At 35.6% G+C, this 57,671-nt stretch carries 51 protein-coding genes (2 of these 51 running past the window's edge); 30 read left to right on the plus strand and 21 right to left on the minus strand.

Annotated features, from left to right (window positions below):
- The 5 genes from purM to guaA form a co-directional block, all read left to right on the plus strand.
- Positions 1 to 797 carry the 3' portion of a phosphoribosylformylglycinamidine cyclo-ligase gene (gene purM, locus BW951_RS12955; RefSeq protein WP_076393468.1) on the plus strand. The gene continues 196 nt to the left of window position 1, outside the view, so only the last 797 of its 993 coding nucleotides appear in the window; the start codon falls outside the window, past its left edge; its stop codon occupies positions 795 to 797.
- A gap of 62 nt (positions 798 to 859) precedes the next feature.
- Positions 860 to 1,426 (plus strand): phosphoribosylglycinamide formyltransferase, encoded by a 567-nt coding sequence (gene purN / locus BW951_RS12960; protein ID WP_076393470.1) that lies wholly within the window; start codon positions 860 to 862, stop codon positions 1,424 to 1,426.
- A gap of 418 nt (positions 1,427 to 1,844) precedes the next feature.
- Positions 1,845 to 3,362: a bifunctional phosphoribosylaminoimidazolecarboxamide formyltransferase/IMP cyclohydrolase gene (purH, locus tag BW951_RS12965; protein WP_076393472.1), complete on the plus strand. Its 1,518-nt coding sequence runs from the start codon at positions 1,845 to 1,847 to the stop codon at positions 3,360 to 3,362.
- 248 nt (positions 3,363 to 3,610) lie between these two features.
- Complete coding sequence (gene purD / locus BW951_RS12970) at positions 3,611 to 4,849, plus strand: phosphoribosylamine--glycine ligase (RefSeq protein WP_076393473.1); 1,239 nt, start codon at positions 3,611 to 3,613, stop codon at positions 4,847 to 4,849.
- 209 nt (positions 4,850 to 5,058) lie between these two features.
- Positions 5,059 to 6,588 carry a glutamine-hydrolyzing GMP synthase gene (gene guaA, locus BW951_RS12975; RefSeq protein WP_076393475.1) on the plus strand — a complete coding sequence of 510 codons (1,530 nt, stop codon included), beginning with the start codon at positions 5,059 to 5,061 and terminating at the stop codon, positions 6,586 to 6,588.
- Positions 6,589 to 6,671: 83 nt separating this feature from the next.
- On the opposite strand, the gene BW951_RS12980 is transcribed toward guaA, so the two are convergent.
- On the minus strand, positions 6,672 to 7,442 hold the full coding sequence (locus BW951_RS12980) for a hypothetical protein (protein WP_076393477.1): 771 nt from the start codon (positions 7,440 to 7,442) through the stop codon (positions 6,672 to 6,674).
- Between the two features lie 24 nt (positions 7,443 to 7,466).
- On the opposite strand from BW951_RS12980, the gene BW951_RS12985 reads away from it, so the two are divergent.
- Positions 7,467 to 8,966 (plus strand): carbon-nitrogen hydrolase family protein, encoded by a 1,500-nt coding sequence (locus BW951_RS12985; RefSeq protein ID WP_076393479.1) that lies wholly within the window; start codon positions 7,467 to 7,469, stop codon positions 8,964 to 8,966.
- A 51-nt stretch (positions 8,967 to 9,017) separates the two neighbouring features.
- Here the strand turns inward: BW951_RS12985 and BW951_RS22775 are convergent, their stop codons facing one another.
- The gene (locus BW951_RS22775; protein WP_165796727.1) at positions 9,018 to 9,167 is read right to left on the minus strand and encodes a bacteriocin-like protein; all 150 of its coding nucleotides are present in this window, start codon (positions 9,165 to 9,167) and stop codon (positions 9,018 to 9,020) included.
- A gap of 961 nt (positions 9,168 to 10,128) precedes the next feature.
- Between BW951_RS22775 and BW951_RS12990 the strand changes: the two genes are divergently transcribed.
- Positions 10,129 to 11,775, plus strand: a complete 1,647-nt coding sequence (locus BW951_RS12990; RefSeq protein ID WP_076393481.1) for an ABC1 kinase family protein — start codon at positions 10,129 to 10,131, stop codon at positions 11,773 to 11,775.
- Positions 11,776 to 11,876: 101 nt separating this feature from the next.
- Positions 11,877 to 13,244 carry a flavin monoamine oxidase family protein gene (locus BW951_RS12995; protein ID WP_076393492.1) on the plus strand — a complete coding sequence of 456 codons (1,368 nt, stop codon included), beginning with the start codon at positions 11,877 to 11,879 and terminating at the stop codon, positions 13,242 to 13,244.
- 19 nt (positions 13,245 to 13,263) lie between these two features.
- Here BW951_RS12995 and BW951_RS13000 read toward each other — a convergent pair whose 3' ends face one another.
- A complete protein-coding gene (locus BW951_RS13000) occupies positions 13,264 to 13,611 on the minus strand; it encodes a winged helix-turn-helix transcriptional regulator (RefSeq protein ID WP_076393494.1) in 348 nt (115 codons plus the stop codon).
- Between the two features lie 114 nt (positions 13,612 to 13,725).
- On the opposite strand from BW951_RS13000, the gene BW951_RS13005 reads away from it, so the two are divergent.
- The 4 genes from BW951_RS13005 (at position 13,726) to BW951_RS13020 (ending at position 16,988) form a co-directional block, all read left to right on the plus strand.
- Positions 13,726 to 14,490 carry a type 1 glutamine amidotransferase domain-containing protein gene (locus tag BW951_RS13005; protein ID WP_076393496.1) on the plus strand — a complete coding sequence of 255 codons (765 nt, stop codon included), beginning with the start codon at positions 13,726 to 13,728 and terminating at the stop codon, positions 14,488 to 14,490.
- Between the two features lie 40 nt (positions 14,491 to 14,530).
- Positions 14,531 to 14,941 carry an OsmC family protein gene (locus BW951_RS13010; RefSeq protein ID WP_214591061.1) on the plus strand — a complete coding sequence of 137 codons (411 nt, stop codon included), beginning with the start codon at positions 14,531 to 14,533 and terminating at the stop codon, positions 14,939 to 14,941.
- 4 nt (positions 14,942 to 14,945) lie between these two features.
- Positions 14,946 to 15,560 carry an NADPH-dependent F420 reductase gene (locus tag BW951_RS13015; protein ID WP_076393500.1) on the plus strand — a complete coding sequence of 205 codons (615 nt, stop codon included), beginning with the start codon at positions 14,946 to 14,948 and terminating at the stop codon, positions 15,558 to 15,560.
- A gap of 75 nt (positions 15,561 to 15,635) precedes the next feature.
- The gene (locus BW951_RS13020; RefSeq protein WP_076393502.1) at positions 15,636 to 16,988 is read left to right on the plus strand and encodes a DEAD/DEAH box helicase; all 1,353 of its coding nucleotides are present in this window, start codon (positions 15,636 to 15,638) and stop codon (positions 16,986 to 16,988) included.
- 32 nt (positions 16,989 to 17,020) lie between these two features.
- Here BW951_RS13020 and BW951_RS13025 read toward each other — a convergent pair whose 3' ends face one another.
- From BW951_RS13025 to BW951_RS13065, 9 genes are all read right to left on the minus strand, one after another.
- Complete coding sequence (locus BW951_RS13025) at positions 17,021 to 17,455, minus strand: lipocalin family protein (RefSeq protein WP_076393504.1); 435 nt, start codon at positions 17,453 to 17,455, stop codon at positions 17,021 to 17,023.
- A 286-nt stretch (positions 17,456 to 17,741) separates the two neighbouring features.
- Positions 17,742 to 18,209, minus strand: a complete 468-nt coding sequence (locus BW951_RS13030; RefSeq protein WP_076393506.1) for a hypothetical protein — start codon at positions 18,207 to 18,209, stop codon at positions 17,742 to 17,744.
- 1 nt (position 18,210) lies between these two features.
- On the minus strand, positions 18,211 to 18,864 hold the full coding sequence (locus BW951_RS13035) for a GDSL-type esterase/lipase family protein (protein ID WP_084196431.1): 654 nt from the start codon (positions 18,862 to 18,864) through the stop codon (positions 18,211 to 18,213).
- A 77-nt stretch (positions 18,865 to 18,941) separates the two neighbouring features.
- Entirely contained in the window at positions 18,942 to 19,403 is a 462-nt protein-coding gene (locus BW951_RS13040; protein ID WP_076393510.1) for a lipocalin-like domain-containing protein, read from the minus strand.
- Between the two features lie 194 nt (positions 19,404 to 19,597).
- The gene (locus tag BW951_RS13045; protein WP_076393512.1) at positions 19,598 to 20,761 is read right to left on the minus strand and encodes an iron-containing alcohol dehydrogenase; all 1,164 of its coding nucleotides are present in this window, start codon (positions 20,759 to 20,761) and stop codon (positions 19,598 to 19,600) included.
- 643 nt (positions 20,762 to 21,404) lie between these two features.
- Positions 21,405 to 21,983: a hypothetical protein gene (locus BW951_RS13050; protein ID WP_076393514.1), complete on the minus strand. Its 579-nt coding sequence runs from the start codon at positions 21,981 to 21,983 to the stop codon at positions 21,405 to 21,407.
- 33 nt (positions 21,984 to 22,016) lie between these two features.
- Complete coding sequence (locus tag BW951_RS13055) at positions 22,017 to 22,421, minus strand: hypothetical protein (RefSeq protein ID WP_076393516.1); 405 nt, start codon at positions 22,419 to 22,421, stop codon at positions 22,017 to 22,019.
- 91 nt (positions 22,422 to 22,512) lie between these two features.
- Positions 22,513 to 24,267, minus strand: coding sequence for a reverse transcriptase domain-containing protein (locus tag BW951_RS13060; RefSeq protein WP_175608817.1), 1,755 nt, complete (start codon positions 24,265 to 24,267; stop codon positions 22,513 to 22,515).
- 111 nt (positions 24,268 to 24,378) lie between these two features.
- A complete protein-coding gene (locus tag BW951_RS13065; protein WP_084196432.1) occupies positions 24,379 to 25,410 on the minus strand; it encodes a BT4734/BF3469 family protein in 1,032 nt (343 codons plus the stop codon).
- Positions 25,411 to 25,534: 124 nt separating this feature from the next.
- On the opposite strand from BW951_RS13065, the gene BW951_RS13070 reads away from it, so the two are divergent.
- Positions 25,535 to 28,069 (plus strand): phosphoenolpyruvate carboxylase, encoded by a 2,535-nt coding sequence (locus tag BW951_RS13070; RefSeq protein ID WP_076393520.1) that lies wholly within the window; start codon positions 25,535 to 25,537, stop codon positions 28,067 to 28,069.
- Between the two features lie 169 nt (positions 28,070 to 28,238).
- Here the strand turns inward: BW951_RS13070 and BW951_RS13075 are convergent, their stop codons facing one another.
- Entirely contained in the window at positions 28,239 to 29,849 is a 1,611-nt protein-coding gene (locus BW951_RS13075; protein WP_076393522.1) for a S8/S53 family peptidase, read from the minus strand.
- An 86-nt stretch (positions 29,850 to 29,935) separates the two neighbouring features.
- Between BW951_RS13075 and BW951_RS13080 the strand changes: the two genes are divergently transcribed.
- The 4 genes from BW951_RS13080 to BW951_RS13100 all read left to right on the plus strand — a co-directional run bounded on the left by BW951_RS13080 (position 29,936) and on the right by BW951_RS13100 (position 33,690).
- Positions 29,936 to 31,060: a DegT/DnrJ/EryC1/StrS family aminotransferase gene (locus BW951_RS13080; RefSeq protein ID WP_076393524.1), complete on the plus strand. Its 1,125-nt coding sequence runs from the start codon at positions 29,936 to 29,938 to the stop codon at positions 31,058 to 31,060.
- A gap of 517 nt (positions 31,061 to 31,577) precedes the next feature.
- On the plus strand, positions 31,578 to 32,159 hold the full coding sequence (locus tag BW951_RS13090; protein ID WP_076393528.1) for a transposase: 582 nt from the start codon (positions 31,578 to 31,580) through the stop codon (positions 32,157 to 32,159).
- 27 nt (positions 32,160 to 32,186) lie between these two features.
- Positions 32,187 to 33,209 (plus strand): UDP-glucose 4-epimerase GalE, encoded by a 1,023-nt coding sequence (galE, locus tag BW951_RS13095; protein ID WP_076393530.1) that lies wholly within the window; start codon positions 32,187 to 32,189, stop codon positions 33,207 to 33,209.
- A 28-nt stretch (positions 33,210 to 33,237) separates the two neighbouring features.
- The gene (locus tag BW951_RS13100) at positions 33,238 to 33,690 is read left to right on the plus strand and encodes an adenylyltransferase/cytidyltransferase family protein (RefSeq protein WP_076393532.1); all 453 of its coding nucleotides are present in this window, start codon (positions 33,238 to 33,240) and stop codon (positions 33,688 to 33,690) included.
- A 49-nt stretch (positions 33,691 to 33,739) separates the two neighbouring features.
- Here the strand turns inward: BW951_RS13100 and BW951_RS13105 are convergent, their stop codons facing one another.
- From BW951_RS13105 to pnuC, 5 genes are all read right to left on the minus strand, one after another.
- Positions 33,740 to 36,310, minus strand: coding sequence for a TonB-dependent receptor (locus BW951_RS13105; RefSeq protein ID WP_076393534.1), 2,571 nt, complete (start codon positions 36,308 to 36,310; stop codon positions 33,740 to 33,742).
- Between the two features lie 167 nt (positions 36,311 to 36,477).
- Complete coding sequence (gene mltG / locus BW951_RS13110; protein WP_076393536.1) at positions 36,478 to 37,503, minus strand: endolytic transglycosylase MltG; 1,026 nt, start codon at positions 37,501 to 37,503, stop codon at positions 36,478 to 36,480.
- Positions 37,504 to 37,531: 28 nt separating this feature from the next.
- A complete protein-coding gene (dapF, locus tag BW951_RS13115) occupies positions 37,532 to 38,299 on the minus strand; it encodes a diaminopimelate epimerase (protein ID WP_076393538.1) in 768 nt (255 codons plus the stop codon).
- A 103-nt stretch (positions 38,300 to 38,402) separates the two neighbouring features.
- A complete protein-coding gene (locus BW951_RS13120) occupies positions 38,403 to 39,029 on the minus strand; it encodes a hypothetical protein (RefSeq protein WP_076393540.1) in 627 nt (208 codons plus the stop codon).
- Between the two features lie 4 nt (positions 39,030 to 39,033).
- Positions 39,034 to 39,705, minus strand: coding sequence for a nicotinamide riboside transporter PnuC (pnuC, locus tag BW951_RS13125; RefSeq protein ID WP_076393542.1), 672 nt, complete (start codon positions 39,703 to 39,705; stop codon positions 39,034 to 39,036).
- A gap of 165 nt (positions 39,706 to 39,870) precedes the next feature.
- On the opposite strand from pnuC, the gene BW951_RS13130 reads away from it, so the two are divergent.
- The 4 genes from BW951_RS13130 (at position 39,871) to BW951_RS13150 (ending at position 45,463) form a co-directional block, all read left to right on the plus strand.
- A complete protein-coding gene (locus BW951_RS13130; RefSeq protein ID WP_084196433.1) occupies positions 39,871 to 41,388 on the plus strand; it encodes an APC family permease in 1,518 nt (505 codons plus the stop codon).
- Positions 41,389 to 41,449: 61 nt separating this feature from the next.
- On the plus strand, positions 41,450 to 42,463 hold the full coding sequence (locus BW951_RS13135; RefSeq protein WP_076393544.1) for a WD40/YVTN/BNR-like repeat-containing protein: 1,014 nt from the start codon (positions 41,450 to 41,452) through the stop codon (positions 42,461 to 42,463).
- 425 nt (positions 42,464 to 42,888) lie between these two features.
- The gene (hemN, locus tag BW951_RS13145; protein WP_076393548.1) at positions 42,889 to 44,247 is read left to right on the plus strand and encodes an oxygen-independent coproporphyrinogen III oxidase; all 1,359 of its coding nucleotides are present in this window, start codon (positions 42,889 to 42,891) and stop codon (positions 44,245 to 44,247) included.
- A 4-nt stretch (positions 44,248 to 44,251) separates the two neighbouring features.
- Entirely contained in the window at positions 44,252 to 45,463 is a 1,212-nt protein-coding gene (locus BW951_RS13150; protein ID WP_076393550.1) for a hypothetical protein, read from the plus strand.
- Between the two features lie 25 nt (positions 45,464 to 45,488).
- On the opposite strand, the gene BW951_RS13155 is transcribed toward BW951_RS13150, so the two are convergent.
- Positions 45,489 to 46,853, minus strand: a complete 1,365-nt coding sequence (locus BW951_RS13155) for a PQQ-dependent sugar dehydrogenase (RefSeq protein ID WP_076393552.1) — start codon at positions 46,851 to 46,853, stop codon at positions 45,489 to 45,491.
- Positions 46,854 to 47,068: 215 nt separating this feature from the next.
- Between BW951_RS13155 and secD the strand changes: the two genes are divergently transcribed.
- From secD to BW951_RS13190, 7 genes are all read left to right on the plus strand, one after another.
- Complete coding sequence (gene secD, locus BW951_RS13160; protein WP_076393554.1) at positions 47,069 to 49,981, plus strand: protein translocase subunit SecD; 2,913 nt, start codon at positions 47,069 to 47,071, stop codon at positions 49,979 to 49,981.
- A 418-nt stretch (positions 49,982 to 50,399) separates the two neighbouring features.
- The gene (locus BW951_RS13165) at positions 50,400 to 51,632 is read left to right on the plus strand and encodes a TCR/Tet family MFS transporter (RefSeq protein WP_076393556.1); all 1,233 of its coding nucleotides are present in this window, start codon (positions 50,400 to 50,402) and stop codon (positions 51,630 to 51,632) included.
- A 187-nt stretch (positions 51,633 to 51,819) separates the two neighbouring features.
- Positions 51,820 to 52,170 carry a Sec-independent protein translocase subunit TatA/TatB gene (locus BW951_RS13170; RefSeq protein ID WP_076393558.1) on the plus strand — a complete coding sequence of 117 codons (351 nt, stop codon included), beginning with the start codon at positions 51,820 to 51,822 and terminating at the stop codon, positions 52,168 to 52,170.
- 1 nt (position 52,171) lies between these two features.
- Complete coding sequence (locus BW951_RS13175) at positions 52,172 to 52,738, plus strand: phosphatase PAP2 family protein (protein ID WP_076393560.1); 567 nt, start codon at positions 52,172 to 52,174, stop codon at positions 52,736 to 52,738.
- A complete protein-coding gene (locus BW951_RS13180; protein ID WP_076393562.1) occupies positions 52,735 to 53,550 on the plus strand; it encodes a tetratricopeptide repeat protein in 816 nt (271 codons plus the stop codon). The genes BW951_RS13175 and BW951_RS13180 overlap by 4 nt, the downstream gene beginning before the upstream one ends.
- A 13-nt stretch (positions 53,551 to 53,563) precedes the next feature.
- Positions 53,564 to 53,875, plus strand: coding sequence for a hypothetical protein (locus tag BW951_RS13185; RefSeq protein WP_139326157.1), 312 nt, complete (start codon positions 53,564 to 53,566; stop codon positions 53,873 to 53,875).
- A 41-nt stretch (positions 53,876 to 53,916) separates the two neighbouring features.
- Positions 53,917 to 54,372, plus strand: coding sequence for a tRNA (cytidine(34)-2'-O)-methyltransferase (locus BW951_RS13190; protein WP_076393566.1), 456 nt, complete (start codon positions 53,917 to 53,919; stop codon positions 54,370 to 54,372).
- 25 nt (positions 54,373 to 54,397) lie between these two features.
- Here BW951_RS13190 and BW951_RS13195 read toward each other — a convergent pair whose 3' ends face one another.
- The gene (locus tag BW951_RS13195; RefSeq protein WP_076393568.1) at positions 54,398 to 54,871 is read right to left on the minus strand and encodes a 23S rRNA (pseudouridine(1915)-N(3))-methyltransferase RlmH; all 474 of its coding nucleotides are present in this window, start codon (positions 54,869 to 54,871) and stop codon (positions 54,398 to 54,400) included.
- A gap of 120 nt (positions 54,872 to 54,991) precedes the next feature.
- On the opposite strand from BW951_RS13195, the gene BW951_RS13200 reads away from it, so the two are divergent.
- Positions 54,992 to 56,014, plus strand: coding sequence for a DUF4421 family protein (locus tag BW951_RS13200; protein ID WP_076393570.1), 1,023 nt, complete (start codon positions 54,992 to 54,994; stop codon positions 56,012 to 56,014).
- 1 nt (position 56,015) lies between these two features.
- A complete protein-coding gene (locus tag BW951_RS13205) occupies positions 56,016 to 57,035 on the plus strand; it encodes a YihY/virulence factor BrkB family protein (protein WP_084196434.1) in 1,020 nt (339 codons plus the stop codon).
- Here the strand turns inward: BW951_RS13205 and nhaA are convergent.
- On the minus strand, positions 57,032 to 57,671 hold the 3' portion of the coding sequence (gene nhaA, locus BW951_RS13210; protein WP_076393572.1) for a Na+/H+ antiporter NhaA. 542 nt of this gene lie beyond the right edge of the window; the window shows 640 of its 1,182 coding nt (coding positions 543-1,182); its start codon lies beyond the right edge, outside the window — the gene reads right to left on this strand; its stop codon occupies positions 57,032 to 57,034. The two genes, BW951_RS13205 and nhaA, sit on opposite strands and share 4 nt — an antisense overlap.

Genomic DNA, 57,671 nt, shown 5'->3' on the forward strand with positions numbered 1-57,671 from the left:
TTAAAGTAGCTTTAGACTCAAAAAAATACGATTCTATCGGGGTAGACTGCTTCGCAATGTGTGCCAATGATATTCTTTGTCACGGGGCAAAACCATTATTTTTCCTAGATTATCTGGCTTGTGGAAAATTAGACTCCGAGATTGCCGCTGAAATCGTTTTAGGAATGGTAGAAGCCTGCAAAGACAACAACTGTGCATTAATCGGCGGAGAAACCGCAGAAATGCCGGGAATGTATCAGCCGGGAGATTACGATGTTGCAGGATTCTGCGTAGGAATCGTTGAAAAAGATCAGATTATTGATGGTTCAAAAATCAAAGCAGGAGACAAAATTATTGCGTTGCCAAGTTCAGGATTCCATTCAAACGGATTCTCTCTGGTAAGAAAAGTGTTCCCGGATTTCAACGAAGAATTCGAAGGAAAGCCTTTGTACGAAACGCTTTTGGTTCCAACAAGACTATATTACAAAGATATTCATAAAATTCTTGAAGAAGTAGCAGTTTCAGGGATCGCTCACATTACAGGAGGTGGTTTGTACGAAAATATTCCAAGAATTATTGGCGACGGACTTTGCGCATCGATTGATGCTTCAAAAATCCAGATTCCAACGGTTATGTTAGAACTGGAAAAAAGAGGAGGAGTTGCGCGTGAAGAAATGTTCGGAACATTCAACATGGGAGTCGGAATGATCGTTGTAGTGGATGCACAACACGCAGAAAAAGTATTGCACCTTTTAGACGATGCTTACGAAATCGGAGAAATTACAGAAGGAAGCGAAAAAATCAATTTGAAAATTTGAAAATTTACCAATTAGATAATGTATTCCATTTTCAAATTAACTAATTTTCAAATTGACTCATTATGAAGAATCTTGTCATACTCGTTTCAGGTTCAGGAACCAATCTTCAGAGAATCATCGATACCATTGATAATGGAGAAATCCGCAATGCAAAAGTATCGTTAGTGATTGCCGACAGAGAATGTTACGGACTGGAAAGAGCGAAAAATCATAACATAGAAAACATTCTGATTCCGAGAGGGAAAAACTTCAGTAATGAACTGGCTGAAAAAATTCCTCAAAATACAGACTTAATCGTTTTAGCAGGATTTTTATCCATTCTGAAACCTGAATTCTGTGAAAAATGGAACGGAAAAATAATCAATATTCATCCGGCTTTACTTCCGAAATTCGGAGGAAAAGGAATGTGGGGACACCACGTACATAACGCCGTGATCGAAGCAAAAGAAAAAGAAAGCGGAGCAACCGTACACTTTGTAACTTCAGGAATCGATGAAGGAGAAGCCATCCTTCAGAAATCATTCGAAATTACAGAAGACGATACCCCCGAAAGCGTAGCGGAAAAAGTTCACTTAATAGAATATGAAATTTTCCCAATTGCGATAAACAAAGTATTAAATAATAATTAGACATTAATTATTAGCGATACAAAAAATTCCCCTCATTTGGAGGGGTGGCAAAAATTCAAAGAATTTTTGACGGGGTGGTTAAAAAACTAACAACAATGAAAGGCTTAGACAAGCTCAGCCTGACAACGCAAAATCTAGCCACTTAATTTGTCATTCCGTAGGAATCTAAGCTTAGTTGAGATGCTTTCAGCATGATAAACAGAACGGAAAAATAGTTAGTATTAGAGATGTAGCGCTGAGCCAAGAGTTTATCCTGAGCTTGTCGAAGGAAATAAATCATCTCTTTAATGAAAAAACACATTTAGATTTTAATTATTTCGAAAAACAAGAAAAATCTAAGTAAAAATAAAAAGATCGGAGGTGAAAGAACCGGTCTACAGTTTGAAATAGCTGTAAAAAGTAAAAAATCGAAAGTAAAATGAGCAAAAAAAGAGTTTTAATCAGTGTTTCTGACAAAAGCGGATTAACCGAATTCGCGCAGTTTTTGGAAGCCCAAAATTATGAATTGATTTCTACAGGAGGGACGTTCAAACATTTGAAAGACGCTGGTTTAAATCCGATTCAGATTGATGAGGTTACCAATTTCCCGGAAATGTTGGATGGAAGAGTGAAAACATTACACCCGAAAGTTCACGGTGGTTTGTTGGCGGTTCGTTCCAACGAAGAACACATGAATACCGTTCAGGAACACGGAATTGGACTGATTGACATGGTAATTGTGAATCTTTATCCTTTCTTCGAAAATGTAAACAAAAACATTTCTCTTCACGAAAAGGTAGAATTCATCGACATCGGAGGACCTTCAATGCTTCGTTCTGCAGCGAAAAACTTCGATTCGGTTACGGTAATCACGGATGTTGAAGATTATGCAACCGTAAAAATCGAAATGGAACAAAACGGTGATACGTACATCGAAACCCGTAAAAAACTGGCAGGAAAAGTATTCAATCTTACTTCGGCTTATGATGCCGCGATTTCAAGAATGCTTTTAGAAGAAGAATATCCAACCTATCTTAATGCTTCTTACAAAAAAGTTTCTGACTTAAGATACGGAGAAAACCCGCATCAGACAGCAGCTTACTACGTTTCTACTTTCGAAAACGGAGCGATGAAAGATTTCGAACAGTTGGGAGGTAAAGAATTGTCTTTCAACAACCTTCGGGATATGGATCTTTGCTGGAAAGTAGTGACCGAGTTCAAAGAAGAAATGGCTTGTTGTGCAGTAAAACACTCTACACCTTGCGGAGTGGCAATCGGAACTTCAGCTCTGGAAACCTATCAGAAAACTTTCGAGTGCGATCCGGTTTCCATCTTTGGCGGAATTGTTGCTATGAACTACAAAATCGATGCGGCAACCGCAGAAGAATTAAACAAAACCTTCCTTGAAATTGTAATGGCTCCGGAATTTGATGAAGAAGCACTTGAAATTTTAAGAAAGAAAAAAAACTTAAGAATTATAAAAATTGTCAATCCGGTTTCAGACAAACAGACCTGGGTGAAAATTGACGGAGGAATCCTTGTTCAGGACAACGACAGCATCTTTTCAGATGACATCAAAGTTGTCACAGAAACTCAGCCTACGGAAGAGCAGAAAAAAGCATTATTATTCTCTCAGAGAGTGGTAAAATATGTAAAATCCAACGCCATTGTCGTTTCCAACGGAATTCAGGCTTTCGGAATCGGAGGAGGACAGGTAAACAGAATCTGGGCAACTCAACAGGCGATCGAAAGAGCCAAAGAAAAATTCTCCGGCGACTTAGTATTGGCTTCTGATGCATTTTTCCCGTTCCGTGACGTAGTAGATTTCTGCGCTCAGGAAGGAATTACAGCAATCATCCAGCCGGGAGGAAGTGTAAAAGATCAGGACAGTATAGATGCTGCCAATGAACACAAAATCCCGATGATGTTTACCGGAATTAGACATTTTTTACATTAATTAAAATTAAATTAAAATTATAGATGAAAATCTGTAATTTAGGATAGATTGCTTTCCGGTCTTTGCTGAGTGTTAACGCCTTTGCGAACTTAAAAAGCAGTCAGTTATTAAAGATATCTTAGCGGACTTTGCGTTAAAAATTTTTATTGAGATTAAATGCATACATCCGGAAATTATATTTTGAGATTGTATTTATAGCATCCAAAATTATATATTTGTAAATTATAGACTAGTTAATTAAATAAAGTATGAGAATATTAATCATAGGTGAAGGTGGAAGAGAATCTGCTTTGGCAGCAAAACTTCAGAATGACCCAAGAATTTCTAAAATGTTTTTTGCCAACGGAAACGCTACCACTGATGTTATTGGAAAAAATGTTCATTTATCAGAGATTAAAGAACTTAGAGATTTTGCCATCAAAGAAAAGGTAGACTTAACGATTGTTGGTCCCGAAGCTCCGCTTGTAGCAGGTTTGAAGGACGAATTCAAAAAACACGATCTTAAAGTTTTTGGTCCGAATCAGAAAGTTGCAAGTTTGGAAGGAAGTAAGGCTTTCTCTAAGAAATTCATGCAGACCTATGATATCAAAACGGCAAAAGCAGTAGTATTCGATTCCTATAATGAAGCTAAAGAATATGTGCAGACGCAGAAGTTTCCATTGGTTGTTAAAGCAAGTGGTTTAGCAGGCGGAAAAGGCGTGGTAATCTGCGATACATTGGAAGAAGCTGAAGCAACGATTCATGATTTTATGATCAGAAGAATCTACGGAGATGCAGGAATCCGTTTAGTGATCGAAGAATATTTAGAAGGATTTGAAGCCTCTATCATCGCATTCTCAAACGGGGAAAAATTATTCCCTTGTATTGCGGCGAAAGATTATAAAAAAGCCGGAAATGGCGATACAGGACCCAATACTGGAGGTATGGGAACCGTAGCTCCAAGCCCGGAATTTACTCAGGAACACTACGCAGATTTCGAAAAAAATATCTTAGAACCTACCATTAAAGGTCTTAAAGGAGAAGGTTTCAGCTTCAAAGGAATCATTTTCTTCGGATTAATGGTAACGAAAAACGGAACTTATCTTTTAGAATACAACATGAGATTCGGAGATCCTGAAACGCAGGTTTTAATGGCTTTGATGGAAAACAATCTTCTGGATGTTATTCAGGATTGTATGGACGGAAAAGACATCGAGCTTAAATTTAAAGACGAAAAAGCAGTTTGCCTTGTGATGTGTTCAGGAGGTTACCCAAGAAACATCGAAACAGGTTTCGAAATCGTGGGCGAAGATAAACTGAAATACAGCAAACTTTTATACGCAGGAGCCATCAGAAAAGGAGATAAAGTAGTTTCTAACGGTGGAAGAGTACTGAACATCGTGGCTACAGGAGCAACGTATGAAGATGCCCGCAAAAAAGTGTATGAAGATGCAAGTCATGTGCATTTCGATTACGGCTTCTACAGAGAAGACATCGGAAAGTTTTAAAATAATGCCCTGATTTTTCGGGGCTTTTTTTGTTAGAAGCTATTTCCCGCTTTCCGCTGTATCTTTTTTGTCATTGCGAACAAAGTGAAGCAATATTTGGAACTTCTCAGCAATCGCAATAACAAAAAAGGATGCCGCTGCAATCGGGGCTATAATTTCAGACAATTTTACAAAATCATTTATCAATCATTATTCATCAATTATAAAAAATGAACAACGGTATTATCATATTAGATTTCGGATCACAGTACAACCAGCTTATCGGAAGGAGAATCCGTGAGATGGGCGTATATTCTGAAATTTTACCATTCAATACACCTTTAGAAACCATTTTAGAAAAACAGCCGAGAGGAATTATCCTTTCCGGCGGACCAAGTTCTGTAAATGCAGAAAATGCCCATTTGGTTGAAAAAGAATTATATGAACAGGGAATTCCTGTTCTGGGAATTTGCTACGGAATGCAGTTAACAGCACACCTTTTAGGCGGAAAAGTTCATAAAGGCGTAAAAGGTGAATACGGAAAAGCACACCTTGAAATTATAAAAGAATCGTCTTTATTAAAAGGCGTTACCAACAATTCTATAGTTTGGATGAGCCATTTCGACGAAGTGGGAGAATTGCCTGAAGGTTTTGAATTAAATGCAAAATCCGGCGTAATCGCTTCCATCTCTAATGAAGATAAAAAAATCTACTGTGTACAGTTCCACCCGGAAGTTTCCCACACCGAAGAAGGAGGAAAAATGCTGGAAAATTTCGTTTTCGGAATCTGTAATGCAGAGAAAAACTGGAAACTGACCAATTATATCGATAAAACCGTTGCGGAAATCCGTGAAAAAGTAGGAGATCAGAAAGTAATTCTCGGACTTTCTGGAGGAGTAGATTCTTCTGTAGCGGCAGTGTTAATTCACCGTGCTATTGGCGACCAGTTGACTTGCATCTTCGTAGATACAGGTTTACTGAGAAAAGACGAAGGCAAAAAAGTAATGGATAATTATGGAGAGCATTTCCATATGAACATTAAATTAGTGGATGCTTCCGAAAGATTTTTATCGAAATTAGCCGGAGTAGATGATCCCGAAGCCAAAAGAAAAATTATCGGAAACGAATTTATTCACGTTTTTGATGAAGAATCTCATAAAATTGAAGGCGCTAAATTCTTAGCACAGGGAACAATTTATCCGGATGTAATTGAAAGTCAGTCGGTAAACGGTCCTTCTGCGGTAATTAAATCGCACCATAACGTTGGCGGACTTCCTGAAGATATGGAATTCGAATTGCTTGAGCCTTTGAGAGAGTTATTCAAGGATGAAGTGAGAAAAGTGGGTGAAGAATTGGGAATTCCTCATCATCTGGTTCACAGACATCCTTTCCCGGGTCCTGGATTGGGAATCAGGGTTTTAGGAGCAGTTGATGCAGAAAAAGTTAGAATTCTACAGGAAGCAGATGATATTTTCATTGAAGAATTATACAAAAACGATTTGTATGAAAAAGTTTCTCAGGCTTTCGTGGTGCTTCTTCCGGTAAAATCTGTAGGCGTAATGGGTGATGAAAGAACATACGAATACACAGCCGTAGTTCGTTCCGCAAACACCATCGACTTCATGACCGCAACATGGAGCAGACTTCCTTACGAGTTTTTAGATACCGTTTCAAGCAGAATCATCAACGAAGTAAGAGGAATCAACAGAGTAGCGTACGATATTTCAAGCAAACCACCTGCAACCATCGAGTGGGAATAATTTTGTCTTGAATTTTAAATATAAATCCTGCCTTTTGGCGGGATTTTTTATTATCGTAAAATGGCTAATTTCAAAAATGAATTTTATGTAAATCTTAATTTTCCAAAATGGCCATAGTCAATATGAATTAGCCATTCCCTTAGTATTTCTCTTAATTGATAAGTGAAAATATTATAGACATCTTCTTTTTGATAAATATTTTGTATTGATGAATACCTCTTACTAATGGTTAGGGTTAGCTGATGATTGGAATCTGTTGATTCAAATACAGTTTCAATTCCCATTTCAATGTACTGAATGATTTCATAGAGTTTTTCAGGTTGAGTATTGTTAAGAAAAATAGCAAGATTTTGGCTTAATTGATAAGATGGTTGGATCGATTTTACAAAATATATTTTTATGTCATTTTTATATTCATAAAAAAAATCTAAATGGTTTTTCATTAAAGTTAAATTTTTGTCTTCTAGAAATAAATTACGTTGTAAATGTTTTCTCCATTCTAAAATAATTTCTTTAAAGTCCTTCGTGGGAAGGATAAGGTCTGGTTTACATTCTTTATTCTCATAAAAGTGAGCATCCTCTTGATAGAAAAATGTTTGTTCATAAGAAATTCTAGCAAGCATCATTCCTTGTGTTACATAATGTGTTTCTTCTTTATTAGGCAAATTATGAAGGTTTATTATATTAAACAGTGATTCAGATTGATGGAAAGATCTAAATTCTACCATAAAGCAATCTAATATTGGAAGTGCAGAAGACATTGCTTTAAATTGTGTTCGATGTACCCTTCTTTTCCCAAACAGTATTTTATATTTAGATATTACATCCATTTGTGCTATTTTGTTATTTTTCACTAAATTTAAGTAAAATTACTGCAAATGCAAATAGAAACGAGAACCCTGACAGTTCAGGATTACGATGAGTTGGTAGAAACGATGAGACGTGCTTATCCCCAAATGTCGGAATACGTCTGGTCTAAAAAAAGTATCGAAAAACTTACCCGAATTTTTCCTAAAGGACAAATCTGCATTACGGTAGACGGAAAACTCGCAGCAGTTGCCCTTTCCATTATTGTGAACTATGACGAATTTGGCGACGATCACACGTACAGCGATATCACGGGAAATTATACTTTTAACACCCACCTTTCAACAGGAAATGTCTTATATGGGATCGAAGTTTTTGTAGATCCTGAATTCAGAGAATTGAGATTGGGAAGAAGATTGTATGATGCAAGAAAAGAACTTTGTGAATTATTAAATCTGAGGTCTATTGTTTTAGGCGGAAGAATTCCAAATTACCACAAACACAGCGATTTATCTCCAAGAGAATACATCCGCAGAGTTCGGGATAAAGAAATCTACGATCCGGTTTTATCTTTTCAGTTGTCTAATAACTTTTTGCCAATCAGGGTTTTAAAGAAATATCTTCCTGAAGACGAATCTTCTAAAGAAAATGCAGTTTTGCTTCAGTGGAACAACATTTATTACAGCAAAAAACCAAACACCATGCAGGACAGCATCATTCGTTTGGGATTAGTACAATGGCAGATGAGACATTTTAAAGATATTGATGCTTTTTATGAACAGGTGGAATTTTTTGTCGATGTGATGGGAGATTATAAAGCAGATTTCGTTCTCTTTCCGGAACTGTTCAATACCCCTTTGTTGGCTCCTTTCAACAAACTTTCGGAGAGAGACAGCATGATTGAACTGGCGAAATTAACCGAAGAAATCAAGATGAAAATCTCCGATTTGGCAATCAGTTATAATGTCAATATCATTTCCGGAAGTATGCCGGTTTTCGAAAATAATGATCTCTACAATGTAAGTTACCTTCTTCACAGAGACGGCAGAGTAGACGAATACAGGAAGATCCACATCACACCCAACGAGAAAAAATATTACGGAATGAAAGGCGGAAACGAAATCCGTGTTTTCGATACCGACTGCGGAAAAATAGGGTTAGTAATTTGCTATGATGTTGAATTTCCGGAGCTTCCAAGAATTTTAGCCGATCAGGGAATGAAAATTCTTTTCGTACCTTATCTTACGGACACTCAGAATGCCTATATGCGTGTTCGCCATTGCGCGGCGGCGAGAGCGATTGAGAACGAATGTTATGTGGCAATTGCAGGTTGCGTAGGAAACCTTCCCGGAGTTAATAATATGGATATTCAGTTTGGTCAGGCTGCGGTTTTTACCCCTTCGGATTTTGCGTTTCCGTCCAATGCAGTGAAAGGAGAGGCAACCCCGAACACAGAAATGACATTAATTGTAGATGTCGATTTAAATTTACTGAAAGATCTCCATCATCACGGTTCAGTTCAGGTCATGAAAGACAGGAGAAAAGATTTATACGAAACTTATCTTAAATAAAAAAACGGGATGCTACTACAGCGTCCCGTTTTATTTTTTTCACAAAGAAATCTAGTTTGGACATAATACAGCCAGACAGATCAATCCCGGACATCTCGGTTTTCCGTCATCAGGACAGCATTTGTTCGAGCAGTTTCTGACTAATCCGCCACCTGCAATACTTTTCATTTCTTCTCTTGAAACTTTCTTTAAATTTTTCATTTTAATAATTTTTTAGCGTTGGTTTTAATATTTTGTCATTGTAAAGTTAAAGAAAAAAAATGTAATAAATTCATTTAGAGCTTTTTCCCGCTATCCACTGTATCTTTTGGGTTACGGCTTCCTGAACTACGTTCGTAAACCTCCGGTTTATGCTCCAGCCGCAACCCAAAAGGATGTCGTTTCTATCGAGGCTAGGATGGGTTACTTAATTAAACAGCAGAAAATAACCACAGAGTTTGTCATTCTTTAGAAATCTAAGCGCAAATCTTTCAATATTATATTTCTAATACTAAGTTTAGATTCCTGAGAAAAGACAAACTAAATTGAAAAGATTGAACAGCTTTATTATCATTTGCTGAATGAAATCGAAGATTCGAAGTCGTCAAACGCCATTGCGAACGAAAAATATTTTTAATCATTTTAAATAAAATCTTCGAGATCTTTGCATTTAGAATAGATTCTTCAATCCGCTACGCTTCTTTCAGTATGACAAATCGTATTTAATGAAATTTAATTCAAAAATTTCCAATAAGAAAAATTAGCATTACACTGCTATCATTTGCTGAGTAAAACGCCATTGCGAACGAAAAATATTTTCAATCATTTTAAAGAAAATCTTCGCGATCTTTGCATTTAATATAGATTCTTCAACCCGCTGCGCTTCTTTCAGGATGACAAATCGTATTTAATGAAATTTAATTCAAAAATTTGGAATACGAAAAACTTGCATAACACTGCTATCATTTGCTGAGTAAAACGCCATTGCGAACGAAAAATATTTTCAATCATTTTAAATAAAATCTTCGAGATCTTTGCATTTAATATAGATTCTTCAACCTTCTGCACTTCGATTAGAATGACAAACTGAAAGGCAAATTATAAAAAAAGCGATTTAAAATAGAAAATTAATTATTACCAATAGGAACAATTTTTGAACTAAATTGCAACTACATTTCAGAATATGTTCGATAAACAGCAAAGAAAATTAAAAAGATCTGCCCGGTTAATTTCCGTATTAAGCAAATACGGTTTTAAAGATATGTTGGCAAGAATGAATGGCGGAACTAAAGACGAAATTCTCTCCAATTCCGACGAAGTAGTTTCAAAAGGAACTGTTTACGAAAGAATCCGGCTCGTTTTGGAAGAATTGGGACCTACTTTTGTGAAGCTCGGACAGTCCTTCAGCAACAGAGAAGACCTTCTTCCGCCGGAACTTATTCAGGAACTGCAAAAACTTCAGGATAAAGTGGAAACGGTTGAAATGAACGTGGAAGAAATATTGGAAAACGAATTCAGTAATTCGGTAAAAGATCATTTTGCTCAGGTTCAGAACCTTCCTTTGGCAACTGCATCTATTGCGCAGGTTTATAGAGCAACATTAATTGATGGTACAGAAGTTATTCTGAAAATCAAAAAAGCGGATGTTCAGTCTGTGATTGAGGACGATTTACTGCTTATCAAAGATCTGGAAAAGCTTGTTTCTTCCTATTCCGAAATAGGAGAGAAGCTCAATCTGAAACAGGCAATTTTCACGTTTGAAAAATCTTTGCTCGAAGAAGTTTCGCTGATTAATGAAAAGGAAAACATCCTGCAGTTCAGAAGAAATTTTAAAAACAGCAAAGAAACCTATGTGCCGAAAGTATACGAAGAATTTTCCAACAACAATGTACTCTGTATGGAGTTTATTGATGGAATTAAAGTAACGGATACAGCAACTCTTTTACAATATAATATTGATCCCGTGAACATTTCCGAAACGGGTCTCAGACTTTTTGTTTCCCAGATTTTAGACTATGGTTTTTTCCATGCAGATCCTCACGCAGGAAATATTTTGGTGAAAAAAGATGGAAAAGTGGTTTTTATAGATTTCGGTGCAGTCGGGAAAATTCCGCCGAATGATAAAGAAGTCCTTGAAAATCTTATTGTAAGTTTTGTTGCCAAAAATCCACATAAAATTGTCCGATACCTGAAAAAAATGGCGATCAGTTATGAGATTCCGGATGAAAGAAGATTTGAAAATGATGTGGAAGATATTCTGAATTTCGTTCACAGCTCATCCTTGAAAGAAATTAATGCGCAGGTCATCATCAATAAAATGAAAGATGTTCTGAAAGACAACCGTCTTCAGATGCCGGATTATTTTTATCTTTTATTTAAAGGAATAAGCCTTATCGAAGGAGTGGGAAGAACCATAAATCCGGATCTGGATGTTGTAAAAAGCCTTCATCCTTACACCAAAAAAATATTTACCAAAAAAATAAGCCCGAAAAATATTGTAAAAACAGGAATGGACAGAATGCTTATGTTTACAGATAATGTAGACGAAATTCCCAAAGAGCTGCGTTCCGTTTTACAGAAATTAGACGAAAACAAATTCACTGTTTCCAGTGAAATCAAAAATATAGAAAAGACGAATCAACTGATAAAATCGAGCATTATCAATCTTATTTTGGCAATGGTTTTAGGCGCAAATATCATTGCAACGGCTATTGTGTTTTCCTCTGAATCGGGGCCAAGAATCGGAGAATTGTCTTTGGTGGCAGTTTTAGGATTTATCTTTTCAATATTTCTTGTAATTGTTATTTTACTGAGGGTAACGAGGAAGTAATTTCAAAACTGAAAAATTATTCAGAGCTTATTAAAATTTTTGACGTGCTGTGAAAAACAGATTTAAAATTGAATATATTTGTTATTCAAAAAAAAATACAAATGCAACGCAGAAAATTTATTAAGAATACTTTAGCAGGTTTTCCCCTGATATTTTTAGCGCCTTCTTTACTGGCAAACTCATGCGCTTCTTCTGAGGATGAAGCTGATGATCCTAACGGAAAATCTGTTGTCATTATAGGAGCGGGAATTTCAGGCCTTGCTGCAGCCAAAAAATTGAAAGAAAAAGGCTTTGAGGTGACGGTTTTGGAAGCACAGGAAAAAGTGGGAGGCAGACTGAGAACCAACCGAAGTCTGGGAATTCCTTTTGATGAGGGAGCAAGCTGGATTCACGGAATCAATGGAAATCCGATAACAACTCTGGCTCAGCAGGCAGGAATGCAGACTTTTGAAACGCTTGATGACAGCAGAAAATCCTATGATATTGGCGGAATTCTCCGTAGCGATACTGTATTTGATAATATAGAAGCTGAGTATTACAATATTCTTGCTGCTTTAAAAAATAACGGTAACCCTGCGCAAAGCTTTCAGACCGTTTTCCAAAATTTATATCCGGCTAAATTTAATGACAGGTTATGGAAATTTTTCCTGTCTACCTATTTCACGTTCGACAGGGGCGATCTGGATAAAGTTTCATCATTGCTGTATGATGAAGGAGAAGAATTCGGAGGGGCAGAAAAAATAGCAACTAATGGTTATGATACGATTGCCAATTTCTTAGCTTCCGGACTTAATGTTAAATTTAACGAAAGAGTCACCAAAATAGATTACAGCAATACCAAAATAAAAATAACACACAACGGAATCATTTCGGAGGCAGATTATGTGATTGTAAGTGTTCCGCTGGGTGTTTTAAAAGCCAATAAAATTGAATTTCTTCCTTCACTTCCTGCTGCAAAGCAAAACGCTATCCAAAAAGTGGGAATGAACTGTGTAAATAAATTTCTTTTAATATGGAACACCGCTTTTTGGGATGATGTACAGTATATTTCTTACACACCGGAAAAAAGGGATAAATTCAATTATTTTGTGAATGTAAAAAAGTTCCATCCGAATGTAAATGCGTTAATGACTTTTGCATATGCAGATTATGCAAGACAGACGGAAACAATGTCTGATTCTCAAATTATCTCAGAAATTATGAGTCATCTGAAAGATATTTACGGAAACAGCATTCCGAATCCTTCAAATTTGCTTCGTACCAAATGGCAGAATAATGAAAATTCTTTCGGTTCCTATTCCTATACGGCAGTCGGTACAGAAATGTCTCATTTCGATGATTTGGCAGAAGAGGTAAACGACAGACTTTTCTTTGCCGGAGAACACACGGAAGCAGATTATTTTTCAACCGCTCACGGTGCTTACTTAAGCGGAATTCGGGAAGCTGACAAAATTATAGCGCTGCTTTAAATGAAGTAACGGACTTAAATTATTTTTCTTCAATGCCGAAGTCTTTCATCAGCTCAAATCCGTAATTTCTTAAAATTGAAATAATTTCTACAGCTTTTTTACCGCGCTCAGTAATGTTGTATTCTGTTCTGGGGGGAACTTCCGGAAATATTTCTTTGGAAATAAAACCGTCTTCCAGCAATTCTTTTAAATTTTTAGAAAGCATTCTGTCTGAAATATGAGGAATACTGTTGGCTAATTCCGAGTAACGCCATGCTTTATCTTTCAGACGCCAGAGAATAGGCATTTTATAGGTTCCACCTATTTTGCTCATGGCAAATTCTACAGGATTGTGAAAAAGGTGCTTATCCGATACAAAATCAGGCATACTTACATTTTTGTGAGTTCCTTACAAAGATAGCCATTATTCATTTTCTTTCTTACTCAGAATTATCTTTGTTTCATCAAAATTAAAAATTTTAAAATCAAAAAAAAACAAAAAATGGAAAAAGTAAATGAAGTAAATAGCTATGTTCATTTTCACGGAGCTCCCGTAAAAGGTAAAATTCTGATGGTAGCAAGTTCGCCAAGTGTGAGTAAACAAACCAATTGGCCAATCGGTTTCTGGGCAGCAGAATTAACTCATCCTTTGAGAGTTTTTCAGGAAGCAGGTTACGAAGTGGAACTGGCTTCAACAGAAGGCGGAAAACTGGAAATGGATGGCTATTCCAACCCTTTGGATGAAAGCGGTTATTCTGCACACGATGTAATTTCTTTAGGATATATGCAGCAACCTGACTTTAAAGCAATGCTTGAAAATACAAAGAAACTAACCGAAGTTGATGCAAAAAACTATGACGCTGTTTTCTTGGTTGGCGGACAGGGACCGATGTACACTTTCAGAGGAAATAAAGATTTGGAACAATTATTTGTGAGTTTCTATGAAAGCGGAAAGCCGAGCGCAGCGGTTTGTCATTCAACCACTTTATTATTGGAAGCTAAAAAATCAAACGGTGAATTACTAGTAAAAGGAAAAACATGGACAGGTTTTGCTGACGCAGAAGAGGAATTTGCAGATCGGGCGGTCGGAATGAAAATTCAGCCTTACAGAATTGAAGAAGAAGCTAGAAAATTACAGGAAACAACATTCAAAGTTGCGGCTCCGTTTAGTTCATACGCTATTCAGGACGGGAATTTAATTACCGGACAACAGCAGAATTCGGGAGCGGCTGCGGCAGAATTAGTAGTAGAACTTTTAAGTAAATAATTATTACAGTTTAAGATTGATTAAATAAAATAGCATGCAGATCAAAAGAAAATCAACCGCAGTGTGGAGCGGAACCGGAAAAGACGGAAAAGGAAATCTTACAACACAAAGTACCGTTTTAAACGAAACCCAATATGGTTTTAATTCCCGTTTTGCAGACGGAATCGGAACGAATCCTGAAGAACTGATTGCCGCAGCTCATGCCGGTTGCTTCAGTATGAAACTGGCGTTTAATCTGCAAGCTGCAGGTTTTTCGGCAGATGAATTGAAAACTGATTGTGAAATCGTTCTGGAAGACGGAAGCATCACTCAGTCTAACATTACTTTGGCAGCAAAAGTTTCCGGAATTGAAGCTGAAAAATTTGAAGAGCTGGTAAAAGATGCTGAAGCCAATTGTCCGGTTTCTAAACTGCTGAATGCAAAAATTACCGTAAATTTCACGTTAAACTAAAAGTATGAATATAGCAATCATCGGCTCCGGAAATGTAGGCGGAGCTTTGGCTCAACAGTGGATAAAAGCGGGGCATAACGTTTTGATAGGAGCGCAGTTTCCTTTAAGTGAAAAAAATATTTCCCTTGCAACAAAAATCGGGGAAGATCGTTTTGCGGTGATCGAAAATGCGGTGAAGCAGTGTGAAGTAATTCTTGTCGCAACACCTCCGACTGCCATTTTTGAAGTGATCGAACAGTTAGGCGATGTTTCGGGAAAAGTCATTATTGATGCTACCAATGCCGTAATGAAATCTCCGGAACCTTATAAAACAGTATATCACGCTTTGGCAGATAAAACCAACGCAGAAATCGTAAAATGTTTTAACACCACAGGTTTTGAAAATATGCTTGATCCGATATACAATGGTGAAGGAATTGATATGTTTATGGCGGGAGACAGCGAAAAAGCAAAAGAAATTGTCAAAAAACTGGCTTTAGATTGTGGTTTCGCTTCCTGTATAGATTTTGGAAAAGCAGATAAAGTAGAACTGCTGGAAAAATTTGCACTTTCGTGGATCAATCTTGCCATTATGCAGGGTTACGGAAGAGATATGGCTTTTAAACTTATTAGAAGATAATACCGCTGTATAAATAATTTAAGCATGAAAGTTTAGGTTTATTTTTCTCAAAAATTAATTCTCTATCTTTGCAAAATGGAAAAACTCACTTTTGCAGATTTTGACCTTCCGGTTAAAATTCTTGATGTTTTAGCGGATCTTAATTTATTTGAACCTACTCCGATTCAGGAAAAAAGTATTAAACCGATACTTTCCGGGCGTGATGTGATGGGAATTGCACAGACGGGAACCGGAAAAACACTGGCTTATCTGTTACCTGTTCTTAAAACCTGGAAATACAATAAAACAGGAAATCCTACGGTTGTTATTTTAGTTCCTACAAGAGAATTGGTGGTTCAGGTAGCTGAAATTGTTGAGAAATTAACAGAAAATATTACTGCAAGAGTGATAGGGATTTACGGTGGAAAAAACATCAACACCCAAAAATTATTGTTTAATGATGGCTGCGATATTCTGGTGGGAACTCCCGGAAGAGTAATGGATTTGGCAATTGATAATGCCATTTCTTTAAAGGAAGTTCAGAAACTGATTATTGATGAGTTTGATGAAATGCTGAATCTGGGTTTCAGACCACAGTTGACGCACATTTTTGAAATGATGAGAGAAAAAAGACAGAATATTCTTTTTTCTGCTACCATGACGGAAGCTGTAGACGAAATGTTGGATGAGTATTTTGCCAGTCCTGTTGAAATTTCACTGGCAAAATCCGGAACGCCGCTTGAAAAAATAGATCAGACCGCTTATAAAGTAGAAAATTTTAATACCAAAATTAATTTACTAGAGCATTTGCTGAAAACAGATGCCGATATGTCTAAAGTTTTGATTTTCACCAATAATAAGAAGAATTCAGATCTTTTATTTACAAAAATTGATGAGCTTTTTCCTGAACAGTTTGATGTGATCCACTCCAATAAATCGCAGAACTACAGACTAAAAGCGATGAAACGTTTTGAGAATGAAGAAATCAGAGGTCTTATCACAACAGATGTCATGGCAAGAGGTCTGGATATTTCAGACATTACGCACGTTATCAATTTTGAAACGCCCGATATTCCGGAGCAGTATATTCACAGAATCGGTAGAACGGGTAGAGCAGACAAAGATGGTAAAGCCATAACTTTCGTTACCAAGAAAGAGAAAACTTTAGCTCTCGACATCGAATTATTGATGGATAAAGAACTGAAATACATCGATTTCCCGCAAGAAGTTAAAATCAATCCTAAAAAGATTGCTTCGGAAGAAGAAACGGTAATCATGAAAAATCCTGTGAAGGTTAAACTGAATGACGGTGGAGGTGCATTTCATGAAAAGAAAGCAAAAAATACCAAAGAAAACTGGGGCGGACCTTCCAAAAGAAAAGCTCCCAAAAAATTTGGAGCCAACAGAGCGCAGCAGAAATCAATATCTAAATCCAAAAGAAAGAAATAAAAAAACTCCCGAATTTTTCGGGAGTTTGCTTTTTATCGGGTTAAAATCAGAACTATTTTGTCATCGATTCCGTCTCCGTCTTCATCACTGTAATCCGAAACAATATGCATTTCATTATTCGTAAGCTTCAGAACTTCACTGGCTTCGCCGTCTATAACGATCTGTTTGTTTAGTGGGTCATAAGAATAAGAAGAAGTGTCTGTTCCCAGATTTTCACAATTTCCGCTCATTCCATCATCAAAAATGTTGCTTACCATTGTATTGTTCGATTTAAAATCAAATGTACTTTTTTTGTAGCAGCTTGAAGAAGGATCATTGTAAATAGTACTTCCGTTTTTTCCGGAAACTGCCATTTCTCTGGATGGCTTCCAGACTCCTACAACAGATGCATAAACATCGTCATCATCACTTTTGCAGGCTGTGAAAAGAAAACCTGCTGAAATAGCAAGAAATAAGATTTTTTTCATGGTTTAAACTAATTTTTAAGGCTGCAAAGAAAAGGAAAAAAACTTTTCACACAAAATCTTTCAATAAAATAATCATCGAGTTTGTTTAAACTTTTTAACCGCAAAAGATGCAAAAGATTTTAACACTTTAGTTATTTAAGTGGAAAAAAAGAACACATAAGTTTAAAAAATCAAAGATTTTTTTCTTTGCAGACGTTTGAATACTTTAAATAAATCCATATTCCAGCTATAAGTTTAAATTAATTTATCAACAAAAAAGCTGCTTCAATACTGAAACAGCTCATTTTTATTCCTCATCCTCATCAAGAAAATTCAGTTCGTCATCCCGCTGAACATAATCATGCGAAATTCCCGGAGGATTAAACAATCCCCAATTATCAACAATAAAATGTTTAGGATTGAATCCTGAAACCCAGTCGACAAATAAAAGCCTGAATTCTTCAGTAAGATTTCTGATAATCGTATAATACTTTGCATCTGTAAATCCCATCATTTCGAGTGTATTTCCGCTTACCATAATGCTTCTTGCTGCTTTTCTTATGATCGCTGCATTTTCCATCTTAATGTCATACAGTTTTACGGCTTCCGCACCGGATATTTTTGCCTGAATAATCATGCTGTCTTCAAGAAGATGCGATTTCAGTGTCTGGAGATAATCATTATCCTCAGGAAATAAATCTGTTATCACTTTTAGAGTTTCATAGATTTCCTGCGCTTTTTTGAAAATGGGAAGGTTTCGGGTAGATTCTCTCATTTTATTTCATATAAGGATTCATCACAGAAGTCCATAATCTGTAGCCTTCCGGCGTCATGTGAAGCATATCTTCCACAAACAGGTCTTTTCTCACGTTTCCGTTTGTATCCTGCATTACCTTTGTGATGTCAATAAACGCTGCATTCGGCTGCTTTTTCATGAAATCGGCAATCTTTTTATTGGCTTCCTTCATTTGCGGCCATAACTTTTCGCGGCTCGGAGAATATTTAATGGAAATATAATCTACCTCGATTTTCGGGAATTTTGCACGGATTTTTTTGTAGAATGTTTTAAATCTTTCCACTACAACATCGGCTTTCAATTTATCGTTGTCGGCAAAATCGTTCTCACCACAGTAAATGATGATCTGTTTGGGTTGATAAGGATTTAAAAGATCCTCTGCATAATCATTTAGATCCGTTAATCTTGAGCCTCCGAAACCTCTGTTGATGATGGTTTTATCCGGAAAATAATTCGCAACATCCGTCCATTTCGTGAAAGACGAACTTCCTACTAAAAGAATTGCGTTTTCAGCAGGAGGATTTTCCAGATTCAGTTTCTTAAAATTTTGGATGTCCTGCCAGAACATCGGTTTTTCCTGTGCAAAAAACAGGGCAAAAGTCAGCATCAGAAATGCCGAAAAAATCTTCTTCATTGTTTTAATAATTTTAGTTGAATATTAAAATTTTCTTTTCAAGAAAAAACTCCCGAATTTTTCGAGAGTTTTCTTTTTTATCTTTTATACGTTACGTATTCTGCATCTGGTATCGTATCGCCGTCTTGATCTATATTGCCGGACAATTGCTTTATTCTCATTTCAGAGCTTGTAAGAACTACAATTCTGTACTTCACAGCACTGTTCCCGGTGTAGGTAACGGTTAAATCCTTTGTTTCAGAATTGTACTCATATTTTCCTTCTACTTTTGCCACTACATTACAGTTTGTTCCTGTTCCTCCATAAGTAGTAAACGAGGTGTAGTAATCTGTTCTGAACTCCAGTTTGTCATTCACGGAACATCCTGTTGGAACATGCGTATCAATTACAAATTTATCGTCTTTTCCTGATATCGTTTCTTTTTTACTGATCTTCCAATCACCTTTCATCATATCCATTTCATAACCCTGGATATCATCATCGTTACATGAAGTAAGCGCTAACGCTGAAAAGGCAAATAAAAGTAATGGTTTTTTCATTTTTACAAATTTAAGAATATGCTAAAATATAAATAAATTTGAAATATCTCTAATGAAATTAAGGATTTTTAAACGATTGATTACAGAAAAAGCAAATTGGAATAAAAGTTGTAAGGTGAAAGTTTATTCCTGTCTGTTTTATTTTTTACAGCATAGCAATAAACTTCCATCTTCGGATCTGAAGCTTTCGGCTTTTAATAGCTCATTTCCACAATTTTAGACGCATCTTGAGGAGTCAGTTTTCTGTATTCTCCCAAACCAAGCCAGTTTCTCTCAGTAAAAGTTTTTTCCACTCTTTCAGCAGTTCCTTTATAATCCTCCGTATATTCAGAAAGCTTCGTATCAATATTCAGGCTGTGGAAAAATTCTTCCAGTTTTTTGATTCCCAGTTCCGCTTTTTCTTCAACCGTTCCGTCCTTAATTCCCCAGACTCTTTCTGCATACTGAGCCAGTTTACCTTTCTTGGTTTCAAAATTATAACGGTAATGAGACGGAGCAATAATGGCTAAAGTTCTTGCGTGATCGATCCCGAAATAAGCCGTAAGTTCATGTCCCATTGCGTGAACCGCCCAGTCTGTAATCACACCCTTCTGAATCAGTCCGTTCAGAGCCATTGTACAGCACCACATGAAATTTCCGGCTGCATCATAATCAAATTCCTCCGCCAGAACTTTCGGAGCCGTTTCCTGTAAACTGATCAGAATACTTTCTGCAATTCTTTCCTGAAGATCTGCCGAAGAAGGAGCCGTCATATATTGTTCCAAAACGTGAGTATAAGCATCCGTTAAACCATTAACGATCTGTCTTTGCGGAATGGATCTCACCACTTCCGGATCCAGAACCGAGAACTGAGGAAATAATCCCGGACCTCCCGAAGACAATTTTTCGTTGGTTTCTCTTCTCGAAATCACGTACCCCGAATTCATCTCAGAACCGGTTGCAGGATGCGTAAGAACAGTTCCGAAAGGCATTCCTTCCCCTTCAAAAGTTCTTACAGGTTTCGTAAGGATTTCCCATGGTTCTCCATCATAATTTGCTGCAGCGGAAAGAAACTTCGTTCCGTCGATCACAGATCCGCCTCCGACAGCCAAGAGAAAAGTAATATTATTTTCTTTGATAAAGCTTAAAGCATTAATTAATACTTCATATTCCGGATTGGCAGGAACGCCGCCGAATTCATGCACTTCATGACCTTTTAAAGCTTCTTTTACCTGATCGTAAACACCATTGTTTTTGATGCTTCCGCCTCCGTAAATCATTAAAACTTTGGCGTCTGCAGGAATTTCTTTTGAAATTTTAGCAATTTCACCTTTTCCGAAAAGTATTTTGGTTGGATTTTTTAGTTCGAAATTAAGCATTGTTCTTAAATTTATTTTAAGTCAAATTTACGCATTGCTTACTGAAAACTGAGTTAAGAAAGTTTTAAAATTATAATGATTGCTATTTATTAAAACTGTTGAATTTTGTTGATTAATCATTTAAAAGATCACATGAGAAGAAAATCAAAAATTTTCACAAACTAATGTGTTCTGATATAAAGTTTAAAATGATTTAAAATCTTATGTGACTTTGTGTTTAAAAAACTCTTTCATTCAATCTACAACACTGTCATTTTGAGCGCAACGAAGTGGAGTCGAAAAATCTAAAATAACTTCATATGAATAGATTCTTCATTGCATATTGCTTCGCAAAATTTCATTCTGAATGACAGTTTTTTAATATAACACATTAGTCACATAAGTTTAGTTTAATTAAATACTTAGAAGTTCACATAAGAAGAAAATCAAAGATTTTCACAAACTAATGTGTTCTGATATAAAGCTTAGAAATTGTTTTAAAATCTTATGTGACTTTGTGTTTAAAATACTCTTTCATTCAATCTACAACGCTGTCATTTTGAGCGCAACGAAGTGGAGCCGAAAAATCTCAAAAAACTTCATATGAATAGATTCTTCATTTCATAATGCTTCGCAAAATTTCATTCAGAATGACAAAAAAACTTTAATAAGCTCCATTACTTTTTACCTCTAATTTTCCTGTTTTTCTATTGATTTTAATGAAAAAAGATTCCTTAGTTTCAGAATTATTTTTAGATTTTGAAAGATATAGTGAAATATGCTGATTGTCAATTTTATAAGAACTTCCCAGTTGATTGGCGCTGTCAACCGTATATCCGAAAGTATTGGCAATTAAAATAGCTTCCGGAAGATTGTCTACAAATCCGATAAAATCTCTTAGCTGCTGTTCGTTTGAAAAGTATTTCGACCGGCTTTTTTCACAGGCTAAAACGTAAGAAAAACAATTTTCTCCGATGCATTTCTGAAAAAATCCTTTTTCCGGTGCAGGATCATTCAACGTCATCAGATCAGGCATCTGGCTTTCGTAAATAATGGCTTTATCGGGATCGGGATTATTTCTGAGAACGCTCCAGTATTCGTATTTTTTATCCGGAACGATAAAAGGGTAGAGCAGTTCTGTATTGTCGAGGATTTCTGGAATTTTTTTGAAGTCTTCAGGAACGGTTTTCTGGCTGAATACCCAACCTGAGCAAAGCAGTAAAACAGGAAATAATACTTTCATTCTTTTGTTTTTGCAAATGTAGCGAACAGAAATTTACTGGAAAATAATTTTGTAGTAGCCGTTCTCGTCTTTCACATCAATTCCGATGCCAGTAAACGTGAGTTTGTTGATCTGAAAACCATTACAACCGCCTTTAAATTCCGACGACTGGATCGTAAAAGTGAAATTTTTTATATTGGAAGTAAACGTATAATTTTTCGTTCCGTTGTAAGCGCCCACATTTTCCAGAATAACCATATCATCATTGGTTTTCGTAAGCTGAATATTGGTCTGGTTTTCCTCCTTCACCGAATAATTGGTAAGCGTTCCGTCCGTTATTAGATTCACATCGTTGGAATCCACAAATTTAAAAGCGATCGGCTGTGGCGCGTTGTAGCAGTCTTCGCCGCAGGCGGAGAAAAGGAGAAGGGGAAGTAGGAATAAGAGTATTTTTTTCATGGGATTCAGATTGGTGTGAAATGTAAAATTAAAGATTGTAATTTAAGAAAATTATAAAATATAAATTTTTATTCAAATACTTAATTACTAATTATTTTCTTTCTAAAATTTGATAAAAATAACTAAATGGTTTATCATATTTAATTATTTGTCTTTTAGAATTTTCAGAGATATTTTCTTCTTCTATTTGTATTTTCTTTAATAATCTATAATATTGTTTTTTTCTCCTCATATCTAGTAAATTAATTTGTTTTTTTGAATGAGGATTATTAAATAATTCTCTAAAGCCATTTCTCCAAGACAAATCTGTAGAAATCATCTCAAAATTATGCATTTTAATTCTTCCAACAGACATTCCTATCAATCTATTGATTGCGGATTCTGAAGCTGTACCAATAGGTTTTCTTCTATGTGTTTTGATAACATTAGTAATTTCTTGGGTTATTTTTTTCTGTTTGTTAAGTTCTTTTTTTAATGAACTTTTTCTAACACGAATATTTCCTTTATAATCTATTTCGTATCCAACGAATCCAATCCAAGGTATTCCCCCGTTTTCAATTGAATTCCATTTAAAAGGTCCTTTTGATTTACCTTTCCAATAATTTTTAAAGTTTAATTTATTTTCATTTATTGTAAGTAATTCGTCTTGTTCTCTGAAATTATGCGGAAATAAATTTAAACTTTGTAATGCATTTATATAAACTAATTTTGCGGTATTTACATATTCTAATTTATTTGAAATGATAATCATATCATCACAAAACCTTTGATATAAAATTTTATTATTATTTAATTTAATGTCAGCTTCATTTAAATAAATGTTTGCAATTAAACCTGATAATGCTCCACCTTGTGGAACTCCGAGTCTAACTTCATCTTTTTCTGTGTAATATTTCTTTAGTTCATTTTCATCGATCCATTTAAATAACCCTTTATCTATATTATATGATTTCCAATAATTTTCGTCTTCAGATGATGGAACATTAAAGTTAAAAGCATAACAATCTAAATATTTTTTAAAAATGTTTATTGGAACATCTAGTTTTAATGAGGGGTATTTTTCTTTAGATTTTTTTATAAGTTGATTAAAAAGGTTTAAAGTAATTTTGTGATTTACTGTGTCATAGAATTTTTCCATGTCACATTCTACAACAAATAAATCTTCATTTAAATGTTTATTTCTATATTCTAAAATATTTGTTATGCAATCATGATGTGAGACGGTTAAATTTTTTACATTTTTTTTTGATCGGAATGCAAATGATGAATCCTCGAAAAAACTATCAAAAAGTTGAGTTAAAAACTTATTTGTAATGCTTAGTATAATTCTGTCCTTAAGAGAAAACATACATATAGGACGACATACATTAATATCGTTGTATATTTTTTTATCTTTAAGTTTAGGAAATACTATCGGAGCCATTATATTGTAATCCTCACGAATTACATTTTCTAATATTTCGGAAACAAAATTATTAAGATTTATGAACCATTGATCTTGAGAATTTTTAGCTTTATATTTTTTATAAGTTTTTATAAGAGAATAAAAATTTTTATATGGTGTTGCTAAAGTCTCTTGTGAATTTCTTTTTTTTCTGTGATCAGAACCTAAATCAACCCATTTTTTTCGAGGAGGTGTTATTTCTTGTAATTTTTTAATCAAATCATAATTGTATTTTTCAAAATCATTTTTTTGTTCAGATTTTTTATTATAATTATACTTTTGATTTGATGTTAAAAGATGTAAAAGATGTTTCTTGGATCTGCTTCTGGCTAATTTGACTCTTAATTTAAAGACAGCTTTGATAATAGTGTCCTCATTGAAAAAATAATTAAAATTTTTCATGTTATAGTTAAAGAGGAATTCCGGTAAATGCTTTCGCATATTGTAAAGATACTGACATATAGTCAAATGCCCTTTTATAACTTCTCTGGGACTTTGTTATGAGAATAAGATTTAGGAAGAAGTTTTTGCTTCACCCTCTTCGGAACTCCTCTTTTGATATTTAGTTTTGTAGTTTTTTTGATTTGCTAAAAAAATTATGCTACTAAAATTTATTAATCCTTTTTGATTTTCATAAGCATTTAGTAAAAAATTTGTAGCATTAATTTCATTATATTTTTCTTGATCTAGTTGACTTAATTTTAGAAAGTATTTTAGACCTATATCATAAGTAAAAGAATTAGCCAAAGCCATAGAGACTTTAGACCAATCTTCATAAGAATTTGTTATAGATAGTTTTTTTCTTGATAAATATTTAATGATATTAGACATAAGCATTCTTTCATAAGGATTATTTCTATCTTTTGGATTGAACAACGCATCTCTATTACTTACATATTTTATACCTATTGAATCTTTAGTTTTAATATTTTCAGCTTTAAAACTTATATCATTTTCGGAAATTTCAAAAAAATTAAATTCTTCTTTTATAATTATGTTTTGATCAGAAGACATAAAGCATAATCTAGTAATATCATTTCCGCTTTTATCTAAAATGATGTTATATTTCTCATCAAAATATTTAGATAGTTTTAAAAACGCTGTTTTATGTAAAAAATCTATATCATATTTGCTAAATTCTATATTGTAATTAAGGAAAACTAATCCTTTATAGCCTTTATTTGATGGAGACTTCCAAAATGAATGAATGAATTTGTCATTATACAGATTGGTGTAGTTTTTAATAATTTCTTCATTATCTAACTTATCAATATCAATAACGATGACATTATTATATTTTATTAAGTTAGCTTTTATTCTATTGTTTTTAAATGTTGCACAAAATGTTACAGCAGGAAGTCTTTTTTTGTTTATATTATAGTAATCATCATTCCCATTTTCCAAAGCATTTCTCAGTTCGGAAATTATTGATTTGTATTTTTCGTCTTTAATTTCCTGTAATGCTTTTTTTATGGTAATTTCTTTACTGATATTTGACCATGTATTGTTTTGAAAAGATATTGTTATTAAATCTGAATTTAACATTAAGTTTTCTTAAATTGCTAATATTTTCAAATTTAAACATTTATATTAATAATTAAAAATATTTACCAGTAATTTTAAGATAAACACCATTTGAATTCCACCCAAAATCCCCTACATTTGTTATATGATACACGACCAACGCGCAGAAAAATTCAGGCAGATCGTGGAAAATAAGTTCCAGATCTACAATTCATTGTTTATGAGCCTGCCTTATGATAAAATGACGAATATCGGGATGCTGCTTCCATTCCTTTGTGAAGAAAGCAAAATCGGCTACGACGCCGGAAAAACGCCTGAAGAAATCGTTGAAGAATTCTTTAAAAATCATACCGATCTGCAGACTGAAGAACAGAAAACAGAACTGCTTTTCAAAATTATCCAATATATTGAAAGACAGGTGGTTTTGTTTGATAGTATTGAGGATGCTGCATTTCCGAACCTGCATTCCGAAAGTGATAACGGAACGGTAACCAATATGTACGAACGTTCGCTTCAGGATCATAAATTGGAAAAAGTGCGTGAAAAACTGAAAGATTTTGCCATTAAAATTGTGTTTACGGCGCACCCGACACAGTTTTACCCGAATTCTGTACAGAGAATTCTTCACGATCTCAGAAATGCCATTACAACCGATTCTATCACGAATATCGATATGCTTTTGCAGCAGTTGGGGAAAACACCGTTTGTCAATAAAGAAAAACCGACTCCGATTGATGAAGCGTTGAGTATCATTTATTATCTGAGATATGTATATTACGATACCATCGGAGAACTTTTCACGAAAATAAAAACAACATTTGAAAACGATCATTTTCACCTACATGAAGATCTGATCCAGCTTGGTTTCTGGCCGGGAGGAGACCGCGACGGAAATCCTTTTGTAACGGCGGATGTTACGAAAAGAGTGGCGGAAGAACTACATACTGCAATTTTAAAAGCTTATTACAACAACCTGAAATCGGTTCGAAGAAGATTGAGTTTCAGAGGCGTTTCGGAGGTTTTAACAAAACTGAGCAACGAACTGTATTCCGCGATTTTCAGAAATGAAAAAATTACGGCAGATGATATTATCAAAAGACTGGAAGAAGCCGAAAAAATCCTCGTGGAGCAGCACAATTCATTGTTCCTTGATCAGTTGGTGAATTTCAAAGACCGTGTGAAGATTTTCGGGACGCATTTTGCGACTCTGGATGTTCGGCAGGACAGCAGAATCCATCAGAAAGTGATTGATGAGGTTTTTGCTAAAGTATTCGGAGCCATTGATGCTACGCACGAAGAAAAATTCAATAAGTTAATTCAGGTTACTGAAAAAGTAAATCCGGATGATTTTGAAGATATTGTAAAAGATACTTTGCTCGCCGTTTCCCAGATTTCAGAAATCCAGCAGTTGAACGGTTTAAGAGGAATGAACCGTTATATTATTTCCAATTCCGATGCGGTAAAAGATGTAATGAATGTGTATGCGTTTTTTAAAGTCTGCGGTTATCAGGAAGAAGAAATCAATATGGATATCGTTCCGCTTTTCGAGACAATGGAAGGTCTTGCCAACGCAGAGAATGTAATGAACGAATTGTACCAGAATCCTGTTTACAAAAAACATCTGGAAAAAAGAGGAAATCAGCAGACGATTATGCTTGGTTTTTCAGACGGAACGAAAGATGGCGGTTATCTGAAAGCCAACTGGGAAATTTATAAAGCCAAAGAAGTGTTAACGAAACTTTCCGAGCAAAACGGAATTAAGGTCGTGTTCTTCGACGGTCGAGGAGGACCTCCCGCAAGAGGAGGCGGAAAAACCCACGATTTCTATGCTTCACAGGGGAAAACCATTGCGAACAATAAAATTGAATTAACGATTCAGGGACAGACGATTACGAGTATTTTCGGAAATAAAGAACAGGCAAAATATAATTTCGAGCAACTTTTAACAGCAGGAGTGGAGAATGATGTTTTCAAAAATTCGAAAAAAGAACTAACTGAAAAAGAAAGGTCGTTAATCATCGAACTGGCTGAAATCAGTTATAAAAAATATTCAGATCTGAAAGCGCACCCTATGTTTGTACCCTACCTTCAGGAAATGAGTACGCTCGAATATTACGGAAAAACAAATATCGGAAGCCGCCCGTCCAAAAGAGGCGGCGGAAGTGAGCTTAAATTTGAAGATTTAAGAGCGATTCCTTTTGTTGGATCATGGTCGCAGTTGAAGCAGAATGTTCCGGGATTCTTCGGATTTGGTTTTGCGATGCAGCAATTGAAAGAACAGGGGAGATTTGATGAAGTAAGAGAATTGTACAGAGGTTCGGATTTCTTTAAAACGTTGGTTTTAAACTCGATGATGAGTATGAACAAGACCTATTTTCCTTTGACGTATTATATTAAAAACAACCCGAAATTCGGTGCATTCTGGAATGTTCTGTTTGATGAATACAATCTTTCCAAAAATATCATGCTGGAATTAACAGGCTTTAAAATGCTTCAGGAAGAAGATCCGCTTTCCAGAAAATCGGTGAAAATCCGCGAGAAAATTGTTTTGCCTTTGTTGAGTATTCAGCAATATGCATTAATGAAAATTCAGAAAGGAGAAGGTGATCTGGAAGCCTACGGAAAACTGGTGACGCGTTCTTTATTCGGAAATATTAATGCGAGCAGAAATTCGGCTTAATAATAAATAATCCGTGTGTCATTCTGAATGCAGTGAAACGGAATGAAGAATCTATAAACATTTTGCTTAGATTTTACTGAATGATGATTTGCAATTAGACATCAGGCTTCGGCTTCGCTCAGCCTTCGGGAATAATAAGAAAACCTCTCGCATTGAGAGGTTTTTCAGTTTATTCTTTTATGAATTTTTCGTAGTAAATTTTATCCTTCGTCTGGATTTTCAGGTAATAAACACCTTTTGCAAAATCTTCGACTTTTATAGATTTTTGATTATTGGTTTTTGTAATGAATCTTCCTAAGTTATCGTAAACTTCCAAAGATAAAATATCACTTTCTGACGCCACATTCAGAATATTTTTAACAGGATTCGGGAAAATGGCAACGTTGTTTCTCCTTACTAATTCCGAAGTGCTTAAAACGTTATTGTAAAGACCTCCGAAATTTAAAATTCCAAATCCCATCTGATCGGTATGATTGGGATAAAGCGATGCATTCTGCCTTAATTTATCCCTCATTAAATCTCTGTTCATTGTCGGGAAAGCCTGAATCAGACAGGCAACACCTCCCGCTGCAATCGGAGTGGCAATAGATGTTCCGCTGACCAAAATTGTCGAATTGTTATTGGTAACACTGGTTGCGGTGGTTCCTCTTGCACTTGCATCGGGTTTTATAACCCCCGCAGAATTCGGACCGAAAGATGAGAATGTAGAAGAAGCTCCGGAAGAATCTACGGCTCCGATGGTAAAGACTTTTGCATTATCCGCCGGAGTTAGAATGTAATGCCACGTCTGAGCTCCTGAATTTCCTGCTGCAAATAATGTGAAAATTCCTTTGTTAACAGCTATTTCGGCTCCTCTTGCAATAAAGGAAGTGGTTCCGTTCAGGTTGGCGTAAGTGTAGTTGTATTTCGGATCATCAAAAGTACCATAACCTAAAGATGTTGTAATCATATCAACGCCTTTTCGGTCGGCTTCTTCAGCAGCTTCGATCCAGTACAGTTCTTCTTCGGGAATTTCTATTGCTGCATTTTCGCTTCGGTACAGATAAAAATCCGCATCCGGAGCGGAACCTACAAAAGTATCCTGAACATATCCTCCGATTGCTCCCAAAATAGCAGAACCGTGGTTGTTAAGCGAAGTATTGTAAATGTCTGTGCCTTTGGTTACAAAATCATATCCGCCTTTGATGTGTCCGTTGGTCCACAATCTTGAAAAAGCAGAACCTGTATTTACATAAGGAAATCCTGTATCAATCACGGCAATGGTAACTCCTGTTCCTGTGTATCCTGCCAAATGAAGCGGACGAAGATTGATCTGGTCGATCTGTGCAGAGCCTGAACCATAGTCAAAAGTGGTTAAATTTTTATTGGCGGGATCTGTTGGATTATCCCACTTATTCTGATGGCTTAATTTTGTTCCTCCCGAAGAATTTCTGGCAAAACTTTCTACAGACTGTACATAATTCTGCGCCTGAAGCGTGGCAATCTGAGCCGGCGTTGCATTTACGGCAACCCCATTCAGCCATTTTGAGTAATCGGTTACGGTGAATCCTAAATTCTGAATATTGGTAATATAAGTCTGTTCTATCGGAGCATCCTGATCATTCAGCGCGATTCCTAACGAAGTACGGCGGTTAAGGGATTTTTGGGATAATTCAGACAACGGATTTGCGTAAAAAGCAGCCTTGTTCGGTTTGTCCTTAAAAAATACAAAAACAAGCGATGTCTGTGCAAAACTGACAGAGTAACCTGCTAAAAGACAAAAAAGTAAAGTTTTTTTCATGTATTTATTTTGTATAAAGATAAAACAAAATCAATAAAATTTTTGAAGGGATTTTAAATTCCTTATTTTTACAGAAATATTTATTTATGAAAAAGATTCAAATGGTTGACTTACAAAGTCAGTATTACAAAATAAAGAATGAAGTAGATAATGCAGTTTTAAATGTAATGGATTCAGCGGCTTTCATTAACGGTCCTGAAGTAAAGTCTTTCCAGAATGAATTAGAGTCTTATTTGGACGTAAAACATGTTATTCCTTGTGCAAACGGGACAGATGCACTTCAGATTGCTTTAATGGGTCTTGATCTGAAGGAGGGTGATGAGATTATTACAGCAGATTTTACTTTTGCGGCAACGGTGGAAGTTATTCATTTGCTTAAACTTAAATCGGTTTTGGTAGATGTGGATTATGATACTTTTACCATCTCAACAGAGGCGATTAAAAAAGCCATTACTCCAAAAACAAAAGCGATTATTCCGGTACATATTTTCGGACAGTGTTCGAATATGGAAGAAATTCTAAAGATTGCTGAAGAGCATAATTTATATGTTATTGAAGACAACGCACAGGCAATCGGTTCCGAATTCACTTTTTCAGACGGAACCATAAAAAAAGCGGGAACCATGTCTACGGTGGGAACGACTTCTTTCTTTCCTTCTAAAAATTTAGGATGCTATGGAGACGGAGGAGCAATTTTCACGAATAATGATGATCTGGCGCACCGTTTAAGAGGAATTGTAAACCACGGAATGTACGAAAGATATTATCATGATGAGGTTGGTGTAAATTCAAGATTAGACAGTGTTCAGGCTGCTATTTTGAGAAAAAAACTTCCGCATCTGGATAATTACAACGAAGCAAGAGGAAGAGCCGCAGATTATTATGATGAAGCTTTTGCCGGACATGAACATATTTTAACACCAAAAAGAGCGGAATATTCTACTCATGTTTTCCACCAGTACACATTGAGAATTTTGAACGGAAAGCGTAATGATTTGCAAAAATTCTTAGCTGAAAAGGAAATTCCGGCAATGATCTATTATCCGGTAGCTTTAAGAAAGCAAAAAGCCTATTTTCAGGAAAGTAACGATGCCGATTTTGTGAATACGGATAAATTATTAGATCAGGTAATTTCTCTTCCAATGCATACGGAACTGGATGATGAGCAGCTGAAGTATATTACGGATGCGGTGTTGGAGTTTATGGGATAAGTTATGCTTCACGACGAAAGGATATTGAAAAATAAGTTTGCTTATTTTTTTACAATTGTTTTTGTATTCTGTTGGATAATATTTTTTGCATACAATATGTTTAATCTTTTTTTAATGGATTACGGATTAAAGGAAGAATATCTTCAAATTAAGATACCTATTTATATATTGTATTTTTTAATATTTCCATTATTGGTTATTACTTTTATAAGTATTTTTAGAGAGTCAAGGAAAATGTTTATTTACTTAAATATCTCTTTGTTCTTTATGATTATTTTTCATGCAATATTTTTTGTCGTTAGATATCAAAAAGCTATTGATCCCACAAGATTTCTATTATCTTATATATTTTTTAATTTATTATTTGTGATAGTTCCAACTGTATTAATAAATTATTGGAAGCATTTGCCTGTTGACAATGAAATAGAAAGTATAGGAACACACAATGATTAAATAACAATTAATAATATAGAACTTTGTCAAAGTTTAAATCTTTGACAAAGTTAAAAACATAACCATGGAGATAAGGGGAACTCATTTGGAAATAGATAAGTTTTATCTTATTTTTAACAGAGGAATTAATTCTAAACTAACTTTCTTAAGTAATGAAAATTATAATTATTTTCTTCAGAAGGTTAAAGTATATTTAGTTCCCTATTTTGATATTTATGCTTATTGTTTAATGCCAAATCATTTTCATTTTCTTCTCAAAGTAAAGTCTGTCGAAGAAATAGCTTTTTCTGAAAAAAAGAGTGGACTCCATTCCGAAGATGGGTTTTTCAGTAAAGCCATTGGCAAATTGATTAGCAGCTATACTCAGTCTTTTAATAAAGTATATCAAAGAAGCGGACCCATTTTTGAGTCACCTTTCAAAACAATACATATAGATTCTGATGATTATCTTAGAAATTTAATTGTATACATTCATCAAAATCCAGAAAATTTTCATACTTATAAGTTTTCATCTTATCCCGCAATAATTTCCAATGCAGAAACTAACATTATGCGTAAGGATGTTTTGGAGCTATTTGGTGACCGTGAAAATTTTATACAGTATCACTTAAAAGAAATTAACTTAAACTTTGTCAAAGATTTTTAACTTTGACAAAGTAATTAAAAATAAAAAATGGCAATACTCGTAACAGGAGGTTTAGGATATATCGGTTCCCATACGGTGGTGGAACTTTTAAATAACAATTTTGAGGTTGTTATTGTAGACGATTTATCGCATTCCGAGAGATTTATATTAAAAAATATTGAAGAAATTACAGGGAAGAAACCTGTTTTTTATCCTTTCGATTTAAAAAGAAAAGAACTTTTAACGCAGGTTTTTGATGCTCATGAAATTGAGGGGTGTATCAACTTTGCGGCATTCAAAGCGGTGGGTGAAAGTCAGGTAAAACCTGTTGATTACTATGAGAACAATTTGTTTTCGTTAATCAATATTCTGCAGGAATTTAAAGAAAGAGGAATTTCAAACTTTATTTTCAGTTCATCCTGCACGGTTTACGGACAGGCGGATGAAATGCCGATCCATGAAAATACTCCGTTAAAAATGCCTGAAAGCGTTTACGGAAAGACAAAACAGATGGGAGAGGAGATCCTGACTGACTTTGCAAAAGCATATCACCGTAAAATTTCTTTATTGAGATATTTCAATCCGATCGGAGCGCATCCTTCCGGGAAAATCGGGGAACTGCCTATTGGAATTCCGAATAATTTAGTACCTTACGTGATGCAAACTGCGGCAGGAATCCGTGAAAAACTAAATGTTTGGGGAAATGATTATCCTACCGAAGACGGAACAGCAGTTCGTGATTATATTTATATTGTAGATTTGGCTAAAGCCCATGTTGCAGCACTGAAAAAATTAATGGCAGACGATTCTGATCATGCGGTGATTGATATTTTTAACTTAGGAACAGGAAAAGGTTCATCGGTTCTGGAAGTAGTAAAAGCTTTCGAAACAGCAAATGACGTGAAAGTTCCTTACCAGATCTGCGACAGGAGAGAAGGAGATATTACAATTGCTTATGCAAACGTAGATAAAGCCCAAAAAGAGCTTAACTGGAAGTCTGAGACATCTTTGGAAGAAGCGTTACGAACAGTTTGGCAGTGGCAAAAATATTTAGAAACAAGAAACACTTAATAATTTGTACAAAAAAGAAGACATTTATATGAAAACACAAAGAATAGGCATCACGTTTTCGTCATTCGACCTGCTTCACGCAGGACATATCAAAATGCTTGAAGAAGCAAAAACGGTATGTGACTACCTTATCGTAGGTTTGCAGATTGATCCCTCTCATGATCGTCCAACCAAAAATAAGCCGACTCAGACTATCGTAGAGAGATATATTCAGCTAAAAGCAGTAAATGCTGTTGATGAGATTATTCCATATTACACAGAGGAAGATCTTCTGGATATTTTAAAATCTTTCGTAATTGATGTAAGAATTATCGGGGACGATTATTTAGACAGAGATTTCACCGGAAAAAAATACTGCGAAGAAAAAGGAATTGAGATTTTTTACAATAAAAGAGATCACAGGTTTTCTTCCAGCGATTTAAGAAAAAGAATCTACGAAGCCGAACTCCAGAAACTGGAAAAAGCAGAAGCTGCAAAATAAAAAAATCCCGAATTTAATTTCGGGATTTTTTGTTTGTATGAAAGGCGGATTACATTGGTCCACCTTGCTGATCGTCTCCGGTTGCATTGGAGTTGATGTCTTTTTTACGTTTCGGCTGTTCTACTTTTTCGTTTCCTTGCTTGAATCTATAGGTCAAAGATAAAGCAAATTGTCTTGGCTGCCATTGCATATAAGAATCTCTTATACTGTTTGCAGTGTATGTTGTAGCCTGCATCGCTCTCGTATTGAAAATATCCTGAATATTGAAAGATATTGTTCCATTACCATCCCAAATCGTTTTCGATGCTCCGAAGTTAATGGCATACATATCTTTTCTGTCCTGATAAGCAGTTTTTTGCCCTCCTCTGTAGAAACCTTGAATCTGGAAATTAAAAGTTTTGTCGACTTTAAAAGTTGTGGTAAGTCTTGCTCTTGTTGAAAAACCACTACCGTTAAAATCTGCAACTGCCTGAATAGGATTTCCGTTTTTGTCGAATGTGTCATACAAAGTGCTGCCTTTGGTATTATATCCAAATAAATCTAGGTTACCTAAAAATTTAAGCCAGCTTGTTGCATCCCAGTTAAAATTCAGATCTAAACCGTAACGGTCATCAGATCCCAAATTAATTGGCTTGGTATGAGATTCAATACGTCTTGGTATAATAAGACTTCCATTTTCATCTTCTGCAAGTTTATTATAAACTAACATTTTTGTATCATCGGTCTGATGTCTGAAATACAAAGTCGGGTTAATAGTGAATTTCTTTTTAGAAATACTGTAACCGAACTCGTAAGAATCTACGTAGGAAGGATTCAGATCAATATTTCCGTCAAAAATATTTTGATTATCACTATAATTCGGGTTAGGAATCATAAAGAATGATCTTGGACGATCAATTCTTCTCGCATAGTTTAGTAAAAGCTGATTGTCTTTAGCAAATTCATAGCTTAAATAAACACTTGGAAACAGATTATTATAATTCTTTGTAGTAATTATAGCCTTATCCTTAGGAGATAAATTGGCATAATTAATATCGATATTAGAGATTTCATCTCTTAATCCTAATTGATAGCTTATTTTTCCGATCTTACTTTTAAACTGCAAATAAAAAGCATTAAATGTTTCTTTATACGTTGCGTCATAGGTGTAAGGTCTTAAGAATGATAAGGTAGGATTTAAAGCTGTACTTTCCTGAACATCATTGCTGTAATCATTAGAGTTGATGTCTATTCTGTATCCTGCCTCTAATTTGGAATACTCTCCAATCGGCAATTCGTAATCTGCTTTACCAATTAACGTTTTATTTTTAGTGTTCTGGTTTACAATATCCTTAAGGCTGAATATTCCATCTCTGGTTTCATCAATATTAGTATCATTAAAAGATCTGTTGCTCTGTAAACTTAGTGATACGGACAAATTCTGACCTTTATCGTCAAATTTATGATCTATTCCAAAATCTCCCTGAAAAGCAAGATTGTTATTTGTACCCAAAGTTCTTCTGTTAGAAGATGAACTTGGATTACTTAAATAAAAATAGCTGTAGTCAATATTTCCGTCATTTTCACTGTCAAAAGTTCTCACCGTACCGGAGGCGTTAAGTGAAGTTTTTGGAGAAATGTCGTATACAACTCCTGCGGAAGCGTTGTAATTGTTATTCTTACTGTTGGTTACTGAATTTTGATGTCTTTCCGTAAAATCGCTTGCGGCAATAGCATTAGAGAAATAATCGTCGCTTCTGTTTGTATTTTTAGATTCTCTATAACCACCTCCGCCATTAAGAAACCATGAGAAGTTTCCCTTTCTCCAGCTTAAATTGGTATTAAGGTTTGTTTGTGGCAAATATCCTAAAGTTCCGGTAACACTTCCGTTGAAGCCTGTTTTCTTATTTTTCTTAAGAATAATATTTAAGATACCTGCTGTTCCGCTTGCCTCAAATTTTGATGAAGGGTTGGTAATTACTTCAATTTTCTCGATCTGATCTGCCGGAATACTCTGCAACGCATTGGCTCCGTCATCAATTCCAAGAAGGGCAGAAGGTTTTCCGTTGATCAAAAATTTCACATTAGAGCTTCCTCTCATAGAAACCGTTCCGTCTGTGTCTACAGAAACCGAAGGAACGTTGGAAAGGACATCCTGAAGATTTCCACCTTTACTTACAATATCCTGAGACGGATCATACGTTCTTTTATCCAGTTCCACCTTGTAAGGCTTCGTAGCCTGAGCTGTGATCACAACTCCCTGAATGTCTCCTGTTTTCAGATTGGTTGCGCTTTTTTCAGGGTCGATTGATAAAGCACCGATGTTTCCTGCCGCAGTAATTTGTTTGTTAACTACGCTTTTCTGGTAATCGATTGCTTCAATAGTAATGTCGTAAGCTCCCGGAGCAAGGTCAAGCTTGTACTGACCTTTTTCGTCGGTAAGCGTAGCATCACTGAACTGTTTGTTTGCCTTGTTACTGAAGGTAACAGAAGCGTAAGGAACGGGCTGGTTGTTTTTGCTGACCACCGACCCGGAAATACCGACCTTCTCCTGTGCAAAAGCCAATGCCGCTGCCGAAAGTACAAAAGTAAGCCCTAAGGTTTTCTTTGTAAAAATGTTAATGATTTCCGTCTGATTCATAAGGTATTTTTTGTGTAAAATCGTGAAAGATTTTACTTAATATTGTGAAATTGTTAATCTGTTTAAATTTCAGAATACTAAGTTTAATTTATTATTTGTAAGGTATATGTCGAATTAAAAAGCCAAATGTTAGTTATAGAATTGTTAAAAAAAAGTTAATATGATTGTTATTTTATATTTTTTGAATTCAGCCAGTCCTGATAAGCTTTAGCATTAATAGCATGTTGCTCTGCACTTGCTGTAAATTTGTGGTATCCGAATCTCGCAGGATCGGCACACATAAAAATATAATCGTTCTTTTCTGCATTTAACACTGCATCCACAGAATTTTTATCTACTACGCAAATAGGTCCCGGAGGAATTCCTTTATTAGCATACGTGTTGTATGGCGATGGAGTAGACAGATGCTTGTAAAATACTCTTTTAATCTGTTCCTTAAAATTCGTTTGCTTATTGATTGCATAAATTACCGTTGGATCAGATTGAAGCTTCATCCCTTTTTTATAACGGTTAAGATACAATCCTGCAATCGTTTTCTGTTCGTCCTTTTTTCCTCCCGATTCCTTGTATACAATAGAAGCCAGAGCATAAATCTGATCTCTCGTTAAATCGGATTGCTCTTCTTTAGACTTTCTTTCGCTGTTCCAGAATTCATTGTACTGATCATCAAATTTTTTGAAAAATTCTTTCGGAGTTACCGTCCAGAAAAAATTGTACGTATCGATAAAGAAATACTTTTTTAAATCTTCCGCATTGTTATAGCCTTTTTCGGCAGCAATCGAATTAAAATCATTCACAAACTGTAAAGAATCCTGTTCTGTTTTTTTGGTTACTTTACCAATCATCTGATAAACATCCCCAAAATCACCAATTCTAAAGCTGTTCTCACTCTGATTTCCGGCTTTAATCATATTAACCAAATTCGCATTTCCCAGACCTTTCTGGAAATGATAGCGTCCCGGTTTGAAATATTTTTCAAGATCCTTTTCTTTCGCAACGGCTTCAAAAGCTTCTTTATTGTCAACATATTTCGCCGCAGAATCAAGGATTTGTTTAAAATTCGCTTGGTGAGGAATCAAAACATATCCGTCTTTTTCGATGTTATTACCGTAATATTTTTTATAAAATTTAAATCCAAAAAATCCGCCTGCTATAAAAACAAGCAGGATGATGATAAGAATTGCTTTCTTCATTTAAATGGTGATTAAAAGTTTTACTTTTTTAAATAAGGTCTATTTTGCCTCTAAAAACCTGCTTTGCAGGACCTTCGAGCCAGATGTTCTGAAATGTGTCTCCGTTTTTTTCAGCATATACTTTCAGATTTCCGCCCAAAGTTTTAACTTTTACAGAGATTAGATGGTTATTTTGCAGAAAAGTTAAAGCCGAAGCCGTAACTCCGGTTCCGCAACTGTACGTTTCGTCCTCAACGCCTCGTTCATAGGTTCTTACGAAAATCTCATCCTCCGAAATTTTTTCCATAAAATTCACATTGATGCCTTTTTCCTTATAATTTTCAGAATTTCTGATGCTGTTTCCTTCCGCAAAAACGTTGTAGTTAACGATATCTTCCACATATTTCACGTAATGCGGCGAACCCGTATCCATTACCGTATCCTCTCCGTCATTGGAAATGGTAGCAACATCGCTCATTTTTAATTTTACAATTCCATTGTGGATTTCGGCAATATGTTCTCCATCGATAGCAGTGAATTTACAGTTGCCTTCAAAAATATCAAGGAAAAAAGCGAACGCTACAGAACATCTCGCTCCGTTTCCGCAAAAACTTTTAGAGCCGTCTGAATTGTAATAATCGACTTCAAAATCATACCCTTTCGCTGTGTTTATTTTGATAAGTCCGTCTGCACCGATCCCGAAACGGCGGTCGCAAAGTTTCTGAATATTTTCAATGGAAAGATCATCCCATTCTCCGGAACGATTGTCTATCATTACAAAATCGTTTCCTGTACCCTGATATTTATAAAATTCCATATTTCTTAATAGAATGTTTGTTTTAAAAATTGAAACTGCAAAATTACTATAATTAAAACGAAAACGAACAGTGTTAGCTGCCCGTTTCCTTATTTATATCGGTTTATCTGAATCCGCCTCCGCTTCTCGTTGGCTGAGGAGAAGTTGTCTGCGGTTGAGGAGTAGAAGTTCCCGAACTGTTTCTGAATCCTCCGCTGTTTGAATTCGTATTGCTTCCGGAATTATTTCTAAAGCCACTGTTTGAGTTGCTGTTCCCCGAATTATTTCGGAAACCGCCGTTGTTCTGAGGTCGTGGAGTTGTTGTATTCTGCTGTGGATTTCTGAATCCGTTATTCGGTCTCTGGTTGGTATTCTGTCCGTTGTTCGGTCTGAAACTTCCGTTCGAACTTCCGTCGTTTACACCGCCTCTGAAACCGTTATTAGGTCTTGCCGAAGTCGTTCCGTTCGATCCCGATCTTCTTTCAACATAAACTTTTCTTCTGGAATTATTATAATTCTGGTAATAATAAGGCATTCCGTTATCATAATAATACGTGTAGTCGTTTCTGTAATAATATCCGTCATTTCCCCAATATCCGCCGTTTCCGTAATATCCCTGAGGCGCATAATAATATCCGTTGTCATAATAAGGATCTCCGTAATTATTGGCATAAGGATCCGAATATATCGCGCAGGAAGTTAAACTTGCCATTGTAATTAAGCTGAATGCTATTTTAAATAAATTTTTCATGTTTTTAATGTACTTTTTTTTCTTTATAACTTTTTTTCCAACTGGCGTATCCCTGAATCGCCATAAATGTAAATACCAAATATTGAACCGAAGTGATTCCGAGTTCCTTATAAATCATCATCGGAATGCAGATAAAATCTCCTATGATCCAGAAAATCCAGTTCTCTATGCGTCTTTTCGCCATAAACCTCATCCCCACCAGAAAAATAGAAGTGGTAATCACATCCAGCCAGTTTCCCCAGTCCAAATGATCCAAACCTAAATCCACACCTTTCATGGAAAACTTATTGTCAATATAAGGCTTGAAATAATACACTACCGTTACTAAAATTAAACTTAAGACGAAAAGTAAAATTCCGTACAGCCATTCTTTTTTGGATGCCCAGCTTACTTCCACATGAACGTGATCCTGGGAACTTTTTCCCCACAGAATCCATCCGTAAACACTCATTACAGTATAATAAACATTAATCATACAGTCTCCGAGCAGCCCGAAATTAAAAAGAATATACACATAAATTAAAGTTGAAACAATTCCTGTAGGATAAACCCAGATATTTTTTTTAATGGAAAAATAAACACTTAAAATTCCGAATACCGTAGCCGAAAATTCCAGCAAAATCTGCGTAGCAGAGTAGGTTTCATAAGGTTTTATGAAAAGATCATATACATTCATGCGGTCAAAAGTAAATAAAAAAACACTTACTTTGCAATGATTTAAATATTATGAAAATCAGATTTTTAAGTTTCATAATTTAAAATTAACAAGGAAAAATTATTAATAAACGTTAATGTTTCTAAATTTTTTATATTTTCGTAAATCTTTAATAAATAATAAAATATGTCTAAAATTTGGACCAAAAAACCGATGAGTGCTTTCGAAAATGATATGAAAAGCAGTCAGCTCAAAAGAGTACTCGGTAAATGGAGTCTTACAGCTATCGGAATCGGGGCTATTATTGGTGGAGGAATTTTCGTACTTACAGGAACCGGAGCGTATTATCATGCGGGACCTGCATTGGCTCTTTCCTTCATTATTGCCGGAATTGCTTGTGTATTTGCAGCGTTGTGTTACTCAGAATTTGCATCTATTCTGCCTGTTGAAGGTTCTGCGTATGCGTATGCGTACGGAACAGTGGGAGAAATATTTGCATGGATCATCGGTTGGGGACTCATCCTCGAGTATGCGATGGGATCTATGACAGTAGCCGTTTCCTGGTCGGGATATTTTAATAAGTTGTTAAAAATGTTCGGTCTTCATCTTCCGGATTACCTTACCTCAGATCCAGCAAGTTATTCAGGAGAAGGTTTTTCAATGAATTTACCGGCATTCCTTATCGTAATTTTTGTAATTTCTATCCTTATCAAAGGAACTAAAGAAGCTGCAAAAGCAAATAACCTTATCGTAATCATGAAGGTTTCTGCGGTTCTTTTCGTGATTATTGCCGGAGCATTCTTCATTAATGCAGATAACTGGAATCCTTTCATTCCTGCTGCTACAATGGTAAAAGAAGGAGAAAATCTTAAAGAAGCTTACGGTATTCAGGGTATTATTTCCGGAGCGGCGGCAATTTTCTTTGCGTATGTAGGTTTCGATGCCGTTTCTACACAGGCTGGAGAAGCGATCAACCCGAAAAAAGATGTTCCGTTTGCGATCATTGTTTCACTTTTGGTTTGTACAGGATTATATATTTTGGTATCTCTTGTTTTAACAGGGATGATGCATTACTCAGACTTCAATCCTCAGGGAAAATATCCGGACGCAATTAAAGCACCTGTAGCGTATGCATTCGAAATTGCAGGACAGGGTTGGGCTGGATACATCATCACGATTGCAGCAACTGTAGGTTTAATTTCCGTATTGATGGTAATGATCATGGGACAATCCAGAATTTTCCTGGGAATGTCTAAAGACGGTCTTATTCCTAAAATGTTCAGCGATGTTCATCCGGTAAGAAAAACACCGGCTAAAAGTTTAATGCTTTTAGGAATCATTATCGCTACTGTTGCAGCGTTTACACCAATTAGTAAACTGGCAGATATGACGAGTTTCGGTACTTTATTCGCATTTACAATGGTTTGTGTTGCGGTTTGGATCTTAAGAAAAAAAGAACCGAATATGCCAAGAACATTTAAAGTTCCTGCACTTCCTGTAATCGCAACATTAGGAATCTGCATCAACCTTTATCTGATCTGGAACTTAAGCCACGAGGCAAAATACCTTTCCATGGCTTGGTTAGCGCTTGGTGTGGTCATTTACTTTACGTACAGTTTAAGAAACAGTAAACTTCACAAAGTGGGTTATGGCGAAACGTTCAAAGCAGAGCAGGAGCCGTTAGAAAAACCTGATTTAGATTAAAATTTTATAAATAGATCAAATAAAATCCACAGAATTCTGTGGATTTTTTATTTTTGTGAATATGAAAAAGCTTTTACCATTTTTACTGTCATTCTCCGGGATTTTTACATTTTCTCAGCAGATTGAAAGTTCAGAAACAATTTTAAACGACAAAATCAGCATCAGAGCCATTGAAATCTACGATAACAAAGTCTGGTACAGCGGAACGGATTCTAAGTTTGGTTATGTTGATTTAAAAGATTCTGGCAATCAGAAACAGATTAAATTATCGGAAAAGAAATTGCAGTTCCGTACTTTGGGACAGGATAAAAAGGCTTTTTATGCCATCAATATCGAAAGTCCCGCTGAGTTTTTTAAGATCGATAAAAAAAGCTTGAAATATGAAGTAGTATTTAGAGATACTGTGAAAACGGCTTTTTATGATGCGCTTCATTTTGTGAATGATAAACTGGCTTATACTTTCAGTGATGCTGACAAGGACAGCAAATTAAAACTTGCCAAATTTGATAACGGAAAATGGGCTATGCTTAAAAATGATGTCGTGCTGAATGAGGGAGAAGCAGCTTTTGCAGCAAGCAATACCAATATTTCATCCACCAAAAACTATTTATGGATTGCAACAGGAGGGAAAGCTTCAAGAATTTTAAAATTAAATTTTAAGAATAATCAGTTTAAAATCATCAAGACTCCGGTTATTCAGGGAGAATCTTCTCAGGGAATCTATTCCATCGATTTCTTAGACGATACATTCGGGATTGCGGTTGGTGGAGATTACACAAAACAGGAAGCTAATATCAACAATATCGCCACAACCAATGACGGCGGAGAAACATGGCAAATCCAGGCTTCCGGAAAAAATGCAGGATATACAACCTGCGTGAAAATTAAACCAAATTCCAAAGGAAAAGAGATTATTTCTGTCGGAGATCGACACATCAGTTATTCTTCTGATTTCGGGAAAACGTGGAAGAAAATTTCAGAGGAGAAAGGTTTTTTTGTTTGTGAATGGGTAAATCAGGATACCGTTGTTTTTGCAGGAAATGGTAAAATTTCTGTCATGAAATTGAAATTCTGAATCTAAAGAATAGAATTTAACTTCATAAATTTCAAAAACGATTATTTTTTTGAACTTATCTTTGATGTCTTTATATGGAGTCTGTTTAAACTTTTTATTTAACCGCAAAAGGTACAAAAGATAACTAACCTTTTATTTAAAGTTGATCATTATAAATGAAAAAGTTCACCATAGTTTTTAAAAATCTTTGATTTTTATTCTTTTGAGCACTTTGAATATTATTGAAATTAGCTTTAACATTGTCTTTTGTGCCTTTTGTGGTTAATTCTGAAATTAGATTAAATATATTTAAATTCGGAATATTTAGACTCATTATAAATTTCATAAAAACGACTAATATATTTCATGATACAAAATTCATCAGATATAGTTAATTTTGCATTGTGAAACCTGATTTCGGTTCACCTTAAAATTGTAAACAGAAAATGAATTCTTTAATCGATAAATATAATATTCCCGGACCTCGTTACACTTCTTATCCTACCGTTCCTTATTGGGACGAAAATTCTTTTACTCCGGAATTGTGGAAGCAGAGTGTGATCCGAACATTCAAAGAAAGTAATGCAGAAGAGGGGATTTCCATATACATTCACCTTCCTTTTTGCGAAGCTTTATGTACGTTCTGCGCATGTCATAAAAGGATCACAAAACAACACAGCGTTGAAATTCCTTATCTCGAAAGTGTTTTGAAAGAGTGGCAGCTTTACCTTAAACTGTTTAACGAAAAGCCCAAACTGAAGGAATTGCATTTAGGAGGCGGAACTCCGACTTTTTTCTCTCCAAAAAACTTAAAAACCTTACTGGAAGGAATTTTTGAAACGGTGGAAATTGCCGAACATCAGGAATTTTCTTTTGAAGGACATCCGAATAATACCACGAAAGAACACCTTCAGACTTTGTACGATTTAGGCTTCAGAAGAGTAAGCTTTGGCGTTCAGGATTACGATCCGAAAGTGCAGAAAGCGATCAACAGAATCCAGTCTTTCGAAAAAGTGAGAGAAGTAACGGAATGGGCGAAAGAGATCGGTTACAGAGGAATCAGTCACGATTTGGTTTTCGGACTTCCGCATCAGACTTGGGAAGCGATGGAAAGTACCATCCGCAAAACGATGGAATTAAAACCGGATCGATTGGCATTTTATTCTTACGCGCACGTTCCGTGGGTGAAAGGTGTCGGACAAAGAGGTTTTGATGAAAACGATTTGCCAAGTGGTGAAGAAAAACGCCGTTTGTACGAAGACGGTAAAAAATTATTAGAAGAATTAGGCTACATCGAAGTCGGAATGGATCATTTTTCTCTGGAACATGACGATTTGTACCAGTCTCTGATTCAGAAGAAATTGCACAGAAATTTCATGGGCTATACCTCAAGCAAAACCCAGTTGATGGTTGGTTTGGGAATGTCTGCCATTTCAGATTCTTGGTATGCTTTTGCCCAGAATATCAAAACCGTGGAAGAATACCAGAAAATGGTGGAAGAAGGAGAAATTCCTGTCGTGAAAGGTCATATTCTGAATGATGAAGATCTTACGGTAAGAAGACATATTCTGAACCTGATGTGTCAGTTGGAAACCACTTTTGACATCAATAATTCTTTTCCTGAGCTTGAAAATGCATTTGAAATGCTGAAAGAAATGGAAAATGATGAGCTGGTGGAAATTAACGGTCATCATATCCAGATTACAGAAAAAGGAAGAGCCTTTACGAGAAATGTAGCAATGGTTTTTGATCTCAGAATGATGAGAAACAAGCCGGAAACGAGAATTTTCTCGATGACGATATAATGGCATGAACAGAAAATTTCTTTTGATATTTCTTTATCTGTATGCGCTGATTTTCAGTGTTTCAAAAACAATAAGGATTCCGAATGAATGGGCAAGATCTCATTGGTTGCTGGATTACAGATTTGGATTTATCAAAAGAGGTTTAGCCGGAGAATTATTTGGTTTTCTGTCGCAGAAAAATCAATTTTCAATAACCGTTCTTTCAGCAGGGATCTTATGTTTACTGTACTTTTTAATTTTAAAAATTGCATTAAAATCCACCTTAAGTTTTCAGAAAAGTTTTTACAGGATTTTATTCTTTGTCATTTTTCTGCTTTCCCAATACATCGTTTTTTCTGCTCATTTAATCGGCTATTTGGATCATGTTATTTTCCTGCTGACTATTTTATCAGTGTACCTGATCGGGCGGGGAAAGTTATTTTTATCTTCGTTGGTGGCGGTTTTCAGCATTTTTATTCACGAGATTTCTCTTTTTCTGATGCTTCCTGTCTGTTGTTTTTCCATTATTATGAATGAAACTTCAATACAGCAGTTTTCATTCAGAGATATTTTTTCGAAACATCTTTTAAAGAAATTTGGTGTATTTATTATTCTGCCTCTTTTTGCTGTGTTTTCAATTTCTTTTTTTCAGGAAATTTATGGAGGAAATTATTATTCTGAAATTTTCAGCTATCTGAAAGGCTCATCAATTTCACCAAAAGTTGCAGATTCTGTTTCCGGAGCCTATACAAAAAGCTTTTCGTATTATTTTAAAGATCAGTATGTGCATTTTATACAAAGGCTGTTTATATCTAAAGCGACGATATTTTACGGAATTCCGCTTCTTTTTTCTTTATGGATGATGTTTAAGGAATTCAAATTACAGAAGAATATTCAGTTGTTCATACTTTTGGCATCAGTTTCTTTTATTCCGTTGCTGTTGCATGCCATCGCTTATGATACCTACAGAATCTGGAGTTTCCCTTTTATGATTCTGTTTTTAATTTTCTGGATTTTAAGCTCAAAATATGAAAAGAAGGTACATCAGACAAAGCCGGTATCGATTCCGGAAATTGTATTTTTTATGGTTGCTTTCTTTTTTGTAACCCTGATTCCCAATTTTTTATTTGATGATGAAACGGAGAGGTTTTCTTTATGGATGAGGCTCATTTTAATCCTTCCGATTCTTTCAATTCTTTATTTTTTTGAAAAAAGCTTCAATCAGAAAACCGACTGAAGCCTATTAAAAACTGTTTGAAAATTTATTTAATTATTATTTTTTTGCTGTAAGATTTTTCATTTCCTGAATTTAAGTTGATGAAATAAACTCCCGAAGGAATTCCTGAAATATTTACACTGTTGTCATTTTCAATTTTTCCCTGTTCCAAAACCTTTCTTCCTTCAAAACTGATGATCTCAACCGTTGTGTTTTTATCCTTCACGCCCTCGATGAAAATCTTTTTAGAAGCAGGATTCGGATAAACTTTTATCTGGTTTGAAAGGTCACTTTCCTGAACTCCTAAAGTTGTAGTTGTAATTCTGAAAATTTTACCGCTGTTAACGGCAGCTACAAAAAGCTCATTTTGATTATTCACTCCGAATGTTGAAAAATTATTGCCTGAAAAAGCGGGCGTCCACGTGATCGAATCATCGGAATTCAGACTTCCGATCTGCGTGGAGCAGTAATCTGCAAAAAAATACCTTCCTTGCAATGCTGGAAACTGTGTCCCTCTGTAAACATAACCTCCCGTTATCGAACATTTTCCTCCGGAATGATCATAGGCTGCAACAGGAAAAGTCATCGTCGATTGCACAGCGCAACCTGCCGTATTGTACGTGTTATTTCCTTCATAACAGCGCCATCCGTAGTTAATTCCGGCTTGTGTTAAAGGCATTCTGTTGATTTCTTCAATCTGTCCCTGTCCCACATCGGCAATCATTACGTTACCTGAAACAGTATCGAAATTAAACTTCCACGCATTTCTCAATCCGTAAGCCCAGACTTCATCGGCTCCGTCAACTCCCACAAAAGGATTTCCGGGCGGAATGTTGTACGCTCCGGTAGAATTGATGTCCAACCTCAGTAATTTACCCAAAAGAGAATTCTTATTCTGGGCATTATTGTTCGGATCGCCGCCGCTTCCGCCATCACCGGTAACCACCCACAAATAACCATCCGGTGCAAAATGAATACTTCCACCATTATGGTTATCAAAAGGTTTTGGGAGATTCAGAACAATTTTTTCAGTTGCAGGATCGGCAACATCAGGATTGGCAGAACTTCTGGTGTATCTGGCTACAGTAATATTTCCGCCGGTGTCATTGTAATACACAAAAAAATACCCGTTTGTCGGGTATTGCGGGTGAAAAGCCAGTCCGAGAAGCCCTCTTTCTCCTCCGTAAGTGATTTTTGAGCTGATGTTTAAAAAATTAGTAGAGTTTACTGTTCCATTCGATTGTAAAATTTTAATGATTCCGTTTTGCTGAACAACAAACATCCGGCTGTCGTTGGCGTTGGTGATTTCTACGGGTGCCGTAAACCCGGTCGCAAATTCTTCCAGAGTAATGCTTTGGGCATTAAAGAGGAGGGAAGAAAAAATACCTGCGCAAAAAAGTAATTTTTTCATAATATTTTGATATTTAGTGTATTAAATCTGAATGAAAATTTCATACCAATCAAACTTTGAAAAATTCATTAAAATATCACGAAAAAATTATTAAATCTTAAATGAAAATAAGAATGCCGATATATCTGAAAATAAACGATTTCTGTTGTTAAAAATTCATAAAATTCAAGAAAATGATTATATTTGCCGACTTAATTTAACGTAGTTATAACAAAATGCAAGGAAAAGGACTTATTACAATTGTTGCTATTGTACTAGGGTTAATTTGCTTAAATGAGCTATTACCAACATGGTACGCCAGCAAAATTGAAAAGCAGGCGACTGCTATTGCAGGAGACAATCCGGAGAAGTATCAGAAAGAAATTGCAAAACTTTCTAAGGATACTCTGAATCTGGGATTCACTAAACTTTATTACACAAAAGCCAAAGACAAGGAAATGAAACTTGGTCTTGACCTTAAAGGGGGGATCAACGTTCTTTTGGAAATCAACCAGAGAGATCTTGTGAATGATCTTACAGGGTATTCTACAAATCCGATCCTTATTGAGGCTTTAAACAAGACAGATGAAGTTCAGAAGAATTCTACAAAAGCTTACATCGACAATTTCTTCGATCAGTTCGATGCAATTAACAAAGCAAAAGGTACAAATCTGAAGCTGGCAGATCCGGAACTTTTCGGAAACACAACGCTTACTGAAGTAAAGTACAACACGCCTGATGATCAGGTAAAAGCAATTGTTAAAAGAAAGATCGATGCATCTGTAGGAACCGCTTTTGAGGTAATCAGAACCAGAATTGATAAGCTTGGAGCCATCCAGCCGAACGTTCAGAGAGTTCCGGGTACAGCAAGAATTTCTGTTGAAATGCCGGGGATGAAGGATATCGATAAAGTAAAGAAAATGCTTCAGACTTCTGCAAAACTTCAGTTCTGGGAAGTACAGCAATCTCCTGAAGTGTATCCTTATTTCCAGACATTAGCTACTATGATCGCTGCAAAAGGAGATTCTATGGGAGTTGCAAAAAATGTAAATTTCATGAATATAATGCAGGGTGGAAAATCTATGAGCCAAAGTGCTGTAGGAAGCGTAAAATTGTCTGATACCGCTGTTGTAAACAAAATTTTAAACAGCAAAGTTGCAAAGTCTTTACGTCCTGCAAATATTAAATATACCCAGTTTATGTGGGGATACAAGCCGGAAGCTTCCGATGCTGAAAGCTTGGTATTATATGCCATCAGAGGAAATATAAACCAGAAAGCTCCGGTAGACGGTGCTGTAGAAAGTGCAAACATCAGCTATGATGAGTTGAGCAGAGTAGTGGTAGATATGCAGATGGATTCTAAAGGGGCTAAAGAATGGAAAACATTAACAGAGAAAAACGTTGGAAAACCTGTTGCTGTAACGCTTGATGGCAGAGTTTACACTGCGCCGAACGTTGTAGGTGCTATTCCAAACGGTAGAACTCAGATTTCTGGGAACTTCTCTCAGGAGGAAGCAAAAGAGTTGGTTGACGTTTTAGGAGCGGGTAAATTACCTGCAGGTGCAAAAGTAGTTCAGGCTACGGTTGTAGGGCCGTCTTTAGGTCAGGAATCGATTGATGCAGGGTTAATGTCGTTCATGATTGCCTTTGCGATTATTATCGTTTACATCATTTTCTACTATGGAGGAGCGGGTGTTTATGCAGTAATTGCCATGATCATCAACTTATTCTATATTTTCGGTATTATGGATTCGGGCGACTTTACGCTTACGCTTCCGGGTATCGCGGGTATCGTTTTAACGATGGCAGTAGCGGTCGATACAAACGTTATCATTTACGAAAGAACAAAAGAAGAATTATTCGCAGGAAAAAGTATTCTTGAAGCATATAAAGATGGTTTCAAACATGCATTGAATGCGATTATCGATGGTCACACAACCACATTCTTAACGGCTGTTGTATTGTTCTTCTTTGGAACAGGACCTATCAAAGGTTTCGCATTGACGTTGATGATCGGGGTTGCAATGACCTTATTCACTTCCGTATTGCTTTCAAGAGTAATGATCTTCTCAAGATTGTCTAAAGGAAAAGGACTTTCTGTATGGACTCCGGCAACGAAAAATCTATTCAGAAACACTTGGATTGATTTTATCGGGAAAAGAAAATATGCATACATTTTCTCGGCTGTTTTAACGATTGCTTGTATCATTTCTATTGCTACACACGGTTTCAAATACGGTATCGACTTTACCGGAGGTAGAAACTACGTGGTAAGATTTGATAAAGATGTAAAAGCGGAAGATGTTGAAGACAAATTATTGGCTTTATTCAAAACTGAAGATGGTAAAAACTCTTCTGTTGAAGCTAAAACTTTCGGAAGCAACAACCAGTTAAAAATCTCTACAGATTACCTTATCGAAGACGAATCACTGAAAGCGGATCAGGTAATTGAGCAAAAATTATACGAAGGTTTAAAATCAAACTTACCTGCAGGAACAACGTTGAAAGACTTCAAATCTGCAGATAAAGAGCATGCAGGAATTATTTCTTCTGAGAAAGTTGGACCTTCGGTTGCGGATGATATCAAAATTCACGGGATCTACGCCGTTTTAGGAGCTTTAGGAATTATCTTTATCTACATTTTACTAAGATTCAGAAAATGGCAATTCTCTTTGGGTGCGGTTGCTGCGTTATTCCACGATGCGATCATTATTTTGGGAGCGTATTCATTGCTTCACAAATATATGCCGTTCAATATGGAAATCAATCAGGATTTCATCGCTGCGATCCTTACCGTATTGGGGTACTCAATCAACGATACCGTAATTATCTTCGACAGAATCAGAGAATATTTAAGAGAGAAGAAATCGTTAACATTAGCAGGATTATTTGATGATTCTATTTCAAGTACTTTGGGTAGAACCTTCAACACTTCATTTACAACGATCTTAGTAATTCTGGCAATCTTCATTTTCGGTGGAGATAACCTTAGAGGATTTATGTTTGCGATGTTAATCGGTATTGGTTTCGGTACATATTCATCCATCTTCGTGGCATCGGCAATTGCCTATGACTTCCTGAAAACAGGAAAAGAAGATGAAGTTCACGGCAAGACGACAACCAACAAAGAAGTACTTGCTTCAAAATAATTTATACTACAATAAATAAGAAAAAAGCCTTCCGACTTCGGGAGGCTTTTTTGTTGCTGTTAACTGCTTTGATATTGAATCTTTAAGACTCTCCAACTCTTTTATTTAATCAGGAGTTATTTCCTGCTTTCCGCACTCGCTATTTTTAATGATTTTTGTGGCGCGGCGAAGCCGCGCCACAAAAATCATTAAAAATGAGCTCAGACAAATGCTGCAATCAGGACTAGGGTTCCAGTCGGATATTAAATATTTGAAAAATCAAAAATTGAAGCACTCAGCTTAAACTCTTAAACCATCCACAATCAACCATCAACCATCAACCATCAATTATTAATCATCAATTATCAATCATCCGCCAACACCATTTCTCATAATTTAGAATCATTATTTTTCGTTATTTGACTATTTTTGCAACATTATGGAAAACGCAAAGAAAAAAGCCGCTATCGGCTTCATTTTTATAACCTTACTGATTGATATTACGGGATGGGGCATCATCATTCCGGTGGTTCCGAAACTTATTGAAGAACTTATTCATAGTAACATAAGTGAAGCGGCAAAATATGGCGGCTGGCTTGGTTTTGCCTATGCATTCACACAATTTATTTTCTCTCCGATTGTAGGAAATCTCAGTGATAAATTCGGACGGAGACCTATTATTCTGATCTCGCTTTTCGGCTTTGCGATAGATTATATTTTTCTTGCTTTGGCACCTTCCATTGTCTGGCTGTTTTTAGGTCGTGTTATTGCGGGAATTACAGGCGCAAGTGTAACTACAGCGAGTGCTTATATTGCGGATATTTCCACAGACGAAGACCGTGCTAAAAACTTTGGACTCATTGGAGCTGCTTTTGGACTTGGATTTATCATCGGTCCTGTTTTGGGTGGTCTTTTGGGACATTATGGTTCCAGAGTTCCTTTTTATGCGGCTGCAGGATTGTGCTTGTTGAATTTCCTTTACGGATATTTTATCCTTCCTGAAAGTTTAGACAAAGATAAAAGAAGAGAATTCAACTGGAAAAGAGCAAACCCAGTTGGTTCTTTTAAATTTTTAGGAAAACATCCCGAAATCTCGGGTTTAATTGTTTCTTTGATCTTAATTTACATTGCAGGACACGCCGTACAAAGCAACTGGAGTTTCTTTACCATGTATAAATTCAACTGGAATGAAAGAATGGTCGGAATTTCCTTAGGAGTGGTCGGTTTGCTAGTAGGATTGGTTCAGGGAGGCTTGATTCGATGGACAACGCCCAAATTGGGAGAGGAAAAAAGTATTTATTACGGTCTTGCTTTGTATGCAGTCGGGATGCTTCTTTTTGCATTTGCTACACAGGGCTGGATGATGTTTGCATTTTTGGTTCCTTATTGTTTAGGCGGAATCTGCGGACCCGCATTGCAATCTGTGATTACGAAAAGTGTTCCCGCCAATGAACAGGGAGAATTGCAGGGTGCATTAACAAGTTTAATGAGTGCCACTTCCATTATTGGTCCTCCGATGATGACCAATCTTTTTTATTTTTTCACCCACGATAAAGCCCCATTTCAGTTTTCGGGTGCGCCTTTTTTTCTGGCTTTCATTTTAATGACGATCAGCGTGATTATTACCTATATTAATTTCAGGAAAAAAAATATCAAAAAAGAAGAAATGTAGTCTATATTTAAAGAAAGAATTATTACATAGTTTCAATAATAGAAAACAATATTTTATTGATTTAATTATTTGATTATCTTATCTTTACATAAAGCTGATTATTTGAATGATTTTTAATACAGCTTAATATTTTATTAAAAATAAATATTTAACATCCAATTTCGTATATCTTTCGTAATTTTACAGTATGGAATTAAGCATTGGAGAAATGGCACTGATTGCCATAGCAATCGTTGTATTATTCGGACCGGATAAACTTCCTCAGATTGCACGCGACTTGGGTTCGGGTGTAAGAAAAATGCGTGGCGCAGTGGAAGACATCAAAACCGAGATCATGAAAGAAACAGACAATCCTGTTTCTGAGATCAAACGTGAAATTGAGAAAGTAAAAGATGCTGCGAAAGATTTCAATCCGATGAATGATATTCAGAAAGATATCTTAACAGAACCTCAGACAGCTCAGGCATCCAATGAAAATGAACCTCCAAAACCAAAACCTTCTGAAGACGAAACCTACGAAGGTCCTGTAAGCAGATAGGATGGAGGAGATCATTCAGGAAGATAAAAAAGTCTTTTTGTTTCTCAATAACTTGGGAGACCAATCTTTTGATCAGTTTTGGCAGCTCATTTCCAGTACATGGATCTGGATTCCGCTTTACATTATTTTCTGTTATTTTTTATTTAAGAATTATAAGCTAAGATCTTTAGTTTTTATATTAATCTTTGTCGGTATAGGCGTGACGGTTTCAGATCAGCTTGCCGGTATTTTCAAATATGGGGTCGCAAGACTCAGACCGTGTCACGATCCTACACTAGAGCATCACATGAGAATTGTGAAATGTGGCGGACAGTACGGCTTTTACTCTGCTCATGCTTCCAATACATTTTTTTTGGCAACTTATTTAAGTATTTTATTAAAAAAGAATCTTAAATGGTTTCCTTATGTTATATTTGTATGGGCGGCAGTGGTTGCATACAGCCGCATTTATTTAGGAGTGCATTTCCCGATAGATATTTTGGTGGGGGCGTTTGTTGGATCTTTATTGGGAGTGGTTTTCAGTGCGCTCGCAAAAAAAGTAATCAACAAACAAAAAATAACTTCATGAAAAAATCTCTATTCCTTCTAGCAGCAGTATTTGCTTCATTCAATCTTAACGCACAGGACAAAAAAATAGCTGAAGACTGCTTTCAGAAAGCAGACTATAAATGTGCGGAAGAACAGTATTCCAAATTGGCTCAAAGTGAAAGAATCCAGAAATTGCAGTCTGAATATTACAACAATTTAGGAACTGCCCAGAGAAGGCTGGGTAAAACTGCACTTGCTTTTAAATCTTACGAATCTGCCCTAAAAGCGAATCCTATGTCCGCTGCTGTATACGCCAATTTAGGCTCCATTCACGGACAGAAAGGAAATAAACAGGCAGCAATCGATTATCTTAACAAAGGGCTTCAGATTGAGCCTGAAAACGCAGATATTTACCTTACCCGTTCTAAAGTCTATGAAAGTTTAGGCAAAAAAGATCTTGCCATGAAAGATCTTAACCAGATTCTTACGTTTGCTCCCGATAATATTTATGCAAGAACCGGACTGGCGAATCTGAAAAAGAACAGCGGAGATCTTGAAGGTGCTTTAAAAGATTACAACCAGCTTATTTCTGAGAAGCCCGAATCTTTGCTGTACAGTGGAAGAGGAGACGTTTATTTTAGGCTGAAAAAAAACAAAGAAGCTCTTGCAGACGTTAATAAGGCAATCTCTATCGATCCTAAATTTGCTCAGGCTCATGTAAATAAAGCTTTGATTTTATTTGAAACCGGAAAACCGAAAGAAGCATGTGCAAGTCTGGATAAAGCAGTAAGTATGGGATATGAAAAGCCTTTGCTGATGGATCAGTATGCTAAATGTGAGGTTAAAAAATAAATTACGATACTATATGAAAATACCAAATTTCAAATTATTGATAACGGCAGTTTTTACTTTTGGAGTAATGATTGTTGCAAATGCTCAGCAAACTGAAGTAAAGACGAGGGAAAATTCACTTTTGGAAGCTTCTTTGAAAAAAGCTGATGCAAAGTCTGAAAATTCTCTCTTTTACATCAATAAAAAAGAAACAGATATTGAGACTGTAAAGAAAATTCCGGCTGAAGATATAAAATATGTAATGGTTCTTAAAGACGATAAGATCAGGAAAAAATTTAAAGAAAAAGGAATTACACAAATTGTGATGATCACTACAAAGAGTTAAGTTTATATCCTTTCAAACTTCAAAATAATTTAAGTCATTCAATGTTAAACATCGTTCTCGTAGAACCGGAAATACCCAATAACACAGGAAATATAGGAAGATTGTGTGTAGGAACAGAAAGTAAATTACACTTAATTCATCCTTTTGGATTTGTCATTAATGATAAAAATCTGAAACGTTCAGGATTAGATTACTGGGTTCATCTTGATGTTACGGAATATCAGAATGTAGACGAATGGATCCTGAATATTCCGGATTTGTCGCGTGTTTTCCTGATGAGTTCCCATGCCGAAAAATCTTATCTGGAAACAGAATTTCAGGATGGTGACTGGCTGGTTTTCGGAAAAGAAAGTGTGGGTTTAAGTAAAGATGTGCTTGATCGTTTTGAAAATCATCTGACGATTCCGATGTCTAAATTGATTCGAAGTTTTAATATTGCCAACTCCGTTGCTTTTGTGGTGGGCGAAGCAAAAAGACAGATTGGATTAAAAGTTTAATATTATTTTTAAAACCTTATCATATTTAATCATTATGATAAGGTTTTCCCTGTAAAATCTGGTCTGCTCGATACAATTGTTCCACAATGAATAATCGGATCATCTGGTGCGTAAAAGTCATTTTGGATAACGACATTTTTTCATTCGCTCTGCTGTAGATTTCTTCTGAAAAACCATAAGCTCCGCCAATCAGAATGTGAATTTTTTTCACGGAAGAATTCATCCAGTTGTCAATTTTCTGGGCAAATTCTCTGCTGGTAAACTGTTTCCCTTTTTCATCAAGAATAATCACAGAATCAGTTCTGTCGATGTGGTTTATAAAAAGCTTAGCCTCCTCCTTTTTAAGAAGATCAGGAGAAAGATTTTTTGCGTTTTTTACGTCGGGAATTTCAATAATTTCAAAATTCCAGTGTTTGGGAAGACGTTTCAGATAATAATTGATTAAAGAAGAGATTTCCTTATCGTCAGTTTTGCCGATGCAAAGCAAATTAATCTGCATTTTTTAATTTAAATTTAGACAGCAAAGATATTTATAAATTAAAGAATCTCATCATCTGAAAATTGGCATCAGGTTTTCAAGTTTAAAAAAATCATTATTTTTGTGATAACACCATAATTAATGAGCAGCAGAAAACTTTCTTTTACATTTTTATTTTTCTCATTAATTTCTTACAGTCAGGAAATTAAAGATGAAAATATAAAGCAGTTTTTAGAAGAAGACAGGAAGAAAATATCTGCTGTTGCTGGATTAAGCTATCTGCATAATTCATTTGGACTTCTGTATCAGGATAAAGTATTCAGACTAAGACCGAATGATGCTTTTTATACGGAATTTTTTCTGCGCTACCGATGGCTTGATGTTAGCTTTTCTTTCGCACCAAAATTTGCTCATATCAACAATGATGATCCGGAAAAAGGAAAATCAAAATATTTCAATTTCGGATTTACTTTTTTTCTGAATCCCAAAATCAGGCAGTATATTTATTTTAGTCAGGTAAAAGGACTCTATTTTCAGGACACGAAAGAATTTTTACGACTGATTTACGGTGATGCTTACAATGAGGATCATTATCTTCAGTTTCCGAATGCGAAATACCGCTCATTCAAAGGAGAAACTACCTATTTATGGAAAGGAAATAAGGAAGAGTACAGAAGTTTTAACAATATGACGTATGAACCTCTGAAAGATGTTTTTATAGTGAGTACAGGACTGTTTTACCAGTATAATATTTTGAACGATCTTGGCAAAACAGTTTATAAAGGCGAAGTTTTTGATGATACGATTAACGATGAACCTTCTAAAGACATAAGAATTGCTTTAAGATCAGGCGGTGGTGTACAAAAAAAGATTAAAGATAACTGGTATATAATTGTAGAAGCTTATCCTGAATTTTATTATTCAAGATTGCTGAATGAAAACTTTCATCAGTTTAATATTGGATTATATTCTAATGCAAGAATGGGATATGATGACGGAAAATGGTTCTTTGGAGCTGGAATACAGCTAAACTGGATCAACAGTTCAAATGAAAATTTTTATTCGGCAACACAATGGTTATTTAGGGTAGGGATTGGTTTCCGGTTTAATTCTCCTACCTTTGTGAACAGAAATTTTGATAAAATAGATAATATTTTAAAGTAAAATGGGCATCAAAACTCCTAAATTCATCTTGAAAATTCAAGAATTTTTTGACGATATACATATTCCTTTTTTGGGAATATCGCTTTGGCAGATGTTTCAGATCTACATCAGCGGTATTTTTAAAGATAAAATCGGAAGAAAAGCTGCGGCTATTTCCTGGAGTTTCACCATCAGTCTTTTTCCGTTTATTCTGTTCCTGCTTTCCGTTTTGCCGTATATGCCGCACTACGATAAGCTTCAGTTCTATATTTTTGAAGTGTTGCTTCACAATGTATTCCCGTCCAATATAGAAGGTGACGTACGAAATTATATAGAAACGAGTATTGTTCCCAATATGAAGGGAATCAGTAATTTAACCATTGTTTTTGCTTTGGTTTTTGCAACGAACGGAACGTTTTCGCTTATTAATGGATTTAACGAGAATACGGATGAAAAAATGTCGGACGTTAAAGAATTTATTCTGTCTTTTTTCATCACCATCGGGTTTATTACGATTGTGTTTTTAGCGCTTTTCGGAGTTTATTATTCAGAGTTTGTTCTTAAACTTTTTACGCCGGTTCAGGATATTTCGTGGCTGGTGGATAACCTTTCAAAAATCATCGGATTTGTATCGTTTCCCATCTTTTATTTTATTCTGCTTACTCTATTTTACTGGTTGGGAACGGTAAGAATTGCAAGATTCAGACAGGCGGTTCCGGGAGCTATTTTAACCACGGTTCTGTTTGTGGTAACCACGTACGGATTCGCGCTTTATGTGAAGAATATCGCCCGTTACAACGTTCTTTACGGCTCTATCGGAAGTATGATTCTTCTGATGGTCTGGGTAAATGTAAATGTATATCTTCTGCTTTTTGGCAACGAATTAAACATGGCACTAAGAAAAGTGAGAATTGAAAAACTGCTTTCCGATGAACTGAAGAAAGAAGCAAAAGGCTATCACGCAAAAAATTCTGAGCCGGATTTAGAAGGCGATGAAAATCATAAGTGGAAATTTAACGATAAAAAAAACGAAGAAAATTAATTTTCCTCGTCTTCAATAATATCATTTTTAGAGCTTATTTTCAAAATTAAAAAACCTGAAACCGCTGCTATAAAAGAAGCAATTAAAATGGCAAATTTAGCCTCATCCTGAATCGGAATTTCATCCTTGAAGGACAATAGTGCGATGAAAATAGACATCGTAAAACCAATTCCGGCAAGCAATCCTACGCCAATCATGTGCATCCATGTGCTGTTTTGAGGAAGAGAGCTGAGTTTCAGTTTTATGGCTATTAAGGAAAAAAGATTGATTCCTATTAATTTTCCGGCAACTAATCCGATAATAATTCCCAAACCTAAGGTGCTTGTAAGACCTCCGATCATTTCGTTATTGAAAGTGATGTTGGTATTGGTTAAAGCAAAAACAGGCATAATGAGAAAACTTACCGGAAAATGAAGCTGATGTTCGAGTTTTTCCAACGGAGAAATCTCAACGGTTGAAACATTGGTAGGAATGGTAAATGCCAGTAAAACCCCCGCAATGGTAGCATGAATTCCCGAATGATGAAGGAAATACCACAAAAATAATCCGGGAATCAGATAGAAGATAATTCGGGTAACTTTTAGGAAATTCAATAAAAATAATAAAGCAGTAATTCCTAAAGATAGAAATAAATAC

The sequence above is a fragment of the Chryseobacterium gambrini genome, assembly GCF_900156825.1.
Taxonomy (GTDB): Bacteria; Bacteroidota; Bacteroidia; order Flavobacteriales; family Weeksellaceae; genus Chryseobacterium; species Chryseobacterium gambrini.

Bases quoted from the DNA above. Each gene is read 5' to 3' on its own strand.
- BW951_RS12995 (WP_076393492.1), top strand. From the start codon at position 11,877: ATGCAACGCAGAAAATTTATTAAGAATACTTTAGCAGGTTTTCCCCTG.
- dapF (WP_076393538.1), bottom strand. From the start codon at position 38,299: ATGGAATTTTATAAATATCAGGGTACAGGAAACGATTTTGTAATGATA.
- purD (WP_076393473.1), top strand. From the start codon at position 3,611: ATGAGAATATTAATCATAGGTGAAGGTGGAAGAGAATCTGCTTTGGCA.
- BW951_RS13200 (WP_076393570.1), top strand. From the start codon at position 54,992: ATGAGCAGCAGAAAACTTTCTTTTACATTTTTATTTTTCTCATTAATT.
- BW951_RS13050 (WP_076393514.1), bottom strand. From the start codon at position 21,983: ATGAAAGTATTATTTCCTGTTTTACTGCTTTGCTCAGGTTGGGTATTC.
- BW951_RS13075 (WP_076393522.1), bottom strand. From the start codon at position 29,849: ATGAAAAAAACTTTACTTTTTTGTCTTTTAGCAGGTTACTCTGTCAGT.
- BW951_RS22775 (WP_165796727.1), bottom strand. From the start codon at position 9,167: ATGAAAAATTTAAAGAAAGTTTCAAGAGAAGAAATGAAAAGTATTGCA.
- galE (WP_076393530.1), top strand. From the start codon at position 32,187: ATGGCAATACTCGTAACAGGAGGTTTAGGATATATCGGTTCCCATACG.
- hemN (WP_076393548.1), top strand. From the start codon at position 42,889: ATGAATTCTTTAATCGATAAATATAATATTCCCGGACCTCGTTACACT.
- BW951_RS13040 (WP_076393510.1), bottom strand. From the start codon at position 19,403: ATGAAAAAACCATTACTTTTATTTGCCTTTTCAGCGTTAGCGCTTACT.
- BW951_RS13170 (WP_076393558.1), top strand. From the start codon at position 51,820: ATGGAATTAAGCATTGGAGAAATGGCACTGATTGCCATAGCAATCGTT.
- BW951_RS13030 (WP_076393506.1), bottom strand. From the start codon at position 18,209: ATGAGAGAATCTACCCGAAACCTTCCCATTTTCAAAAAAGCGCAGGAA.
- BW951_RS12990 (WP_076393481.1), top strand. From the start codon at position 10,129: ATGTTCGATAAACAGCAAAGAAAATTAAAAAGATCTGCCCGGTTAATT.
- BW951_RS13000 (WP_076393494.1), bottom strand. From the start codon at position 13,611: ATGCCTGATTTTGTATCGGATAAGCACCTTTTTCACAATCCTGTAGAA.
- BW951_RS13060 (WP_175608817.1), bottom strand. From the start codon at position 24,267: ATGAAAAATTTTAATTATTTTTTCAATGAGGACACTATTATCAAAGCT.
- BW951_RS13005 (WP_076393496.1), top strand. From the start codon at position 13,726: ATGGAAAAAGTAAATGAAGTAAATAGCTATGTTCATTTTCACGGAGCT.
- BW951_RS13080 (WP_076393524.1), top strand. From the start codon at position 29,936: ATGAAAAAGATTCAAATGGTTGACTTACAAAGTCAGTATTACAAAATA.
- BW951_RS13155 (WP_076393552.1), bottom strand. From the start codon at position 46,853: ATGAAAAAATTACTTTTTTGCGCAGGTATTTTTTCTTCCCTCCTCTTT.
- BW951_RS13100 (WP_076393532.1), top strand. From the start codon at position 33,238: ATGAAAACACAAAGAATAGGCATCACGTTTTCGTCATTCGACCTGCTT.
- BW951_RS13120 (WP_076393540.1), bottom strand. From the start codon at position 39,029: ATGAAAAATTTATTTAAAATAGCATTCAGCTTAATTACAATGGCAAGT.
- BW951_RS13020 (WP_076393502.1), top strand. From the start codon at position 15,636: ATGGAAAAACTCACTTTTGCAGATTTTGACCTTCCGGTTAAAATTCTT.
- BW951_RS13070 (WP_076393520.1), top strand. From the start codon at position 25,535: ATGATACACGACCAACGCGCAGAAAAATTCAGGCAGATCGTGGAAAAT.
- BW951_RS13065 (WP_084196432.1), bottom strand. From the start codon at position 25,410: ATGTTAAATTCAGATTTAATAACAATATCTTTTCAAAACAATACATGG.
- BW951_RS13180 (WP_076393562.1), top strand. From the start codon at position 52,735: ATGAAAAAATCTCTATTCCTTCTAGCAGCAGTATTTGCTTCATTCAAT.
- BW951_RS13150 (WP_076393550.1), top strand. From the start codon at position 44,252: ATGAACAGAAAATTTCTTTTGATATTTCTTTATCTGTATGCGCTGATT.
- purH (WP_076393472.1), top strand. From the start codon at position 1,845: ATGAGCAAAAAAAGAGTTTTAATCAGTGTTTCTGACAAAAGCGGATTA.
- BW951_RS13175 (WP_076393560.1), top strand. From the start codon at position 52,172: ATGGAGGAGATCATTCAGGAAGATAAAAAAGTCTTTTTGTTTCTCAAT.
- BW951_RS13090 (WP_076393528.1), top strand. From the start codon at position 31,578: ATGGAGATAAGGGGAACTCATTTGGAAATAGATAAGTTTTATCTTATT.
- BW951_RS13165 (WP_076393556.1), top strand. From the start codon at position 50,400: ATGGAAAACGCAAAGAAAAAAGCCGCTATCGGCTTCATTTTTATAACC.
- purN (WP_076393470.1), top strand. From the start codon at position 860: ATGAAGAATCTTGTCATACTCGTTTCAGGTTCAGGAACCAATCTTCAG.
- BW951_RS13105 (WP_076393534.1), bottom strand. From the start codon at position 36,310: ATGAATCAGACGGAAATCATTAACATTTTTACAAAGAAAACCTTAGGG.
- BW951_RS13035 (WP_084196431.1), bottom strand. From the start codon at position 18,864: ATGAAGAAGATTTTTTCGGCATTTCTGATGCTGACTTTTGCCCTGTTT.
- BW951_RS13130 (WP_084196433.1), top strand. From the start codon at position 39,871: ATGTCTAAAATTTGGACCAAAAAACCGATGAGTGCTTTCGAAAATGAT.
- BW951_RS13015 (WP_076393500.1), top strand. From the start codon at position 14,946: ATGAATATAGCAATCATCGGCTCCGGAAATGTAGGCGGAGCTTTGGCT.
- BW951_RS13055 (WP_076393516.1), bottom strand. From the start codon at position 22,421: ATGAAAAAAATACTCTTATTCCTACTTCCCCTTCTCCTTTTCTCCGCC.
- BW951_RS13205 (WP_084196434.1), top strand. From the start codon at position 56,016: ATGGGCATCAAAACTCCTAAATTCATCTTGAAAATTCAAGAATTTTTT.
- BW951_RS12985 (WP_076393479.1), top strand. From the start codon at position 7,467: ATGCAAATAGAAACGAGAACCCTGACAGTTCAGGATTACGATGAGTTG.
- BW951_RS13135 (WP_076393544.1), top strand. From the start codon at position 41,450: ATGAAAAAGCTTTTACCATTTTTACTGTCATTCTCCGGGATTTTTACA.
- secD (WP_076393554.1), top strand. From the start codon at position 47,069: ATGCAAGGAAAAGGACTTATTACAATTGTTGCTATTGTACTAGGGTTA.
- pnuC (WP_076393542.1), bottom strand. From the start codon at position 39,705: ATGAATGTATATGATCTTTTCATAAAACCTTATGAAACCTACTCTGCT.
- mltG (WP_076393536.1), bottom strand. From the start codon at position 37,503: ATGAAGAAAGCAATTCTTATCATCATCCTGCTTGTTTTTATAGCAGGC.
- BW951_RS13190 (WP_076393566.1), top strand. From the start codon at position 53,917: ATGTTAAACATCGTTCTCGTAGAACCGGAAATACCCAATAACACAGGA.
- guaA (WP_076393475.1), top strand. From the start codon at position 5,059: ATGAACAACGGTATTATCATATTAGATTTCGGATCACAGTACAACCAG.
- BW951_RS13195 (WP_076393568.1), bottom strand. From the start codon at position 54,871: ATGCAGATTAATTTGCTTTGCATCGGCAAAACTGACGATAAGGAAATC.
- BW951_RS13025 (WP_076393504.1), bottom strand. From the start codon at position 17,455: ATGAAAAAAATCTTATTTCTTGCTATTTCAGCAGGTTTTCTTTTCACA.
- BW951_RS13045 (WP_076393512.1), bottom strand. From the start codon at position 20,761: ATGCTTAATTTCGAACTAAAAAATCCAACCAAAATACTTTTCGGAAAA.
- BW951_RS13185 (WP_139326157.1), top strand. From the start codon at position 53,564: ATGAAAATACCAAATTTCAAATTATTGATAACGGCAGTTTTTACTTTT.